Annotated in this window: 59 protein-coding genes and 1 tRNA gene (1 of these 60 cut by a window edge); 34 read left to right on the top strand and 26 right to left on the bottom strand. The window is 37.2% G+C overall.

Annotated features, from left to right (window positions below; all coding sequences use genetic code 11):
* From P256_RS09770 to P256_RS09745, 6 genes are all read right to left on the bottom strand, one after another.
* Window positions 1-682: the 5' portion of a hypothetical protein gene (locus P256_RS09770; protein ID WP_023273521.1), read on the bottom strand. Its footprint begins 260 nt before the window's first position; the window shows 682 of its 942 coding nt (coding positions 1-682); its start codon is at window positions 680-682; its stop codon lies beyond the left edge, outside the window.
* Between the two features lie 48 nt (window positions 683-730).
* Complete coding sequence (locus P256_RS09765) at window positions 731-1,192, bottom strand: hypothetical protein (protein ID WP_023273520.1); 462 nt, start codon at window positions 1,190-1,192, stop codon at window positions 731-733.
* Complete coding sequence (locus P256_RS09760; protein WP_023273519.1) at window positions 1,189-1,383, bottom strand: hypothetical protein; 195 nt, start codon at window positions 1,381-1,383, stop codon at window positions 1,189-1,191. The genes P256_RS09765 and P256_RS09760 overlap by 4 nt, the downstream gene beginning before the upstream one ends.
* Window positions 1,384-1,521: 138 nt before the next feature.
* On the bottom strand, window positions 1,522-2,232 hold the full coding sequence (locus P256_RS09755) for a DsbA family oxidoreductase (RefSeq protein ID WP_023273518.1): 711 nt from the start codon (window positions 2,230-2,232) through the stop codon (window positions 1,522-1,524).
* Between the two features lie 135 nt (window positions 2,233-2,367).
* Entirely contained in the window at window positions 2,368-3,528 is a 1,161-nt protein-coding gene (fadA, locus tag P256_RS09750; RefSeq protein ID WP_023273517.1) for an acetyl-CoA C-acyltransferase FadA, read from the bottom strand.
* The gene (locus tag P256_RS09745) at window positions 3,528-5,681 is read right to left on the bottom strand and encodes a 3-hydroxyacyl-CoA dehydrogenase NAD-binding domain-containing protein (RefSeq protein ID WP_023273516.1); all 2,154 of its coding nucleotides are present in this window, start codon (window positions 5,679-5,681) and stop codon (window positions 3,528-3,530) included. The genes fadA and P256_RS09745 overlap by 1 nt, the downstream gene beginning before the upstream one ends.
* 314 nt (window positions 5,682-5,995) lie before the next feature.
* Between P256_RS09745 and lpxO the strand changes: the two genes are divergently transcribed.
* From lpxO to P256_RS09720, 5 genes are all read left to right on the top strand, one after another.
* Entirely contained in the window at window positions 5,996-6,913 is a 918-nt protein-coding gene (gene lpxO / locus P256_RS09740) for a lipid A hydroxylase LpxO (RefSeq protein WP_023273515.1), read from the top strand.
* A gap of 157 nt (window positions 6,914-7,070) precedes the next feature.
* Complete coding sequence (uvrC, locus tag P256_RS09735) at window positions 7,071-8,870, top strand: excinuclease ABC subunit UvrC (protein WP_023273514.1); 1,800 nt, start codon at window positions 7,071-7,073, stop codon at window positions 8,868-8,870.
* 166 nt (window positions 8,871-9,036) lie between these two features.
* Window positions 9,037-9,627, top strand: a complete 591-nt coding sequence (gene pgsA / locus P256_RS09730; protein ID WP_023273513.1) for a CDP-diacylglycerol--glycerol-3-phosphate 3-phosphatidyltransferase — start codon at window positions 9,037-9,039, stop codon at window positions 9,625-9,627.
* Window positions 9,628-9,673: 46 nt separating this feature from the next.
* On the top strand, window positions 9,674-10,297 hold the full coding sequence (locus P256_RS09725) for an alpha-ketoglutarate-dependent dioxygenase AlkB family protein (protein WP_023273512.1): 624 nt from the start codon (window positions 9,674-9,676) through the stop codon (window positions 10,295-10,297).
* Between the two features lie 26 nt (window positions 10,298-10,323).
* Window positions 10,324-11,628, top strand: a complete 1,305-nt coding sequence (locus P256_RS09720) for a flavin monoamine oxidase family protein (protein ID WP_023273511.1) — start codon at window positions 10,324-10,326, stop codon at window positions 11,626-11,628.
* Here P256_RS09720 and ggt read toward each other — a convergent pair.
* Both ggt and P256_RS09710 read right to left on the bottom strand, forming a co-directional pair.
* Window positions 11,625-13,346 carry a gamma-glutamyltransferase gene (gene ggt, locus P256_RS09715; RefSeq protein WP_023273510.1) on the bottom strand — a complete coding sequence of 574 codons (1,722 nt, stop codon included), beginning with the start codon at window positions 13,344-13,346 and terminating at the stop codon, window positions 11,625-11,627. The genes P256_RS09720 and ggt overlap by 4 nt on opposite strands.
* Window positions 13,347-13,463: 117 nt before the next feature.
* Window positions 13,464-14,267, bottom strand: a complete 804-nt coding sequence (locus P256_RS09710; RefSeq protein ID WP_023273509.1) for an IclR family transcriptional regulator — start codon at window positions 14,265-14,267, stop codon at window positions 13,464-13,466.
* A gap of 346 nt (window positions 14,268-14,613) precedes the next feature.
* On the opposite strand from P256_RS09710, the gene P256_RS09705 reads away from it, so the two are divergent.
* From P256_RS09705 to P256_RS09695, 3 genes are read left to right on the top strand one after another with little or no spacing between them, the layout of a single operon-like run.
* Window positions 14,614-16,698, top strand: coding sequence for an FUSC family protein (locus P256_RS09705; RefSeq protein ID WP_023273508.1), 2,085 nt, complete (start codon window positions 14,614-14,616; stop codon window positions 16,696-16,698).
* Window positions 16,695-16,901: a DUF1656 domain-containing protein gene (locus tag P256_RS09700; RefSeq protein WP_023273507.1), complete on the top strand. Its 207-nt coding sequence runs from the start codon at window positions 16,695-16,697 to the stop codon at window positions 16,899-16,901. The genes P256_RS09705 and P256_RS09700 overlap by 4 nt, the downstream gene beginning before the upstream one ends.
* 22 nt (window positions 16,902-16,923) lie before the next feature.
* Window positions 16,924-17,928, top strand: a complete 1,005-nt coding sequence (locus tag P256_RS09695) for an HlyD family secretion protein (RefSeq protein WP_023273506.1) — start codon at window positions 16,924-16,926, stop codon at window positions 17,926-17,928.
* A 49-nt stretch (window positions 17,929-17,977) separates the two neighbouring features.
* Here P256_RS09695 and ruvX read toward each other — a convergent pair whose 3' ends face one another.
* From ruvX to recN, 3 genes are all read right to left on the bottom strand, one after another.
* Window positions 17,978-18,415 (bottom strand): Holliday junction resolvase RuvX, encoded by a 438-nt coding sequence (ruvX, locus tag P256_RS09690; protein WP_023273505.1) that lies wholly within the window; start codon window positions 18,413-18,415, stop codon window positions 17,978-17,980.
* Window positions 18,408-18,962 (bottom strand): YqgE/AlgH family protein, encoded by a 555-nt coding sequence (locus P256_RS09685; RefSeq protein ID WP_023273504.1) that lies wholly within the window; start codon window positions 18,960-18,962, stop codon window positions 18,408-18,410. The genes ruvX and P256_RS09685 overlap by 8 nt, the downstream gene beginning before the upstream one ends.
* 93 nt (window positions 18,963-19,055) lie before the next feature.
* Entirely contained in the window at window positions 19,056-20,717 is a 1,662-nt protein-coding gene (recN, locus tag P256_RS09680) for a DNA repair protein RecN (RefSeq protein WP_023273503.1), read from the bottom strand.
* Window positions 20,718-21,022: 305 nt separating this feature from the next.
* Here recN and ppnP point away from each other — a divergent pair, with 305 nt between their 5' ends.
* Together ppnP and rlmB are read left to right on the top strand one after the other, a co-directional pair.
* Window positions 21,023-21,346 (top strand): pyrimidine/purine nucleoside phosphorylase, encoded by a 324-nt coding sequence (gene ppnP, locus P256_RS09675; RefSeq protein WP_023273502.1) that lies wholly within the window; start codon window positions 21,023-21,025, stop codon window positions 21,344-21,346.
* Window positions 21,347-21,456: 110 nt separating this feature from the next.
* A complete protein-coding gene (gene rlmB, locus P256_RS09670) occupies window positions 21,457-22,203 on the top strand; it encodes a 23S rRNA (guanosine(2251)-2'-O)-methyltransferase RlmB (protein WP_023273501.1) in 747 nt (248 codons plus the stop codon).
* A 10-nt stretch (window positions 22,204-22,213) separates the two neighbouring features.
* Here rlmB and coaE read toward each other — a convergent pair whose 3' ends face one another.
* The 4 genes from coaE to pilB are packed head-to-tail and all read right to left on the bottom strand — an operon-like array spanning window position 22,214 to window position 26,641.
* A complete protein-coding gene (gene coaE, locus P256_RS09665; RefSeq protein ID WP_023273500.1) occupies window positions 22,214-22,819 on the bottom strand; it encodes a dephospho-CoA kinase in 606 nt (201 codons plus the stop codon).
* Between the two features lies 1 nt (window position 22,820).
* Window positions 22,821-23,681 carry a prepilin peptidase gene (locus tag P256_RS09660; RefSeq protein WP_023273499.1) on the bottom strand — a complete coding sequence of 287 codons (861 nt, stop codon included), beginning with the start codon at window positions 23,679-23,681 and terminating at the stop codon, window positions 22,821-22,823.
* A complete protein-coding gene (locus P256_RS09655) occupies window positions 23,681-24,904 on the bottom strand; it encodes a type II secretion system F family protein (RefSeq protein ID WP_023273498.1) in 1,224 nt (407 codons plus the stop codon). The genes P256_RS09660 and P256_RS09655 overlap by 1 nt, the downstream gene beginning before the upstream one ends.
* Before the next feature lie 18 nt (window positions 24,905-24,922).
* The gene (gene pilB, locus P256_RS09650) at window positions 24,923-26,641 is read right to left on the bottom strand and encodes a type IV-A pilus assembly ATPase PilB (RefSeq protein WP_023273497.1); all 1,719 of its coding nucleotides are present in this window, start codon (window positions 26,639-26,641) and stop codon (window positions 24,923-24,925) included.
* A gap of 260 nt (window positions 26,642-26,901) precedes the next feature.
* On the opposite strand from pilB, the gene tpiA reads away from it, so the two are divergent.
* From tpiA to P256_RS09635, 3 genes are all read left to right on the top strand, one after another.
* Window positions 26,902-27,696 (top strand): triose-phosphate isomerase, encoded by a 795-nt coding sequence (gene tpiA / locus P256_RS09645; protein ID WP_023273496.1) that lies wholly within the window; start codon window positions 26,902-26,904, stop codon window positions 27,694-27,696.
* Window positions 27,697-27,716: 20 nt separating this feature from the next.
* Complete coding sequence (secG, locus tag P256_RS09640) at window positions 27,717-28,040, top strand: preprotein translocase subunit SecG (protein ID WP_023273495.1); 324 nt, start codon at window positions 27,717-27,719, stop codon at window positions 28,038-28,040.
* Between the two features lie 53 nt (window positions 28,041-28,093).
* Window positions 28,094-28,178, top strand: a tRNA-Leu gene (locus tag P256_RS09635).
* Between the two features lie 65 nt (window positions 28,179-28,243).
* On the opposite strand, the gene P256_RS09630 is transcribed toward P256_RS09635, so the two are convergent.
* Window positions 28,244-28,528, bottom strand: coding sequence for a putative quinol monooxygenase (locus tag P256_RS09630; protein WP_023273494.1), 285 nt, complete (start codon window positions 28,526-28,528; stop codon window positions 28,244-28,246).
* A 13-nt stretch (window positions 28,529-28,541) separates the two neighbouring features.
* A complete protein-coding gene (locus P256_RS09625; RefSeq protein WP_023273493.1) occupies window positions 28,542-29,552 on the bottom strand; it encodes a zinc-binding alcohol dehydrogenase family protein in 1,011 nt (336 codons plus the stop codon).
* Between the two features lie 100 nt (window positions 29,553-29,652).
* Between P256_RS09625 and P256_RS09620 the strand changes: the two genes are divergently transcribed.
* The 6 genes from P256_RS09620 (at window position 29,653) to P256_RS09595 (ending at window position 35,072) form a co-directional block, all read left to right on the top strand.
* The gene (locus tag P256_RS09620; protein ID WP_023273492.1) at window positions 29,653-30,012 is read left to right on the top strand and encodes a winged helix-turn-helix transcriptional regulator; all 360 of its coding nucleotides are present in this window, start codon (window positions 29,653-29,655) and stop codon (window positions 30,010-30,012) included.
* Window positions 30,013-30,361: 349 nt separating this feature from the next.
* Window positions 30,362-31,348 carry an aliphatic sulfonate ABC transporter substrate-binding protein gene (locus P256_RS09615; RefSeq protein WP_023273491.1) on the top strand — a complete coding sequence of 329 codons (987 nt, stop codon included), beginning with the start codon at window positions 30,362-30,364 and terminating at the stop codon, window positions 31,346-31,348.
* A 1-nt stretch (window position 31,349) separates the two neighbouring features.
* Window positions 31,350-32,513 carry an FMNH2-dependent alkanesulfonate monooxygenase gene (ssuD, locus tag P256_RS09610; protein ID WP_023273490.1) on the top strand — a complete coding sequence of 388 codons (1,164 nt, stop codon included), beginning with the start codon at window positions 31,350-31,352 and terminating at the stop codon, window positions 32,511-32,513.
* Window positions 32,510-33,289, top strand: a complete 780-nt coding sequence (gene ssuC, locus P256_RS09605) for an aliphatic sulfonate ABC transporter permease SsuC (RefSeq protein WP_023273489.1) — start codon at window positions 32,510-32,512, stop codon at window positions 33,287-33,289. Before ssuD ends, ssuC begins: the two co-directional genes overlap by 4 nt.
* Window positions 33,290-33,300: 11 nt before the next feature.
* The gene (locus P256_RS09600; protein WP_023273488.1) at window positions 33,301-34,086 is read left to right on the top strand and encodes an ABC transporter ATP-binding protein; all 786 of its coding nucleotides are present in this window, start codon (window positions 33,301-33,303) and stop codon (window positions 34,084-34,086) included.
* A gap of 122 nt (window positions 34,087-34,208) precedes the next feature.
* Complete coding sequence (locus P256_RS09595; RefSeq protein ID WP_023273487.1) at window positions 34,209-35,072, top strand: pirin family protein; 864 nt, start codon at window positions 34,209-34,211, stop codon at window positions 35,070-35,072.
* 65 nt (window positions 35,073-35,137) lie between these two features.
* Here P256_RS09595 and P256_RS09590 read toward each other — a convergent pair whose 3' ends face one another.
* Window positions 35,138-35,911, bottom strand: a complete 774-nt coding sequence (locus tag P256_RS09590; protein ID WP_023273486.1) for an META domain-containing protein — start codon at window positions 35,909-35,911, stop codon at window positions 35,138-35,140.
* A gap of 175 nt (window positions 35,912-36,086) precedes the next feature.
* On the opposite strand from P256_RS09590, the gene P256_RS09585 reads away from it, so the two are divergent.
* Window positions 36,087-37,757: a PglL family O-oligosaccharyltransferase gene (locus tag P256_RS09585; protein WP_023273485.1), complete on the top strand. Its 1,671-nt coding sequence runs from the start codon at window positions 36,087-36,089 to the stop codon at window positions 37,755-37,757.
* A gap of 43 nt (window positions 37,758-37,800) precedes the next feature.
* Here the strand turns inward: P256_RS09585 and bfr are convergent, their stop codons facing one another.
* The 6 genes from bfr to gmk form a co-directional block, all read right to left on the bottom strand.
* The gene (gene bfr / locus P256_RS09580) at window positions 37,801-38,271 is read right to left on the bottom strand and encodes a heteropolymeric bacterioferritin subunit Bfr (RefSeq protein WP_023273484.1); all 471 of its coding nucleotides are present in this window, start codon (window positions 38,269-38,271) and stop codon (window positions 37,801-37,803) included.
* A gap of 232 nt (window positions 38,272-38,503) precedes the next feature.
* A complete protein-coding gene (locus tag P256_RS09575) occupies window positions 38,504-38,698 on the bottom strand; it encodes a bacterioferritin-associated ferredoxin (protein ID WP_023273483.1) in 195 nt (64 codons plus the stop codon).
* A 152-nt stretch (window positions 38,699-38,850) separates the two neighbouring features.
* A complete protein-coding gene (locus tag P256_RS09570; RefSeq protein WP_023273482.1) occupies window positions 38,851-39,231 on the bottom strand; it encodes a RidA family protein in 381 nt (126 codons plus the stop codon).
* A 14-nt stretch (window positions 39,232-39,245) separates the two neighbouring features.
* Window positions 39,246-41,348, bottom strand: coding sequence for a RelA/SpoT family protein (locus P256_RS09565; protein WP_023273481.1), 2,103 nt, complete (start codon window positions 41,346-41,348; stop codon window positions 39,246-39,248).
* 199 nt (window positions 41,349-41,547) lie between these two features.
* Window positions 41,548-41,826 carry a DNA-directed RNA polymerase subunit omega gene (rpoZ, locus tag P256_RS09560; protein WP_023273480.1) on the bottom strand — a complete coding sequence of 93 codons (279 nt, stop codon included), beginning with the start codon at window positions 41,824-41,826 and terminating at the stop codon, window positions 41,548-41,550.
* A gap of 72 nt (window positions 41,827-41,898) precedes the next feature.
* Window positions 41,899-42,522 (bottom strand): guanylate kinase, encoded by a 624-nt coding sequence (gmk, locus tag P256_RS09555; RefSeq protein ID WP_023273479.1) that lies wholly within the window; start codon window positions 42,520-42,522, stop codon window positions 41,899-41,901.
* A gap of 131 nt (window positions 42,523-42,653) precedes the next feature.
* On the opposite strand from gmk, the gene ispH reads away from it, so the two are divergent.
* From ispH to P256_RS09485, 14 genes are all read left to right on the top strand, one after another.
* The gene (ispH, locus tag P256_RS09550) at window positions 42,654-43,604 is read left to right on the top strand and encodes a 4-hydroxy-3-methylbut-2-enyl diphosphate reductase (protein WP_023273478.1); all 951 of its coding nucleotides are present in this window, start codon (window positions 42,654-42,656) and stop codon (window positions 43,602-43,604) included.
* Window positions 43,605-43,711: 107 nt separating this feature from the next.
* The gene (locus P256_RS09545; RefSeq protein ID WP_023273477.1) at window positions 43,712-44,185 is read left to right on the top strand and encodes a GspH/FimT family pseudopilin; all 474 of its coding nucleotides are present in this window, start codon (window positions 43,712-43,714) and stop codon (window positions 44,183-44,185) included.
* Window positions 44,185-44,691 carry a type IV pilus modification protein PilV gene (pilV, locus tag P256_RS09540; RefSeq protein ID WP_023273476.1) on the top strand — a complete coding sequence of 169 codons (507 nt, stop codon included), beginning with the start codon at window positions 44,185-44,187 and terminating at the stop codon, window positions 44,689-44,691. Before P256_RS09545 ends, pilV begins: the two co-directional genes overlap by 1 nt.
* Window positions 44,691-45,629, top strand: coding sequence for a PilW family protein (locus P256_RS09535; protein WP_023273475.1), 939 nt, complete (start codon window positions 44,691-44,693; stop codon window positions 45,627-45,629). The genes pilV and P256_RS09535 overlap by 1 nt, the downstream gene beginning before the upstream one ends.
* Complete coding sequence (locus P256_RS09530) at window positions 45,629-46,342, top strand: hypothetical protein (protein ID WP_023273474.1); 714 nt, start codon at window positions 45,629-45,631, stop codon at window positions 46,340-46,342. Before P256_RS09535 ends, P256_RS09530 begins: the two co-directional genes overlap by 1 nt.
* A 14-nt stretch (window positions 46,343-46,356) precedes the next feature.
* Complete coding sequence (locus tag P256_RS09525; protein ID WP_023273473.1) at window positions 46,357-50,352, top strand: PilC/PilY family type IV pilus protein; 3,996 nt, start codon at window positions 46,357-46,359, stop codon at window positions 50,350-50,352.
* Between the two features lie 11 nt (window positions 50,353-50,363).
* Window positions 50,364-50,855, top strand: a complete 492-nt coding sequence (locus P256_RS09520) for a type IV pilin protein (RefSeq protein ID WP_023273472.1) — start codon at window positions 50,364-50,366, stop codon at window positions 50,853-50,855.
* Window positions 50,855-51,280: a type IV pilin protein gene (locus P256_RS09515; protein WP_023273471.1), complete on the top strand. Its 426-nt coding sequence runs from the start codon at window positions 50,855-50,857 to the stop codon at window positions 51,278-51,280. Before P256_RS09520 ends, P256_RS09515 begins: the two co-directional genes overlap by 1 nt.
* A gap of 131 nt (window positions 51,281-51,411) precedes the next feature.
* Complete coding sequence (gene rpsP / locus P256_RS09510) at window positions 51,412-51,669, top strand: 30S ribosomal protein S16 (RefSeq protein ID WP_023273470.1); 258 nt, start codon at window positions 51,412-51,414, stop codon at window positions 51,667-51,669.
* A gap of 19 nt (window positions 51,670-51,688) precedes the next feature.
* Entirely contained in the window at window positions 51,689-52,237 is a 549-nt protein-coding gene (gene rimM, locus P256_RS09505; protein WP_023273469.1) for a ribosome maturation factor RimM, read from the top strand.
* Window positions 52,238-52,284: 47 nt separating this feature from the next.
* The gene (gene trmD, locus P256_RS09500; protein ID WP_023273468.1) at window positions 52,285-53,025 is read left to right on the top strand and encodes a tRNA (guanosine(37)-N1)-methyltransferase TrmD; all 741 of its coding nucleotides are present in this window, start codon (window positions 52,285-52,287) and stop codon (window positions 53,023-53,025) included.
* Window positions 53,026-53,166: 141 nt separating this feature from the next.
* Complete coding sequence (gene rplS / locus P256_RS09495; RefSeq protein WP_023273467.1) at window positions 53,167-53,538, top strand: 50S ribosomal protein L19; 372 nt, start codon at window positions 53,167-53,169, stop codon at window positions 53,536-53,538.
* Window positions 53,539-53,694: 156 nt separating this feature from the next.
* Window positions 53,695-54,609, top strand: coding sequence for a tRNA pseudouridine(55) synthase TruB (gene truB, locus P256_RS09490; protein ID WP_023273466.1), 915 nt, complete (start codon window positions 53,695-53,697; stop codon window positions 54,607-54,609).
* A gap of 17 nt (window positions 54,610-54,626) precedes the next feature.
* Window positions 54,627-55,394: a sulfite exporter TauE/SafE family protein gene (locus P256_RS09485; protein ID WP_023273465.1), complete on the top strand. Its 768-nt coding sequence runs from the start codon at window positions 54,627-54,629 to the stop codon at window positions 55,392-55,394.
* 12 nt (window positions 55,395-55,406) lie between these two features.
* Here P256_RS09485 and P256_RS09480 read toward each other — a convergent pair whose 3' ends face one another.
* Together P256_RS09480 and serA are read right to left on the bottom strand one after the other, a co-directional pair.
* Entirely contained in the window at window positions 55,407-56,348 is a 942-nt protein-coding gene (locus P256_RS09480) for an EamA family transporter (RefSeq protein WP_023273464.1), read from the bottom strand.
* A gap of 71 nt (window positions 56,349-56,419) precedes the next feature.
* On the bottom strand, window positions 56,420-57,652 hold the full coding sequence (gene serA, locus P256_RS09475; RefSeq protein WP_023273463.1) for a phosphoglycerate dehydrogenase: 1,233 nt from the start codon (window positions 57,650-57,652) through the stop codon (window positions 56,420-56,422).
* Window positions 57,653-57,671: the final 19 nt, after the last annotated feature.

The raw sequence follows: 57,671 nt of genomic DNA, 5'->3' as shown, positions 1-57,671 counted from the left end.
ATTCTTCTGCATAGCTTTTAACAATAGAGAATTGATTTGAAGCAAGGTCTTTGTCTGAACGTTGTTGTGTAAAGTTGAAGTCAGTTTCAGAGTAATTTTTACTTTGTGATGCATAACGAAAGGTCTGACTTGCATCAAGTTTCCAGTTTGCAAATAAATCCCAGTTTTTTTCAGCATTAACCTCAACATATACATCGCTATTTGAGTTGGAGCCAATATCCATTCCATTTTGAAATGGTAGCAGCTTGGAAATTTCACCGAAGACTTCACTTACCCAAAGTCTCTCCTTCTCCTTTTTTGAAATTTTACTTTTTTTCTTTTGAAAGCCAAGTGTACGTTTTTTGGTTGTTTTCTTTTCGGTGTTTTGCAGGCGTAAAGATAAAGATGTTTTGCCAAAAACTGCTAAAAGTTGTTCTGCAAATATAGGGGAATTGGGGTCAAACCACAGTGGTGGAATAGCCTCTTGTGTAATATCTTCAAAGGGTACTGCATCTAGTTTATATTTTCTATGTAGATATCTTTGATAGCGAAAGTGCTGTCTAGAAGTATTCAGTCTTTTACTTGTAATGAGGTGTTGCGAGGGGAGGCATAAATTAAAATGCGATGCATTTGCTGTATGAGACAAAGTACATAAAGCTAAAGAAGAGCATGTATAAATAAAAAAATGTCGTCGAATTAACACATCAAAAGAGTTCTTAATCAAATATGTCAGAAAATAAGTAAATTTATATTAGCCCAAGTCTTTTTGTAAGTGTATAAAAAACTTTTGCTGTTCAATGAGCCATGTGTAAGCATCTTTAAGCTGGCGATACCAGTCAGAATAAATTGTACTACGATGAGGGCCTAAAGTAATCCAAATCTGCCAAAAGGTTTGATTGGTTTGGTAAAGAATTGCCCAACGCGGAGAGTCACATTTATTGAGCTGACTGAGTAAGTTGTGCTTGTTGTCAAAAGCACCACAATAACTTTGTTTGTACTCAGATGTTTGCACGATTGTTAGTATCGTTTCTCTTTCTTGCGTAAATGAAATTGTAGCTTTTTCTGCCAGTATATTGGGTTGGCTACAACGTTGAATAATTTCTTTTAAGTGATACGTTGCTTTGGCTTTTTCAATAAGGGCAGATGGCTGTTCAATTTTTAATAGATTCTGGCGAATTTCTTGAATGAGTTCTGCTTTTTCTAAGAGATTCATGATATCTGACCTGAAATATAAGATTCTGCTTTTTTAAGATATTCAGCCAAGACCTGATTCAGCGTCAATTCGAGTAATTTATATTCTACACTTTCAGGGTTTGGATGCTGTCGAATTAATTTTATGAGTTGGTCGATATCTAGTTCTGAAATCGAGATTTTTCCCTGTAAAAAAGCATTCACTTGTTGCATAACGTATGCTTATTATTAAAACTCTGAGTATAGTATTTTTATAGCAGATTAAGTAGTACAAGAAAAGGTTTCATGTAATGAAACGTAGCAATAAAAAGATACCTACAATGGTTTTTTCATTATAGGTATCTATGGCATTTAATCTTGTTTTATATCACAACTGTTGTCGTTACATTGTGCATTAGACTCAGGCTCAGATACTGTTGCTGCTTTTTCATCTTTTGATGCTAAAGTTTTTTGTATAACTTCTTCAAAAACTTGCGCAGGTTGTGCTCCTGCAAGTGCAACACGTTGATCAAATACAAAAAATGGTACACCTGTAACATTCAACTTTTCGCGCGCAAGATCTTCATCATATTTTACAAACTCAGCAAACTCGTTTGAATTGAGCATGTCTTCAACTTCGCCATTTTCTAAACCAATACGTGAAGCAATTTCTTCAACAGTTTCACGCTCTCCAATAGCGAGTCCTTCAGTCATATAAGCATGGAAAAATGCTTCTTTTGCTTTGTTTCCAAGACCTTTACTTTGGGCAAGGTGAATAACGCGGTGCGCATCGAAACTATTACCTGCTTTTGTTTTACGCCACTGGAAGTCAATTCCTTCTTCCGCTGCCATTTCAGCAATTTGAACTTGCATGGCTTCCATTTCTTCAATACTGCGACCATACTTCTTAGCAATGAGTTCAGTTGTTGGAACACTAAAGCTTGCAGGGGATTTAGGGTCGAGTTGGAAGCTATGCCAGTGGATTTCAAGGTCTAGATTCATTTCTTCAGCAACACGTTCTAGACGTTTTTTACCAATGTAACAAAATGGACAAACCACATCTGACCAGATATCTACGCGCATAAGTATCTCAATAATTATTTAGAATAATAATATGATGGAGGTTATTATAAAAAAGGCAAGTATCGAATGCTGAACGTTGTATAAATTGGATATCAAACGATCTCACCAAATAAGATGATGAGATCGAATATGGTTTTAAAGACGTTCAATAATAGTGGATATCCCTTGTCCGAGCCCAATAGACATGGTGGCTAAACCAAATTGAGTTTTCTTTTGTTCCATAATATGTAGTAATGAAGTAATAAGTCGTGTACCTGAGCAACCAACTGGATGACCAAGTGCAATTGCACCGCCATGAACATTCACTTTATCTTGTTGTTCAAACAGGTCTAAATTTTTGAGTACAGCCAAAGTCTGTGCTGCAAATGTTTCATGTAGTTCAATGGTCTGAATATTTTTCATTGAAAGACCTGCACGTTTAAGGGCTTTCTGAGTTGCGGGAACTGCGCCGTATCCCATCAGGGCATCATCACAACCTGCTACAGCAGTCGCTCGAATTACAGCTCTCGGTTTTAAATTTAAAGTCTTTGCATGTTCTGCAGACATCACTAATAATGCCGAAGCACCGCTAGATGTTTGTGCTGATGTTGCATTTGTAATGATGCCTTGTTCAGTATCAAATATAGGTTGTAATGCTTGTAAGTCTGAAAGTGCTAAGTGTGGTTGAATGACTTCATCTACTTTACAGGGTGTTTTAAAACCATCATGGTTATGCCCTGCAATAGTGACCACTTCTTTTGCAAAAGCTCCATTTTGGGTAGCTTGCCATGCACGTTGGTGTGATTGCAGTGCAAAAATATCTTGCTGTTCACGTGTAATCCCGTTCATACGAGCAAATATTTCAGCAGTTAATCCAAAATTATGAGAGGCTTGTGCATAATATTTTGTATGTTGTAAATGCTGATTCGTATTGGCTGGTTTAGTTTGTGTATGTTCGACACCACCAACAATAAAGATATCTCCTTGCTGTGTTGCTATCTGTGCAACAGCACTATGGAGTGCCTGCATTGAAGAGCCATCTAAACGATTTACAGTCTGTCCTGCAGTTGTTTTGGGTAACTGAGCAAGCAACGCAATCTTTCGGGCAATATTTTCTTCGCCTTGAGCGTGAACACAACCCCAAATTACATCTTCAATGTCTTCTAGATTAAACTGATTTCTTTCTAATAGTCGTTGAATTAGTACTGCTGATAACTCGCTTGCTTGAATATGACGAAACATACCATGTTCTGTTTTTGCCATGGCAGTACGGGCAGCATCAACAATAACAACATCACGAGGCTTTAACTGCGCCATTATTGTTCTCCTGTACGAAATAGATTTTGGTTTTTCTTTGCTAGGTCATGCAACATTTGAGGTGCTTCGTATATCTTTCCTAAGTGAGTATAGGTATTGCATAAAGCAATATATTCTTTAATACCCATTTGTTCTATATAACGACATGGCCCACCTTTAGAGTTTGGAAAACCAATATAACTCATGGCTAGATCTGCTTCATAAGCAGTGGAAATCGTTTTATCTTCCAAACATCTGATGGTTTCATTACATAAAGCAAGCATCATACGATCGATAATTTCGTGGTGACTTACTGTTTCTCGTTCATCAGGAATAAGAGGGTCAATAATTTCATATACCGCTGTGTCGATAAGCTTGTTTGTCTGATTTTTATATTGATAAAAACCAAGACAGCTCTGATAACCAAACCGTTCAGCACGATGCAATAATGATGTTACGCCGTGGAAGTCATTTTGCATACGTTCAGGGTAGCTTTCAGAAAGTAGCTCTGCCATATGCATAAATTGATGTGTACCAAGTTGATCAATCATTGCTGCGGGACCAATATGCCATCCAAAGGCTTCCATAATATGGTCAATTTTTTGGAAGTCGACTCCTTGTTCAACAAGGTTTTCAAAGGCATTTAAGTAAGGAAATAAAGTACGGTAAATAAAGAAACCAGCACCATCTTTTATTAAAACAGGTGTTTTTCCTAATGCTTTTGCAAACGTCATACTTGTTGCAATAGTTTCTTGAGATGTTTCCTCACCATATACGACTTCAACACATTGATGATTGGAAATCGCATCTAAAAAGTGCATGCCAATAAACTGTGTAGGACGTTGTAATGTTTTCGCAAGACGTGTAATTGATATTGTAGATGTGTTTGAAGCAATAATTGTATCTTTCGTTACAATTTGGCTTTCAACCTCTTTGATTGCTTGAACTTTAGATTTCGGATGCTGATTTAGACTTTCTATTACAAAGTCTACTTTTGCAATACTTTCATAGCTATATGTTGGATGGACTTGGCAGAGTGCATTACCTAACTCTTGAATTGAAATTTCATGCTTTTCGAGTTTTTTATACAGACGATCTCGAACTGATTCTACAGCCTGATTGCCTTCTTCCGCAGTGGAAACTTTTAATAAGACGGATTTATTGCGAGTGGCTATTTCTGTAGTAATTTGACTTGCAGCAGTATTGGTACCTAGTAATGCTGTATGCGTAATTGGAGTGGCTTTATCTGCATATTGCAAAACTTGTGTATTGTAAAAATCAGTTGTTTGTAGTGAACCTATAACGGCATGTATTTGTGGTCGTTTAATCGCCTGAGCAAAGTAATCAATTTCTAACGCGAAAGCTTCATTTGCATTAAGTAATACTGAATTCTGTAGTGTATTTAACAGTAGCTTTGACGCAGGATTATGCATTAAGGCATTCTGTGAAAAGGTTTTGGTTTTTATGGTGTGGAATGCGATAAATTGTTCAATTGGGCTTAATTGTAAAGGTGCAATCTTTTCTTTTCTTTCTTTTTTCCAATCAAATTCACCATGTATCGCATGTTGAATAATATCCAATGCCGCTGGAATAATTTTTTCTTCATGTGTAATGGTATCAACTAAGCCATAGGCTTGAGCCCATTCTAAAGTTAAAGGTGCTTTTGCTGTGAAGAACTGAACAGCAGCTTCTAAGCCAATCAATCGTGGTAAGCGGGTTGTTGCACTAAAAGTAGGCAATACACCAAAATCTGTTGTTAAGAAGCCTAATTGTGATGTATTTGAGATCACTCTATAGTCACATACAAGCGCAATATCAAAACCACTACCAATAAGGTTTTCTGAAATTACTGCAACAGTTGGTAATTGTAATGCCTCTAACCGATTTAAAAGAGAGAAAAGTTCTTGAAGCTCGTCATGTATGGTTATTTCATCTTTAGTGCAATAATCCATATATGTTTTTACTTCAGCATCAAGTGCAGAATATGCTTTTGCAAAAGTAACGATTAAGCCTTGAATATCTTTTTGTGAGTCAATTGCGTCAAGCGCCGCTTTAAAATCTTCTAAGGTGGCATGATCAAATTTGTTCACTAAGTTTTCTTGTGAATTGAAGTGGAACTCTGCAATACCGTTTTGTAGCATACGAACGGTAATCGCATTGCCAATATGGATCATGCGCTGATCTCCTTTATTTTTTTACCAATATTTAACTTATTGCTATTTTGCATATATTTATGCAGATACACATCAAATTCTTGCTGAATATTACGATAACTATATAAAGCCATTCATGTGATTGTATTTAAGTCATAACTTAAAGTAAGTGATTGATTTGTTTGTTTTAAGCGAAGAGCTCTATTTTTTGAAAAAAAAGATAAATTAAGAGCATTTTTAGAAAAAAATCTCATAAATTTTGTTAAATTTGCATATAATGAGAATAGATTGAAAATTATCTTAATTTAAAACATTTAATACAATTTGGTTTCTTTATGACTAAGTGGATTATCCTCGCAATATTTGTGATATCTGCACTTTATATCCAATATCGCGGTAAGGTGCGCCATTCGTTTTATCGTCAATTTTTTGACCATTCAACATTGCTCGCGCCCATTAATTTTTTAATGTATTGTTTTTCAAAAGTGCCAAATCAGCCTTATATTGAAACGCAGTATTTTAAAGACCTTAAAGTGCTTGATGAAAATTGGGAAATGATTCGTGATGAAGCAAAAGCACTCTATGACCAAGGGGGGATCAAAGCCTCAAGTACATATAATGACCTTGGTTTTAATTCATTTTTTAAGACGGGATGGAAGCGTTTTTATTTGAAATGGTATGATTCAAGTCATCCATCTGCATCTGAATTATGCCCAAAAACAACTGCATTACTGAAAACACTCCCATCAATTAAAGCTGCCATGTTTACTGAGTTGGCTCCTGATAGCCGTTTAGTACGCCATCGTGATCCATACGCAGGCTCATTGCGTTATCACTTGGGATTACTAACCCCAAATGATGACCGTTGCTTCATTGATGTTGATGGTGAACGGTACTCTTGGCGTGATGGTGAGAGTGTAGTCTTTGATGAAACATATATTCACTATGCAGAAAACACGACAGATCAGAACCGTATTATTTTATTTTGTGATGTAGAGCGTCCCTTAAAAACGAAGTTGATGGAGCGTTTTAATCATTGGTTTGGTCGTAAGGTAATGACGGCTGCGAGTTCACCAAATGAAGCAGGTGATCAAACAGGTGGTTTAAATAAGGCTTTTGGTTATGTGTATCAAATTCGTATTAAAGCCAAAGCATTAAAGGCAGCCAATAGAACGTTATACTACATCTTAAAATGGATACTCATGCTAGGAATTTTCTTCCTTATTTTTATTCGTCCATATATTTTTAAGTAATTATAACAATGCTTGAAAAGCACGCTAAACCGTAAAGTATTGGCTTTATTTGTAGCGTGCTTTTTTGATGCTGAGATGTATCTTTGACTTGAAAGTTATTGCGATTGCATCCAATACATAACATAGTTTCTGAGTTAACTACATTTAAAGGAATACTGTGAACCCAAATGCACGCCAACATATAGAAAAAGTTCTACAGCATATGACCCAGCTACCAGGCATATATAAGATGCTTGGAAAAGATGGTGAGCTTTTGTATGTGGGTAAAGCAAAGAATTTAAAAAATAGGGTTTCGAGTTATTTTATAAAAACAATTGAGCATCCAAAAACACAGGCATTGGTTGCCCGTATTTATGATATAGAAACACTGATTGTTCGCTCTGAAACGGAGGCATTGTTACTTGAGCAGAACTTAATTAAAGAGCATCGTCCTCCATATAATATTATGCTGAGAGATGATAAGTCATATGTCTATATTTATGTTTCGGCAGATCGTCCTTATCCTAGAATTGCAAGTGGGAGAGGTAAGGGAAACCATCAAGCAGGTAAGTTTTTTGGGCCTTATCCAAGTGCGCAAAGTGCCAAGGATATGCTACTTACGCTACAAAAATTGTTTAATGTTAGGCAGTGTGAAAATAGTTACTTCTCGCAGCGCAAACGACCTTGTTTACAGTATCAGATTAAACGATGTACAGCGCCTTGTGTCGATCTAATTTCACCTGAAGACTATGCACAAGATGTAAAAAATTCACTTCAATTTTTACAGGGCGATACAAAAGCATTGAATCATGAGCTGATTCAAAAAATGGAGAAAGCCGCAGAAAATTTAGAATTTGAGCAGGCTGTTTTTTATAGAGATCGTTTAGGTCTACTTCGAGAAGTTGCTGCCCAACAAGCAGTATATACATTTAAGGGTGAAGCGGACATCTTGGCAATTGCATATATGGCAGGTGTAACTTGTGTTCAGATTATGCATGTTCGTAATGGGCAGATGTTAGGTGGAAAGAGCTATTTTCCTGATATGATGGGCAATGACTTAGGGCAAATGCTTAGTGACTTTCTTGCGAACTTCTACTTTCAGGTTGCTGATGAAATTCCTCAAGAGTTGATTGTGAATCAGAAATTAACTGATCAGTTACAGCTTGAAGAGGCTTTTTATGAAGCATTTAAGAAGAAAGTTTCTATTAAGCATAATGTACGAGAAACACGTGCAGAGTGGTTGGAGCTTGCACAAATGAATGTGCAGCATGCTATTAAAGGTCAGTTAAACCATCACTTAGAGTTAAATGAGCGCTTTCATCAGCTACAGAAAGTCTTAAGTCGTAAGGTTGACCGTATAGAGTGTTTTGACATTAGCCATACGATGGGGGAGGCAACAATTGCTTCTTGTGTGGTGTTTGATCAGGGTGGAATGCGAAAAAGAGATTATCGTCAATTTTCTATTGAAGATATTCAGGCAGGAGATGATTATGCTGCCATGAAGCAAGCATTAACTCGCCGTTATAAAAAAGCATTATTGCCCGATTTATTACTCATAGACGGTGGTAAAGGGCAGCTACACATGGCAATGGAAGTCATGCAAAATTTAAATTTAGACCCTTTTATGGTTGGGGTGTCGAAAGGAGAAGGGAGAAAACCAGGGTTAGAAACTTTACATTTCACTAATGGTGAAAAAGTACAACTGCCAGAAGACAGTAAGGCACTTCATTTAATTCAACAAGTTCGAGATGAAGCACATCGTTTTGCAATTACTAAACATCGTGCAAAACGTGATAAACGTCGTGCAGGCTCTGTATTAGAGGTAATACCCGGGTTAGGGCCAAAGAGAAGGCGAGATTTACTCACCCATTTTGGGGGTATACAAGGTGTGTTACGTGCTTCAGAAAAAGAATTAACGGGTGTGTTAGGCATTGGTGCAGCAATGGCAAGAACAATTTATAAAGTTTTACATGAGTAACAAAAGGTAAGCCGATTGCTTCTTTCAGTCAGAAAAACTTTATTAAGCTTCTAGTCGACATAAAACAGCAATTCGTATAAAGTGACAAGATGTTTCAGTAAAATAATAATGTCTTTGACACGACGTATGTTGGGCATAATCAGCTAAAGTAAAGTGGCGGGTGTATATGAGCACAGGGCGGATCCTGAATATTCCAAATATCTTGACGATTGCAAGGATTGTGTTAATCCCTGTCTTTTTGGTGATTGCCTATTGGCCACCTGTGGTGGGTGTAAATGGTGTAAATGAAACAATCTTATTTCGTCATACAGTGTTAACGTCTATATTTATTCTTGCAGCAATAACAGATTGGTTCGATGGTTATTTAGCACGTGTGTTGAATCAGACCTCAGCTTTTGGTCGCTTTTTAGATCCTGTTGCCGATAAACTTATGGTAACGGCTGCATTGGTTGTTTTAGTGCAGTGGAGACCATCAATTGCGATGGCATTTGCAGCTATTGTTATTATTTCTCGTGAAATTACAGTATCGGCATTAAGAGAGTGGATGGCAGAACTTGGAGCAAGAACCAATGTTGCTGTATCGACAGTGGGAAAATATAAAACAGCATTTCAAATGATTGCAATTAGTGTATTTCTACTCAATTGGCAACCTCTCGATATTCTGGCTTACCTTTTATTGTATACCGCCGTTATTCTTACATTATGGTCAATGGTTATTTACTTAAGGGCAGCATGGCCATTTTTAAAACAACCTTAGTGTATAAAGCCTCTATTTGTATAGAGGCTTTTTTAATGGGGTATGTATGAACTTAGATTTATTTTATCCTGAGCCATGTGAAAATATTTTGCCCTATGATGGGCATGTAGAAGATTTTGGTCTGATTTGTACTGCGGCAGAGGCAGAAAAAAGTTTGGCTTATCTTTTAGAAAATTTAAATTGGCAGCATGATGAAGCCAAAATACATGGTCGGCATTATGTGACTGCAAGAAAATATGCTTGGTATGCCGATCATCAAGCACACTATATATATTCAGGCTTTAAGCATAATGCAGAAGAAGTTTGGGATCCTTTTTTAGTTAGAGTGAAAAATAAAATTGAAGCACTGACAAACACAACCTTTAACTCATGTTTGGCGAATTTATATTTAGATGGTACACAAAGTATGGGGTGGCATAGTGATGCAGATGACTTCTTAGGAAAACAGCCTGTTATTGCCTCTTTAAGTTTTGGTGCAACACGTAAGTTTCGATTTAAGCATATGCTGACAAAGGAGTGTCTTGAAATGAATTTATATTCAGGTCAATTAATTGTTATGAAAGGCGATACTCAAATATTTTGGCAGCATACAATACCTAAAATGACAAAAATACTTGAACCAAGAGTGAATCTTACATTTCGGAATATTTACTCCGAGACTCTGTATTAGATGTGAAGATAAGTAAGGAGAGCGATATGACATTAAAGCAAGAAAATGGAATTTTACCTATTATCATCATTGGTGCAGGTGTTGCAGGTCTTTCCTGTGCGCGTCAGTTACAAGCACATCATCAACATGTTGTTATCTTAGAAGCCAGAGAACGGATAGGTGGTCGTGTTCACTCAAAAATGATCGCAGATCGTGTATTTGATTTGGGCGCTTCATGGATTCATGGGATTGAGGGAAACCCAATCTGGGATATTGTAAAAAAAGAAGGTATAGAAACAGAAATATTTAACTATGATGTATCCACTTTTTTACATGATGGTGGACAGCCATTTTCAATACAAGAAAAAGATCAGTTTCTATCATATATTTTAGAAATAGAAAAAGCACTCGCAAGTCATCAAGGTTGTAGTGCTTTAGACGTTGTTTCTTCAACTATTAATACATTAGAAATTAAAAACCATGCGCTCAAAATGAAGCTACAAAGTTTCTTTGAACGAGTCGCTAATGATCCTTTTGCAACGGATTTATCGACTTTAGCAGCGAACTATCAGCATTATGAGGGGTATTTCTCTGGCGATAAAGTTGTTTTTCCTAGTGGTTATGAGCAAGTGGTGTATAGCATAGCGAAAAATTTAGAGATTCAACTTAATGTGAATGTAAAAGAAATCATTCAAACAAAAGGTCATATTGTTGTTATTGATGCTGAAGGACAGCAATTCTTAGCATCTAAAGTTGTTGTGACTGTTCCACTTGGTGTTTTAAAAGCAAAAAAGATTACATTTACACCTGAACTTCCTAGTGCTCATCAGCATGCTATAGATCACATGGGGTATGGATCATTTAATAAAGTATTTTTTCAACTTGATGAACCTTTAGATTTTATAGCAAAGAATACTACTTCAACGAATAGTTACTTCTTTTGGCATGATGATTATTGTTTCAATATCCTAGATTTATCTGAGATTTATAAAACACCCACCTATTTAATGCTGTTTGGCGGTCAGCAATCTATCTTCATAGATCGGTCAAATGATTTAGAAGTCTGGAGCTTTATTTCTCAGCATTTAAGAGTCTATACAACATCTCTGCCAGCAATACCAAAACAAAGCGTGATTACGCGTTGGGGAGCAGATATATATAGCTATGGCTCATTTAGTTTTCCTGCGCTTCATCATACGGAAGAATTGGTACAGAGACTGAATAGAAATATTGATGAGCGTATCTTTTTAAGTGGTGAGCATTGCAACATTCAGTATGCAGGTACGGTTCATGGTGCATACCTGCATGGTAAAGATGTGGCTAATCAGATTATTCAAATGGTAAAAAACTAATATCCACTGGCAAGTCCGTCACTTCTTGGGTCTGTTGCAGCATTTATTGTACCGAGCTGATAGTTTACAGAAATTGCACCTGCATGCCCCATAAGGTCGGAATAGCTTTCTAATACTTCGATGGGATGTCCGCGTTTTTCTAATCTTTGAATGATATCGGCATTAATACGATTTTCTAATTTTAGATTGTTAGATGCCATACCCCATGTGCGTCCATAGAGCCACCGAGGCGCTGCCACAGCTTCTTGTACTGTCATTTTATAGTCGATGACACGTGTGACAATTGCAGCTTGTGTTTGCGGTTGCCCCTCGCCACCCATTGTGCCATAGATGAGAGTCGGGCGTTGTTCGTTATCTAATAGCATTGCAGCATTTAATGTATGGAAAGTACGTTTTTGGGGTTTTAAACAGTTGATATGCGTTTCGTCCAGTGAAAAGAAACTTCCTCTATTTTGTAGTAAAACCCCTGTTCCTTCGGGCACAATAGCAGCGCCAAAGTCATGATAAATACTTTGAATAAGAGAAACGCTGTTTCCATCTTCATCGACAATGCCTAGCCAAACGGTATCCCCTTTAGGGTCTAGAGCAGCTTGATTTTTTGCTGCTAAATCCATTTGAATGCGTTCAGCTTGTGCCTTTGCATGGCTTTTAGAAAGGAGTTCATCTATAGGAATATGAGCAAATTCAGGGTCTGTGAGGTATTTATCTCTATCAATAAATGCTTCTTTAGTGGCTTCAACTATTAGATGATAATAGTCGGCTGAACCTTCAGCGATATTTTCTAAATTAAACTGATTAAGGATGTTCAAAACTTCTAAAGAAGTTATGCCTTGGGTATTTGGCGGTAAGTTGTAAGCAGTATAGTCTCGGTAGGTAGTAGAAATTGGATCAACCCAATTGGCTTGATGATTTTTGAAGTCATTGAGGGTGAGTACACCATCATTTTTAGATAGGTCAGCAATAATTTTTTCTGCAATACTTCCTGTATAAAATGCTGCTGCACCTTCAGCAGCAATTGTACTAAGTGTTTGTGCAAGATCAGGCTGTTTAAATACATCGCCAATTCTGTAAAGTTCCCCATTTTCTTTGAGATAGTTATTTTTAAATGAAGAAAATCGTTGTAAGTAACGAGACGTTTGATCGGTTGAATCAGTATTTATTTCTAACCATTTTGCAAAAGAAGGGGTAACAGCACAGCCCTTTTTTGCATACATGATAGGTTTGTCGAATAAATTTTTCCATTCTAAACCCGTATTAAAAAAATGCTTTTTTGCATATGTGTGTGCTAAATCCCAACCTGATACGACGCCGGGAACGGTATTTGCAGCCAAATAACCTCGGCTAGGAATTTTATCGCAGCCTCTAACCTTGTAAAAGTCGATAGTCGCTTTTTCACCTGAACGACCACTGGCGTTAATGGCATTGACTGTTTTATTTTTAGCATTATAAACAAGCCAAAAGTTATCCCCACCAATGGAGTTCATATGTGGATAAACTACGGCAAGCGTTGCTGATGCAGCAATTGCTGCATCAATTGCATTACCTCCTTTTTGGAGAATTTCGATAGCAGCTTGGGTTGCCAAATAGTGTGGTGTAGTGACAGCAGCATTGGTCAGAATAGGGTTTTGACATGTCGCAGGTGTAGCACAATATTTACCTGAAGATGAATGGCTCATTTGGTTTTCTTCTTGAGTGTTTTGATGAATTTGGCTACTCATAAGAGGGTGACTCATTCAAATATATTTATTATTTTAAAAGCAAAAATTGTACCAATACTATTTTAAATATAAGTAAACAAAGGCAAATTCTATGATTTACCTTTGTTGATGCGGAAATTAAATTTTCTCTAGAATATGAGCTTGATGTTCAGATTCAACTTGTGCAATGAGAGATTGGTACTTCTTTTCAATTTCTGCTGCATTTTCTTGAAGCATGGCAATGAGCTTCTGTGTATTTACAAACTCAAAGCGATTTTTTGAACCGACAATGGTAAGTGCAACAGGTGCGAGTTTTGCTGAGTAGCGAACAGGAACGGCAAGACCTGAATATGCAGGGTGAATTTCACCTTGAGAAAAATAATATCCCTGTTTTTTAATTTTCTTTAGACGTTGTATAAAGCCTGCTTCATCATCTGCAAAACCAACATTTGAAAGTTCTTTTGTATGTCTTTCATAAAATGATTGCAAACCTTGTTTGTTTAAATGCGAAATAATAATTTTAGGCGATGAACCAACATATGCAGGTCGTGGACTACCACGCCCATAAGACAGAACCATATTTCCTTTAAATGACTCGCCGTGTAGGTCGATACAGTAGTCATGGTTTAAAAAGGTTAACAAACAATTTAATTCGGTACGTTCAGCAATTTCCTTCATAAAAGGAATACTAATTTGTACCAATGGATCAGTAGTACGAGAAACATAGTCAAGAACAGCAATTTTAGGGCCGAGAGTGTAATCACCTGATGTACCACTAAGACGCTGTAATAAATCTGCTGAAACGAGTTCTTTTAAATAGCGATAGCTTGTTGGACGAGAAAGCCCAAGTTCGTCACTAATGATATCGACATTAATGACATGACGAGATACTGAAAAGAGATCCAGTACAGTTAAAATTTTCCCAAAACTTGTAATAGCCATAAGACGTGCTATTCCTAAAAAATAAAAAAATTGATGGTGCAACCTTGAAGAAAGCGTTTTAGCACAAAAAACATTTTCCTCCAAATTTTAAATTCATTAAATTATCATATTAAGATATTTTGATTGACTATTGCAATTTTTTTTGAAAAAATTGGCGATATAAATATCGAATCAAGACAGTGTTGAAATTCAAATTTCTTGTGAATATTACATGCTGTCCTATCAAATTTACATACATATTTAAAAATCATGGTTAAGGCTTAGAGTTTTATAACTTCTAGGTGCAGAAGATTATTTTGGCATATTTATCGAGATTCTATCCAAATGAGCGTTATAGAGGTTAGGCATGCAACTTATTAAACAGCTCTTGGCATTTCGACCAAGTAGATTAGATTTAATTTTTGCAATTAAGACCTATATTGCAGCCATGTTGGCATTATATATTTCATTTTCTTTAGATTTACTCAATCCGATGTGGTCTATTGGTACAGTAATTATTGTGTCTAATCCTTTTTCGGGAATGGTTTCATCTAAAGCGCTCTATCGTCTTGCGGGTACAGCCATTGGTGCGATTATTGCAATTATTTTAATGCCTAATCTTATTAATACGCCTTGGTTGTTTGCATTTGTCGTTGCGGGGTGGGTGGGCTTTTGTCTTTATATCTCGTTGCTTGACCGTACGCCTCGAAGTTATATGTTAATGCTCTCAGGTTATACCGTTGCAATGATTGTATTTAACTCAATTAATAATATTGATATACATAGTATTTTTGATATTGCATTGGCTAGATTTTTAGAAATTGCAATTGCAGTTATTTGCACAGCAGTCGTATCTGCGGTTGTTTTTCCAATGCATATTGGTCCTGTTATTCAACAGCGTGTAAATAAAAACTTGGCGAGCATTGAAGAATTATTCTCCCAAATTCTAAAGAATGAAATTGAGAAAAATAACTATACGCAGGCATTGGCTTCTGTAACACGAGATATGAGCGAAATTCATGTCTTAGCAGTGCATCTATGGTATGAGAAATCAAAATTAAAAGGGATGACCAAACCTTTACAAGAAATGTTGCATCAGCTTTCTATGGCTGTAGCAAATTTGGTGGCAATGTCTGAGCGTTTAAAACAACTCGATTTGCACAATGAACAGTTTACACAAACATTGAATGAAATCAGTCTGCTTGTGATTAACTTTTTAAAAAGTCATGAGCAATGTAATGAAACAAATATATTGGCACTGCCTGCCGAATTTGATGAAAAGTTTGAATGCTTAATGCAGCAATTGACGCCTGAGCAAAAAACAGTTTTATATAGTTTTAAGATGGATGTGCGCCATTACATTCAAAATGTTCGAATCGTTAAATTTATTTGGGAAAATATTCAGCGTGGTGAAAAGAAATTTCCTGAAAATATTGTACCGCTCACAACAAAGTATCCAAGTTTACATCGTGACCAAGGTGTTGCAGTTCGTGGTGGTCTAGCAGCAACCCTGAGTACATTTTTAGGCATTGCAATATGGATACTCAGTGGTTGGAAGGCAGGCTATATGTTGGCACAAATGTCAGCAGTATGTGCTTGTATTTTAACGGCAATTGATAACCCTGTGCCTGCATTAAAAATATTCTTATGGGGAAGTGTTGTTTCATCTGTAATTGTATTTATTTATGCTTTTGGCATTTTTCCAAATATTACAGAGTTTTGGGAACTTGCTGTTGTACTTGCACCTACACTTATCTTTTTTGCATTGCTTATTGCTACACCAAGCCTTATGGCACTTGGTCTTGTTCTTGGGGTGATGAGTGTAATGTCAATGAATTTACAGAATCGTTACGCTATGGATGCAATCGCGTTCTTAGAAGCATCCTTCGGTATGATGCTAGGCGTACTTTGTGCACTTATTTCAATTTATTTTATACGTGCAATGTCACCTGAAAAAACAGCAAGTCGTATTCTTGCCAAGCATTATAAGGCAATGCGAGAAGCACTTTATATACCGTATGGTACAAAGTTTCGTATCCATTTACGTAGCATGATGGATCGTATTGGTGTTCTTAATACAAAGCTTGTGCAATCTGAAAATCTAAAAGTTGCAATGAATTGGGCATTGATTGAAACCAGTGCTGTTGTCGATTTTGCACGTCTAGAAGAGTTAGCAAGCTCTCATAAGCTTTCTACATCTTTACATCATGCGATTGGAAATTTACAACAAACACTTGATGAAACCTTTAGAGAACTAGAGGAAACGCTAACGATTCGTCACCAAACTCAGACTAAATTGATGGAGTTACTTTCTCAGATTGAGCAATTGGCTAATGAAAATGATGACGTGATTGTTAGGCAAAGAGTGAAAAGTAGTCTAAATAATATTAGAAATAGTATTTTACATGCAGATGCATCTCATCAAATTCATGTAGGAGAAGTAATGGCATGAGCGATTTTGATATTTATGGCGTTTTTGTGCCGAGCTTCTTAGTGCAAGCAATTTTAGCTTACATCTTATTTTTATGTGTTGGAAAGATTACAGACAAGCTTATACGAGATGGATGGGTTGCTTTTTCAGGATTGTTTAACTTGTGTCTGTACTTGCTGTGTTTACTGGGTATCCATCAAGCATTTGTTTGGTTTATTGTTTAGTTCATAAATTAGGGTTAAGAAAATGAGTTCTTTTGATGCGCGTAAGGCGGTCAGACCTGTAGTGATTGTTGTAATGCTTGTAATTGCAGTATTTACCGTACTTCACCTATGGGATTATTACAATGCAGAGCCATGGACACGTGATGGTCGTGTTCGAGGGGATGTGATGCAAGTGTCATCTGATGTTTCAGGGTTGGTTACTGAGGTTTTAGTACAAGATAACCAGACAATTAAGAAAGGGCAGGTGCTTTTTAAAATTGATACAGCAAGGCAACTTCTAGACCTTGAACAAGCCAAATCTGACCTTGCAAAAGCGAAAGCAGGGCTTGCACAAGGTGAGGCAACATTAGCACAAGCGAAGGCAAATTTAATTAAGTCTGCGGTTGATACACGACTGGCCGACCGTAATGCAACACGTTATGCAAATCTGATGGAAGGCGCGATTTCGAAGAAAGATCAAGACCAAGTCATTGCAACACGAGATCAGGCACATGCAGAACATACACAGTTAGAAGCGAGTATTGAACAAGCACAAGCCAATATTAAACAGCAACATGCTTTAATTGAAGTTGCTCAAAGTAATGTGAATCTTGCACAGTTAAATCTACAGCGTTCTGAAGTTGTTGCACCTGCTGATGGTACATTGACAAACTTTGGTATGCGTGTTGGTGATTATGTAAAGACAGGGCAAGCTGTTGCTGCAATGGTTGATCGTAAACAACTTTATGTGGTTGGTTACTTTGAAGAAACGAAGTTAAACCGTATTCATATTGGGGATAAAGCAACCATTGAACTCATGGGTGATGATCATAAAATAAAAGGGCATGTACAAGGTATTGCATCGGGTATTGATGATCGTGAACGTACAGCTAGTTCTTCATTACTTGCTAATGTAAATCCGACATTTACATGGGTACGTCTTGCACAGCGTGTACCTGTAAAGATTGTATTAGATGAAGATCCTATAAATGAAATGGCATTTATGGCAGGCCGTACAGCAACAGTACGAGTTCTTGGAAAGAATTAAAAATTAACCTGAACTAGCAATAAAAAATGCTCGGAATACCGAGCATTTTTTATGGACGTACTGCGCTAGGTGTGTGATACCAGCTCTCAATGAATAGTGCTGCTGCAAGACTATCTGCTGCGACTCCTTTACCACGACCTTGTTTGTGATAGTTGTCAAGGTCATCACGTGCTTCTCGTGTCGTTAGGCGCTCATCTACCATAAGTGTTTCAATATTGGTTTGATGGCGCAAACGCCGTGCAAATTTACGTGCTCGTAGTGAAAGCTCAGATTCTGAGTCATCCATATTTAAGGGTAAACCCACCAAAAATAGGTCAGGTTGCCATGTTTTGACCAATTTTAGAAGTTGATCCCACTGAGGAATACCATCTTTCATGGGGAAAAGTGGTAATGGATTTGCAGAGGAAATGGATTGTTGTCCAACAGCCATGCCCATTTTTTGTGTACCAAAATCAAAAGACATAATCATTTTATGTTGTTCAGGCATGCCCAATCTCCGTAGCTAAGCGGCTTGGGTCAACCCCAATTTTTTTGTATGCTGCATCCCATCGGTCATGGTAGGGCAGATTAAAAATAAGATCCATATCAGCATCACACAATAACCAATCACCATTTGCCATTTCTTCTTCAAGTTGGTTTTTTTCCCAACTGGCATAACCTAAGGCAATTTGATAACGACCAACACCTTCATTATGAGCAATGGCATCTAAAATATCTTTACTTGTAGTAATACACACATTTTCGCTAATTGCTATGGATGAATGCCATGTTGGTTGACCAGTATGCAATACGAAGCCCGCTTCGGGACGTAAAGGACCACCTTGTAAAACTGCATGTGGATGAACATGGTCGGCATCAATTTCTAAATCATTTAAGAGCTCTTTTACTTCAATGTTTGTAGGTCTATTTAGAATGATGCCTTGAGCACCTTCATCATCATGACGAACAATATAAATGAGCGTATTGTTAAAAAACAAATCTGTTGTTTCAGGAGGTGAAATTAAACAGCGATGGGTTAGATACTTTTTGGTCACCGAAGGCGATCTCCCACAATTTCTTAAATTGAATTTAATGAAGGCGACTTTTTAACATACAAGACTATGGACTATTCGCCAAGTCTGTAATGGTTATTTTGCATGAAATTTTAACTCTCGAAGCTGTTTAGCATGTTCTAAAGTTGTGCTATTAATTTCAATGCCGCCTGTCATTCTTGCCAATTCATAAATACGTTTTTCTTCTGAAAGTGCAAAGATACAACTACTTGCAGGGTCAGTTTGTTGTTTCTGTACAAGTAAGTGGTGATCTGACTGTGCTGCAACTTGTGCTTGATGTGTAATACAAAGGACTTGGACATGTTTTGCAAGTCCCGAAAGTAATCGACCGACAATTTCAGCAGTTCCGCCACTAATACCCACATCAATTTCATCGAATACAATCATTTCAGCTTCTGTTTTTTCTGCATTCATGACTTGCATAACGAGTGCAATACGAGAAAGCTCACCCCCAGATGCAACTTTTGCGAGCGGTTGAGGTGGAATGCCTTTATTTGCTGTAAAGAGTAGCTGAATTGAACTCAAACCTTCAGCAGTTGCTTCAGATAATCTTTCAAATTTAAACTCAAAATATGCTTCAGGTAGCGCGAGTGTTTTTACCTGTTCTGTCAGTTGTTTTGCTAGAGGCATTGCAGCTTCTTGACGCATGCGATCTAAAGTTTCAGCGGCATCGACAAAAGCCATATAGCTCTGATCAACTTGTGCAGAGAGTGACTCAGGGTCTTCTAGTTGCTGTAATTGTAGCAATTCATTTTGCCAAGATTCACCTTGGGATGCGATTTCTTCAGGTTGCAAACGGTATTTGCGTGCAAGTCGATGAAAAATAGCCAGCTCATGGTTAAGCTGTTCCATTCTTTCAGGGTCAAAACTTTGGCGGTCAATAAATTGACGTAAACTTAAAGTCGCATCATTAATTTCACTTTGTGCATTGAGTAAAGCACTGTAAATTTCATTGAGTTGTTCGCTACGGCTAGCATGGCTTTCGAGTTTTCTTAATATGTTTGCCAGCTCTTGCGTAATGTTTTGCTCATCTTCATCTAAAATATTTAGACTCTGGCTACAGTCCTGCATAATACTTTCATGGTGACTGAGTCGATCAAACTCTTGCTCAATTTCTAGATAATTATATTGGGCAACCTCTTCGATTTCTTCAAGTTGAAGCTCTAAGGTTTGAATACGCTGTAGTTTGCTCGCCTGAGCATTGAGTGCTTCTGTATGCAGACGAATATTTTTTTGCCATGTTTGATATGCTTGGCGAACTGTATTGGCTTGTAAGTGAAAGTCACTGTATCTATCGAGCCATTGTCTTGGATAAGGTGGTTCTAAAAGCTGTTGCTGGCTATGTTGGCTATACAGCTGCACAATTATACGCCCAAGCTCTTTAAGTTCTGTCAGGCTTGTTGGTCTACCATTAATCCATGCTTTACTACGACCAGTTGCAAAAATAACGCGCCGTAAATGAATTTCACCAGAGTTATCATTCAGTTCTCGCTGAGTGATCCACATTGCTTCAGGAGAATTTTCTTCATAACTAAATGTTGCTGTTACATCTGCTTTGTCTGTACCAAACCTGACAAGGTTACTGTCTGTGCGTTCACCTAAACAAGCAGATAATGCATCTAATAAAAGAGATTTACCTGCACCTGTTTCACCTGTTAAAACATTAAAGCCAGGCGGAATATCTAGAGCAAGGTGATCTGCAAGGGCAAAGTTTATAAGTGTTAAATGAGTGAGCATAGACGCATCCAGATTGTGCGAAGTATTGTCGTAATATTCATGCGATGATTTTATGTCATCATAATTTCATCTTTAAGAAAGATGATACATAAAAACTTGAATCTGCCAAGGTTATTTTAAAGAAAGATAATCGCTGCTTGAAATAGTGAGTTAGGGTATTTCAATTTTTCTTTTTAGATACAAATAATATAAAAGTTATCTCGCGTGAAATGATAACATTTTATAGAAAACCAATTGTAATAAATTGGGTCATATAAAATGAATACATTTCTTGCTGATTCAGTAAAATAAAGTGGAGAATATGCATGTCGACGCAGTTTGATCATGTTTCTGTTGTAAAAAAATCTAATGTTTATTTTGATGGTAAATGCGTCAGTCATACTGTTCAGTTTGAAAGTGGCACAAAAAAGACATTAGGTGTTATTTTACCTAGCGAGCAGATTTTAACTTTTGAAGCACATGTTCCTGAAAGAATGGAAATAATTTCAGGTGAATGCCTTGTTTGGATGGGTGATAGTGAAGAGTCTGAGCTTTTCCGTGCAGGTCAGTCCTTTTATGTTTCAGGCGAAAGTGTTTTTAGAATACAAGCGAAAGAAGTTCTTGATTATGTTTGCCACTTAGAAGGTTAGGTAAATCCGATCAATATCAGCTAAAATAATATTAATTGTATGATGAATCCTGTTTTGGTTTGACTAAGCAGGATTTTATTTTTTTCTAGTGTTTTTAAGGTTGTTCATTCATGGCTAAACCAGAATATTATTATGGTGTACATTCTGTGGAGTCGTTACTGGAGTTAGAGCCAGAGCGAGTTCTTACATTGTTTACGTTAAAAGGTCGTGATGATCAACGTTTAAAGCGTATTGTTGAGTTAGCCGAACCATTTGGTGTCAGTATTCAAAAAGCAAGTCGTGATACATTAGAAAAGCTTGCGGACTTACCTTATCATCAGGGAGTTGTTGCTGCTGTCAGACCACACCCTGTGTTAAATGAAAAAGATTTAGATGACTTATTAACACAAAAACCTGAGTGTTTACTGTTGGCATTAGATCAAGTGACTGACCCGCATAATCTTGGTGCTTGTATTCGTACAGCAGCAGCAATGGGTGTAGAAGCAGTGATTGTTCCACGTGATAGATCGGCAAGTTTAACGCCAACTGCACGTAAAGTTGCTGCGGGTGGTGCAGAAAAAATTCAGTTTATTCAGGTCACAAATTTGGCACGTACTTTGGCACATGTGAAAGATAAGTTTTATTATCAAGTTGTTGGAACAATGCTTGATGAACAGGCTAAACCATTGCCAAGCTGTGATTTGACAGGTTCAGTTGTGATTGTGATGGGTGCTGAAGACACGGGCTTGCGTCCAATTACGCAAAGCCAGTGTGATATTACAACATATATTCCAATGTATGGGCAGTTACAAAGCTTAAATGTAAGCGTTGCAACAGGCATGGCTTTATATGAAGCGACACGACAGCGTAATCAATAATAAGCTGATGTTATTCGGTCACTTCAGATAAAGCTAAATATTTTAGGTGTAATGCACGAAGTTGACTGAATAATAATTCTTGTGAAGTATCATTCAGCACAATGTCGGTAGCACGCTTTTGTTTTTCTGTGCGGGGCATTTGTGTTGCAATGATCATTTTAATTTGTTCAATTGATTGTTGGTCTCTTTGGCTTGCGCGTGAGATCTGAGTGGCTTCACTACAATCAATAAGTAATGTGCGTTGTGTAAGTTGATCTTGCTGTGCTTCAAAGAGTAGTGGAGAAACTAAAATACCATACGGTGATTGTATCATTTGAAGTTGATGAATAATTGATTCCCTAATTTTAGGGTGAGTAATATTTTCTAATACTTGGCGTGCTTCTTTATTTTGAAAGATATGATTTCTCAGAGCTTTGCGGTTTAAAGTACCATCTTTTTCTAAGACCCATGCACCAAATGCCTGTTCAATTTCTTGTAGCGCAGGTTGTCCTTGTTGGACAACCTCTCTAGCCACAATATCTGCATCTACAACAGCAATTCTTTGCTGTTCAAACCATTGGCTTGCAGTACTTTTTCCACTGCCGATGCCACCTGTCAGTCCAATCGTTAGAGGCATTTTATTGTCCTAAGTAGATTTTCATGATTGCTGTTCCCCATAGAAATGCAATCCATCCTGCAATGGCAATATAAGGTCCAAAAGCAAAGGGTTGGTTCTGCTTTTTTATTTTTAGAAGAATAATACCTATAATTGCACCCACCAAAGAGGACAGTAAAATAATAAGCGGTAGCATGATTGGCCCCATCCATGCACCAAGGGCTGCAAGTAATTTAAAGTCACCATACCCCATACCTTCTTTACCTGTAATGAGTTTGAATAAGATATAAACAACCCATAGGCAGAGGAAACCAATAAGTGTTCCCCAAATTGAAAGCGTAGGTGATGTATAAAGGCTATAGCTATTCACAGCAAGACCAATACCTAATAGCGTGAAAGTAAAGCGATCGGGGAGCAGTTGGGTATCAAAATCGATAAATGTTAATGTAATTAATATCCAAGTGAATATTAATCCAAATATCATCTGCAATGATGCGCCAAAAGTGAAAACGACTACGATTGAGCAAACAGCGCTAAGTAACTCAATAAATGGATAACGAATACTAATAGGATGCTGGCATGAGGCACATTTTCCTTTAAGGAATAGCCAACTTACAATTGGAATATTTTGAAACCAACGGATTGGCTGTTTACAGCTTGGGCAAGTAGATGCAGGGTGATTTAGCGTAAGCTTTTGATGGTCAATAATAGGTTGATCAGGATGGAGTAAAGATTGGCATTCCTGCTTCCATTCTTGTTCCATCATTTTAGGTGTACGTAAAATAACGACATTCAAAAAACTGCCGACACATAAACTGAGTAATCCAACAACCACATAGAGTAGTGTTGGATTTTGTGAAAATATAGAAATAACGTCATTCATTAGACGACTGAACCCATTTTGAAAATTGGTAAGTACATTGCAACGACTAAGCCGCCGACAAGAACACCTAGAATTGCCATAATTAAAGGTTCCATCATTGCGGTTAAGCCATCAACTGCATTGTCTACTTCATTTTCATAATACGTTGCGACTTTATCTAGCATGGTATCTAGTGCACCAGACTCTTCACCAATAGAAACCATTTGGATAGCCATATTGGGAAACTTATCAGAATTACGCATGGCAAATTGGAGTTGTTGTCCTGAAGCAACATCTTCACGAATACGCATTACGGCAGACTCATAGACGCTATTGTTGGTTGCACGTGCAGTTGACTCAAGTGCTTCAATGAGCGGCACACCTGCTGCGAATGTCGTAGACAATGTACGGCTATAACGTGCAATGATAGATTTATAAACTAAATTACCAAAGATTGGCAGCTTTAACATCAAGCGATCTAAGAAGTTTCTGAGCTTTAGACTACGTTTATAGCTTTGAGAAATCGCAATTGTTCCACCAACAATAACAGCAATAAGAATATACCAATAAGCCTGCATCCACTTTGACATATTCACAACCATTTGAGTGAAAGCAGGAAGCTCTGCACCGAAAGAGGCAAACATATCTTGGAATGTCGGTACAACTTTAATAAGTAGAATAATAGTGACAATAATTGCAACAATAATCACTGTAATAGGATATTTCATTGCTTTTTTGATCTTTTGCTTGAGTAGCTCACTTTTTTCTTTATAGATCGCAACGCGGTCAAGCATGGTCTCTAATGTACCTGATTGTTCGCCCGATTCGACCAATGAGCAGAAAAGGTTATCAAAGTATTGAGGATATTTACTCAGTGCATGTGCAAACGTGTTACCACCTTCGACTTCAGATTTTATCCCTAAAACCACATCTCTCATACTTGGGTTATCTAAGCCTTCTGCAACAATTTCAAAGCTTTGCACCAAAGGTACACCGGCTTTCATCATTGTAGCGAGCTGACGAGTAAAGATAGTAATATCTTGTGTAGAGACTTTCTTTTTAAAGACACCTTCTAAAATATCTTTTCTTTTTTGTCGAATTGATGCAATTTGAATACCTTGCTTACGTAAAGTCACTTTTGCGAGTGCCATATTACGCGAAGGAATATCTCCTTTAACTTTTATTCCTTTACGGTCTACCCCAGTATAAGAAAAAGTTAAGACCTGATCTGTTTTTTTAGCCACAGTTTGCCCCAATAAAAATTATGAATTGCTTGTAACGCGGTGTACTTCTTGTAGTGATGTTAAGCCTGATATAACTTTTTTAATGCCTGAGCGACGTAGGTTATTAAAACCTAGTCTTGCAGAAACATCTGCAATTTGAAGAGCATTTGCATCTTCCATAATCAATCTTGAAATTTCAGGTGTAATTTTCATGACTTCATATATCCCTAATCGCCCTTTATAACCATCTCGGCATTCAGAACAACCAACAGGTTGGTAAATGGTAAACTCTTCTTGTAAATCTTGCTCTGTTAGCCCCATTTCCAATAAACTATTTTTGGGAATATCAATAGGTGCTTTACAAGATGGGCATAAGCGTCGAACAAGTCGCTGTGCAATGACTAAGTTCACTGATGTTGCAATGTTAAAAGATGGTACGCCCATATTTCTTAAACGGGTTAAGGTTTCAGGTGCACTGTTTGTATGTAGTGTAGACAATACCATATGGCCAGTCTGAGCAGCTTTAATTGCAATTTCTGCTGTTTCTAAATCACGTACCTCACCAACCATAATAATGTCTGGATCTTGGCGGAGAAAAGAGCGTAGTGCAGCAGCAAAACTTAATCCTACCTTATTGTTTACATTGACTTGGTTAATTCCCTCTAAGTTAATTTCCACAGGGTCTTCGGCAGTAGAAATATTAGCGTCTTCAGTATTTAAGATATTTAAGCCAGTGTAAAGAGAAACGGTTTTACCTGAACCTGTAGGGCCTGTAATGAGCACCATACCTTGTGGTTGGTGTAGTGCATCTAAAAATAAAGCTTTTTGTTCTGGCTCGTAACCAAGTGCATCAATACCAAGCATTGCACTAGATGGATCTAAGATACGCAGTACAATTTTTTCACCAAATAAAGTTGGTAATGAGTTCACACGGAAATCAATTGCTTTATTTTTGGAAAGTTTAAGCTTAATACGTCCATCTTGTGGAACACGCTTCTCAGAAATATCCATTTGGGACATTACTTTTAACCGTGATGAGAGACGATTTGCCAGTTGTAATGGTGGCGTTGCAATTTGTCTTAAAATGCCATCTACACGGTATCGAACACGGTAGCTTTTTTCATAGGGTTCGAAGTGTAAATCTGATGCGCCCATACGAATAGCATCTACTAATAATTTGTTAATATATTTAACAATAGGTGCTTCATTTTCAGGGTCTTGATCAAGATCGTCTTGAGATGTTCCATCATTTTCAGTTTCTTCATCAAAACTAATATCAAGGTCATCATCATCAAATTCAAAGTGTGACTCTTCATTAAAGTTTTGCTGAATAATTTCGATTAATTTGTTGTGTTCAACAATAACAATTTCAGGTTGTAACTTACTATTTAAGCGAATTGTATCAATTGCTTCTAAGTTAGTAGGGTTACTTACAGCAAGAATAATACTACTTGCTCTTTGAAAGAGTGGAATAATACGATAATTAAGAATATGTTTTTTATCGACCAAGTTTTTTGGTAGTAAGCTTTGATCATATGCAGCAAGATCTAAAAGAGGTTCCCCAAACTCTTTAGAAATTGTTTCTGCAAGGATTAAAGAAGAAAAATTAAGTTTCTCAACTAAATAGTTAACAATATCTTCACGATTTTTCTTTGCAGTTTCTAAGGCGTCAAACATTTCTTCGTCAGAAAAATGCCCATCATCGACAAGTCGACGAACAAACCCTGTTAACCGAGGTGTAACTAAAGGAAGTGCCATAAAAAATAATGCCCAAAATAAATAATACAGTAAAATAAAATGCTGAAATCTTAACCATTAATTATAAGGCTAAGACCAAAAAAGGTATACAATAAATATCTATAGTAAAATATATTTACTTCAAAATGATAAAATACAGTATAAAAAACTGCTAATTAAAATATGATCAAAATGTAGCAAAAAGCAAAAAAAAACGCAAAATCTAAAAAACTGTGTAAAATAAGCGCATTCTATTTAAATAAATGAAGAAAGGTGTGTTTATGTCAGCTTCGACTATTGTACCTTGGGTGATTGGGAATTGGAAAATGAACCCAACATTATCCAGTATTCAGGAGTGGACTGAGCAATTTGGTCAATGTTTACAACAAGCAGCAATTTCAGAAGAACAATGTCATATTGCTGTTGCACCAACATTTATTGCGCTTTCTAAAGTACAAGCAGATTTTTCATTATATTCACGTAAAGTACATGCAGTTGCACAAGATGTTTCTCGTTTTGAAGGAACAGGCGCATTTACAGGTGAAGTAAGCGCAACTTTACTTAAAGATAGTCAAATTAACCATGTGCTTATTGGGCATTCAGAGCGTCGTGAGCTATTGGCAGATGATACAGATGTACTTCGTCAAAAGCTTACGAATGCACTGCAAACAGGATTAACTGCTGTATTTTGTGTGGGTGAAAGCCTAGAACAACGTGAGCAAGGTGTTGCTGAACAAGTAGTATTACAGCAAATTTGTGATATCGCTTCAGTTGTGAGTGATACTCAGTGGGAATCACAAATTATTATTGCTTATGAACCAATTTGGGCAATTGGCACAGGTAAAACAGCATCTGCACAAGATGCACAAGCCATGCATGCAAAAATTCGTGAAGGTTTAAAACAATTGACTTCTTCAGGTGATAAGATTGCAATCTTATATGGTGGTAGTGTGAAACCTGAAAATGCTGAAGAGCTTGCAACCTGTGCAGATATTAATGGTGCATTGGTTGGTGGCGCTTCTTTAAAAGCAGATTCATTCTATAAAATTGCACAAGCTTTTGCTCAAGCAAAATAGGGCAGGGGAAACTTTTTTATATGCATACATTTGTACTTGTAGTTCATGTTTTATTGGCAGTTTCTATGATTGCACTGATTTTAGTGCAACAAGGTAAAGGCGCAGATGCCGGAGCATCTTTTGGTGGCGGCGGTGCTGCAACGGTGTTCGGTGCATCAGGTTCAGGTAACTTTTTGACCCGTTTAACGGGTGTGCTTACAGCATTGTTTTTTGTAACGAGCTTAACATTGGCAGTATTTGCAAAACAGCAAACGACGGATGCGTACAGTTTAACAACTGACCATCAAGTGCCTGCAACAGCACCGGCTACAAATTCAGCAAACACGACAAAAAGTGCGAACTAATTTGTGACAAATACTTTTCTTTTCTTTCATAAAAGAATAGAATGCCTGCAAATGCGGTGGTGGTGGAATTGGTAGACACGCTACCTTGAGGTGGTAGTGCTTTCGGGCGTGGGGGTTCAAGTCCCCCCTTCCGCACCAACTTTATAAGTTGGATAGACTTAAAAGGCTTAATTCAAAGAATTAGGCCTTTTTTGTGTTCGATTTTAAAGTAACTGAAGATTTTTAATTTCAGAAAATTCGATAAGCCCTTGAACATCATTAAAAAGCTTTTGAATATGAGTAGTTTTTAGATGTTTATCTAAGTCATTTTGACTTTGCCACTCCTCAATAAAAACAAACTCTTGTTGATTCTCTTTATTGGTATGCAATGCGTATTTTATACAGCCCGTTTCTTGTAATGTGGGTTCAATCACTTGCATAAACAATGTCTGTAACTGTGCTTCATAACCTGCTTTGGCAATGAATGTTGCAATAATTGAAATATTCATTCGTATTTTCCTTTTAGAAGGCGGATAGAACAATTTTACCTTTGGCTTTGCCTGACTCAATGAGTTGATGTGCCTTTGTTAGGTTATCAGCATTAATATGTCCTAGATTTTGACTCAGTGTTGTCCTAATTTTCTGCGTATCTACCAAGTGTGCCACATTTTGTAGAATCTCATGTTGTTTGGAAATATCTATGGTATTAAACATTGAACGTGTAAACATGAGTTCCCAATGTATTGAGGTTGATTTTGCTTTTAATGGCATAATGTTTAATGCATCAGGGTCATCAATTAAACCAAATTTTCCTTGTGGTGCTATGAGTTGTGCAATTTGCTTGATATAAGTCGCACTATAGTTTGTAGAAAATACATATTTAGGTGCTTTCACTCCTAAATTATGAATTTGTTCCTGCAAGTTTTGATGGTGATTAATGACATAATCAGCCCCTAATGATTTTACCCATTCATGTGTTTCATCACGGGATGCTGTTGCAATTACTGTTAAATTTGTTTTTGCTTTTAAAAGCTGTATGGCGATTGAACCTACGCCACCTGCACCACCAATAATTAAAATACTTTCATCGTTGTCGTTTTGACTTTCAATTTCGAAGCGATCAAATAGCATTTCCCATGCTGTAATGGCAGTTAAAGGGAGAGCAGCTGCTTCCGCTTGTGTAATTGATGTTGGTGCTAGACTAACGATTCGTTCATCTACAGCTTGTAGCTCTGCATTGCTTCCTGCACGGGTTAAATCACCTGCATACCAGACTGTATCGCCTACTTTAAAGTTCTCAACAGCAGAACCCATTTTAATAACTTCGCCAACGGCATCCCAACCTAAAACTCTATTTTTATCTTGGATCGGAATATGGTTTCTTCTGACTTTAGTATCTACAGGGTTAACTGAAATCGCATGCACTTTGATGAGTAGGTCTTTGGCTTGAAGTGTTGGTGCTTCGATTTCGATATCGACCAAAGGATTTATAAAATCGGAATGATGGTCTTCTTTAAAGGAAATTGCTTTCATTGGGGACGTCCTACTTGTGTTGTAAGCGTAGTTTAATTTAGCATTCAAAATAATGTATACAAACGAATTTGTAATATAGTGTCAAAAAGGATACTTAGAGATGGGTAAGGCAAGGCATTCACGTTTTGATTGTGCACCAGGATGTTCAGTTGAAGCTGCAATTGGGTTATTAGATGGTAAGTGGAAAAGTATTATTCTTTGGCACTTATTACAAGAGGATATTTTGCGATTTAATGAGCTTAGACGAAGAATTCCAAATGTCACTCAAAAGATGTTGACGAATCAATTGAGAGAGTTAGAGGAAGACGGTTTAATTTTGAGGAAGGTGTATGCGCAAGTACCACCTAAAGTTGAATATAGATTGTCAGATTTAGGCTTAACTTTAAAACCGATTTTACTCGCACTGAAAGAATGGGGAGAGGATCATCTCGATCTCTATGGTAGAGCAAAACAAGTTTAATTGAAGCGTGGCATTTAAATGAAGTTTAGATGCCTATCATTTAAAAAAATATGAAATAGATATATGTATATAAGATATACACAAAATAAATAAAATAATATTTAACATGCACTTATGTAGTTTAACTTTCTCTATATCAATAATTCAGTCAAATGTATTTGTATTATCATTTTTATGACTAAGCAAAGCTATTTTTTTTAATTCTTATTTTGAGTCATTCATTCTAATTTAAATAAAAATAATGAATGGTGATATGCGATGTTCAATCTACTTTTTATTCGGAATCAGTATCGAATGTGTTGGCCTACTTAAATAGTAAATATGCTTTTATTTTTAAATAGGTTAGATGATGAAAATACAAAATTCGTATACGTGGAATGTTTTATTTGGTATTGGTTTGAGCTCTTTGTTGTTGCAAGGATGCTCTTCACATACCGAAACAACGAATAAAGAGAATACACAGCAATCACAAACATTGACGATTGGATTTCAAAAGTCTTCATTGAGTTCCATTGTGCTTCAAACAGAACAAAATTTACTTAAAAAAGAGTTTCCTCAAGTCAATGTACAGTGGCGTGAGTTTCCTGCAGGCCCTCAAATGTTAGAGGCTTTGTCTGCAGGTGCGATAGATATTGGCTCTGTTGGGAATACTCCCCCAATCTTTGCACAGGCAGGTAACAAAAATATTGTGTATGTGGGGTATGAGAATGTACAGCCACAATGGCAAGCGGTAGTAGTTTCAGCTAATAGTACAATTCAAAATATTGAGCAGCTCAAAGGTAAAAAAGTTGCTGTGCAAAAAGGTTCAAGTGCGCATGACCTTCTTGGCAGAGTGTTAGAAAAGGCACATTTAAAATGGTCTGATATACAGCCAGTATGGCTTGCCCCAGCAGATGCGCGTGCAGCATTAGATAAGGGCTCAGTAGATGCATGGGTGATTTGGGAACCATTTTTGACAGTCGCTGAAGTTGAAGGAAATGCGAGACCAATTATTGATGGTACTCAGTTTGAAAATACCTATAACTTTCTAATTAGTCGCCCTGATTTTGTGAAAAACCATGCAAGTGAAGTCAAAAGTTTTATTCAGGCCTCTAATGAGGCAGCACAATGGATTGTTGCACATCCTACAGAGACGAGAAGTTTGTATCAGAATGCAATTAATGTGAATGCAGATATTGCACAACGTGTCTTGGACAAACGATATAAGCCATCACTGATGAAGCCAATGACCAATGAGGTGATTGCAGCCCAACAACAAATTGCAGATCGCTTCACAACAGATCAAGTTATTCCTCAACACATTGATGTTAAACAAGCTGTTTGGCAGGGACAATAATATGAAAATTTTTTGGTTTATTCCAACACATGGCGACAGTCGTTATTTAGGTACAACAAAAGGTGCAAGACAGGTTGATCATGCATACATGAAACAAATAGCGACAACTGTAGACAGTTTGGGGTATGAAGGGGTGCTTATTCCAACAGGGCGATCTTGTGAGGATCCTTGGATTGTTGCAGCGAGTCTGATTGATGCAACGAAGAATTTAAAGTTTTTGGTGGCGCTACGTCCTGGTGTAACCACACCTGCTTTGGCTGCGAGAATGTCAGCAACATTTGACCGACTTTCACATGGTCGTATTCTTTTAAATTTAGTTACAGGTGGCGATGAGCAAGAGTTAAAAGGAGATGGTGTTTATGAAGACCATGCAACGCGTTATCAAACAGCAAATGAGTATGTGAAAATATGGCGTGAGATATTAACACGTTCACATACGGGAGAGGATTTTACATTTCATGGCAAACGCTTGAGTGTAGATCAGGCAAAACTACTTTACCCACCTGTACAAAAGCCATATCCACCACTTTGGTTTGGTGGTTCATCAGACGTTGCTACAGATCTGGCAGCAGAGCAGGTCGATACTTATTTAACATGGGGGGAGCCGCCAGAAGCTGTCAAAGAAAAGTTAGAAGTTGTACGAAAAAAAGCAGCGTCTAGAGGGAGAGTGCTTAATTATGGGATTCGTTTACATGTCATTGTGAGAGAAACCAATGAAGAAGCATGGTCTGCTGCTGAACAGTTAATACAATATGTCGACGATGAAACCATCGCAGCAGCACAGCATAAAATTTCTCAGATGGATTCAGTAGGGCAGCAACGTATGGCAGCTCTACATGGCGGTAAGCGCGATAAGTTAGAAGTTTCACCCAATTTATGGGCGGGTATTGGACTGGTACGTGGTGGCGCTGGTACAGCACTTGTGGGCGACCCTGAAACAGTTGCAGCAAGAATTCAAGAATACGCTAGTCTTGGTATTGATACTTTTATTTTTTCAGGTTATCCGCACTTAGAAGAGTCTATCCATTTTGCCGAGCTGGTTTTCCCTTTATTGCCCTTAGAAACACAAAAAAAACTTGCACAGCCTAATTTAACGGGTCCTTTCGGTGAAATTATTGCCAATAACTACACCCCTGATAAAAAGCATGTTCAGGAGTCAGTATGAGTGCGTTATTGACTAGATTGAGAGGGAGTTTGTTGCAATGGATTGTACCTATTGTGCTGATTTCCGCTTGGCAAATAGCATCTTCTAAAGGCATTTTAAGTGCACAGATATTACCTGCACCGAGTAGTGTTGTAACGGCATTTTGGCATCTACTTTTAAGTGGTGAGCTGTGGCGAGATGTCAAAGTCAGCGCAGGTCGTGCTTTATTAGGGTTGGTTGTTGGTGGAGGGTTAGGCTTTGCTTTTGGCCTTTTGAATGGTTCATCAAAAATTGCATCTACACTCTTTGATACGACACTTCAAATGGTGCGAAACATTCCCGCTTTGGCACTGATTCCATTGGTTATTTTGTGGTTTGGAATTGATGAATCTGCAAAGTTATTTCTTGTTGCTGTTGGGGTGTTTTTTCCAATTTATATTAATACATATCATGGAATACGAAGTGTCGACCCACAGCTTATTGAAATGGGGAAAAGTTATGGGTTAACACGTTGGCAGTTGTATCGTGAGATTATTTTACCCGGAGCGATGCCATCAATTTTAGTTGGTTTACGCTTTGCGTTAGGCTTGGTTTGGGTACTTCTCATTGTCGCTGAAACAATATCTGCACAATCTGGTATTGGCTATATGACTATGAATGCTCGAGAGTTTCTGCAAACAGATATTGTCTTGGTTGGTATTTTACTTTATGCCTTATTAGGCAAGTTGGCTGATGTATTTGCTCAGGTGTTAGAGCGTTATTTGTTGCGCTGGCATTCAGGCTATCAAAATAAATAAAGGTAGATATTATGACAAATTTAAGTGCAACAAATTTTGATGACTCGGTTGAATTTACCATAGAAAAAACACGTCAAAATACAGCGACATCGGGTTTTGAAATCCGTATTGAGCAATTACATAAATATTATGGCAAAGTCTCTGTTTTAGAAAATTTAAATTTAAATATTCGTGCAGGTGAGTTCATTGCGGTTGTTGGTCGAAGCGGCTGTGGAAAGAGTACTTTACTCCGATTGATTGCAGATTTAGAGGAAAGTAGTCAGGGTAACATTCATTTTTCTGCACATCGCGCCGTAAGTAAGAATGATATACGTGTGATGTTCCAAGATCCACGGTTACTTCCTTGGCGCAGTATTGTCAATAATGTGAAGTTAGGGCTACCTAAGAATAAAGAGTCAGAGGCGCTAGCATTGCTGAATCGGGTCGGTTTAGATGATAAAGTCAATTTATGGCCAAGTCAGTTATCAGGTGGGCAAAGACAGCGCGCTGCCTTGGCACGCGCACTTCTACATCGTCCAAAAGTTTTGTTATTAGATGAACCTTTAGGTGCATTAGATGCTTTAACTCGTTTAGATATGCAGAATCTGATTGAAAAGTTATGGTTAGAACAGGGTTTTACAACAGTGTTGGTCACACATGATGTGAGTGAAGCTGTACAGCTAGCAGATCGTATTATTTTGCTGAATCGCGGTGAAATTGCAGAAACATTCCATGTGAATTTACCAAGGCCAAGACAAAAAACAGCTCAGTTTATAGCCCTTGAGAAAAATGTATTACAAGCTGTTTTAGCCACTTAGTTAAAAAGTAAATGATGTTTCAAATTTGCAACGATCTCTCTTACAAATGATATTTTGGTTTCAGCTTTAGGCAAATATAATCATTTTCATGTAGACAGTTTCCTCATGAGTAGGAGTTGAAAATGAAAAAAGTTATTGGCGTTTATCGTAATGATCAAAAACATTGGGTAGGTGATGGCTTTCATGTCAGCACACTATTTTCTTATGATAAGTTAGGGCAGACATTAAGCCCTTTTTTACTCTTAGACTATGCTGCTGAGCAATATATTGAACCATCTGTAACACAAAAAGGTGTTGGTCAACATCCTCATCGTGGGTTTGAAACTGTGACGATTGCCTACCAAGGAGAGGTAACGCATAAAGACTCTCAAGGTGGTGGCGGTACGATTAAAGCAGGCGATGTACAATGGATGACAGCAGGTTCAGGTATTTTACATGAAGAGTTTCATTCAAAGGATTTTACTGAAAAAGGTGGAAACTTTGAAATGATTCAATTGTGGGTAAATTTACCAGCAAAAGAAAAAATGACTTTAGGGCATTATCAGGCGATTACATCTGAAGATATTCCAGTGATTTCATTGGACAAGCATGGAAGTTTTCTTCGTGTTATCGCGGGTCAGTATAGTGACCAAAAGGGTAGTGCAAAAACATTAAGCCCATTAAATGTATGGGATGTAGAGCTTGCATCTGAAAGTTCAAGTTATCGTTTTACAGTACCTAAAGGGCATACAACACTCGTAGTCGTACGTCAGGGAGCCTTAGAAGTGAATGACTCTCATATTGTAAAAGATCATACAGTAATTATTTTTGAGAAGGATGGAGAAACGGATTTTGAGTTAAAGCCTTCTAATGGGCAAAAAGCATCATTTTTGATTTTAACAGGAGAGCCTTTGAATGAACCTATTCAAGGTTATGGTCCATTTGTAATGAATACTCAGGCAGAGATTATTCAAGCATTTCAGGATTTTCAATCTGGTAAGTTCTAATATAAAGGACTAATTTCTTATTAAACTATATATACCACCTGCATATTATAGCAGGTGGTATTTTTTTATTTTTGAGGTGCAACTTCCTCTTCTATAGTCATATCATAAATATATGCATATTCAGGTGTAGCTGTTTGTGGTTTAGTATTAAATCGTTTGACACGAATGATTTTTGATTGCTTGGTATTGTGCTGGTAGCCTTGTATTTCAACAGGTAAAACCTGCCAGCTCTGATCAATTTGTGTCTGTATACCTTGTTTGTCATATTTAACTTGCTTAACTTGTAAACATTGCTGTGTATTGTCTGTTGGGCAAGGTTTTTTATTTGGTGATACTTCTAAAAAAACAACTTCACCTGTAGATTTATATTTTGCTTCAGGCTTTATTTCACCTTTAAATGTGATTTTTTGTCCTGCTTTATTTTCTAAGGTCAATAGTGGGTGCACAGGGTTTGATATATTTATACTGGCATTGAGTTGAGCTTGGTTAAAAAATTGAAATGCTGTATGTTCCTGTGCCATAAACTCAGGTGGGCATAGCATTTGGGTTGCTGCAAGTGGGGCAGTATTGATTTGTTTCCCATCAAACTGCCATGCTCCCATAAGGTTATTGCACCCTGTTTTAATAAATATTCGCTTTTGGGCATCTAAATCTAAAACAATAGGCGGTAATTTTTCTGATGATTGATAAATCCAAGTATAGTCAGAGAGCGTTTGTAGTAAGTCTGGGCTTTGTGTTTCTACAATCATAGCTTCATTCTTTTTTAAATGTGTTGGAAAACTTTGACAAGCAGATAAAGCAAAAGGAAGTATTGCGAATAAAACATATTTTTTATTCATAGCTGTATCTCATCGTAAATAGATACCTCATAGCCTAATTATTTTTTCTTGAAGATACTGTTATGTTTCGGTCATCAATTTCATAAATTGATTTTGAATCAGTTGCTAACTATTTAAGCGTTTATTAAAAGTTTACTTTATAATACAACGCTTCTTTTGGCTCTTAGTTTATATTATGCAACGTTTCTTATTATTTGCTGCAGGGACTTTGCTTGCTTTCGCTTGGCTTTCACCACAACACTATATGCCTTGGCTAACATTTTCAAGTGAAATGTTTACTTATGCGAGTCTTTTCTGTCTTTTAGCATGTTATTGGGATCGTGCATTAAAAATACCACAGATACAATGGCTTTGGTTTGCTATAGCACTGATTCCTTTAGGACAATGGTGTTTTGGTATAGAGCTTTATTTTAGCAAGGCTCTATTATCTTCCTGTTATTTATTTGGTTTTGGCGCTGCTACTATTTTAGGTGTTAATTTAGGTCGAGAAGTTGGTTCAGAAAAAATATTACAAGGTTTAAGCTTTGTTAGCTTTATAGTGGGTGTCATTAGTGCTTGTATTGCTTTATGCCAGTGGTTTGGTTGGGATAAAGGACTATGGGGAGTCATGCCGTTAAGAAGTGATAGGGTTTATGCAAACTTTGCTCAGCCTAATAATATGGCAACCTTCTTACTTATGAGTCTCATGGGAGCATGGTACTTATTCGAAAAGAAAGCTATATCTAAGTTTGTAAGTCTATTTGGATGTATATTAATTATATTCGTTATTGCACTTAGCCAATCTAGAATGCCATGGATTGCATCGTGTATTTTAACAGCATACATTTTATTTAAATATGAAAAAAATACTTATAGGTTAAGAAGAAAAGGAGTTTTATTATGGCCTATATTCTACATTCTGTGCTTATTAAGTTTACCCTATATAAGTGCTTTATTTATACATGATGGTGTAGCACATATAGGTGTTTCAAATGTTATTGAAAGAGCAAGCACAAGTCATGCCCGTTTAGGTATTTGGGCACAGATGCTTTATGCAATTCGGGAGCAGCCATGGTTTGGTTATGGTTGGAATCAAACGAGCGTTGCACAAATCATGGGTGCAAATTTTATATCGCATGATGAAAGAACCAATAGTGCACACAATATCATTTTAGAGCTGCTTGTTTGGAATGGGGTGATACTTGGGTCTCTGATTATTGCATATTTAAGTTATTGGATTTTTAAACTTAATCAAGTTGTAAAAACAAAAGAAACACTGATTGCTACATTAATGGTTATTCCTGTATTTGTTCATTCGATGCTTGAATTTCCACAGAACTATGCATATTTTCTATTTCCAGTTGGATTTCTTTTAGGTCTCATACAGTCTGAGATAAAAGAAGGTAAGTGCATTACACTCACATCCAATATAAATACGGGAATACTCGTTGCTTCAATTCTCCTGTATGGGCTGATTTGGAGAGATTATGATAATGCTGTTCAGACGCTAGCAGAAAGCCGCCAGCATGCAGAATCGGGCGTATTTAAACAGCCTAAGAATAATATTATTCTTTTAACGGAATATCGTTCTCGTGCACAGTGGTACTATTTAAATCGGTTTAGCTATGTAGATCAGCAACAATTGAATGAAATTCGTAAAGTGGTTTTAGTATCACCAACGAACTATGATCTTTTTAAGTATGCACAGTTATTGGCATTTAATGGTCAAACTCAGCAAGCAATGCGGCAATTATTATATATAGATGGACTGTACCATGTACGTTATAAAGATTCGCAATTAGTATCAAACCCTAAAGTCAATGATGTAACTCATATACCTTATGATCAGGTGCCTAAGCGATTATAAAAAAAGCTACCTTAAGGTAGCTTTTTTTATAATAAAATAATTATTACTTTTCAAGTTGGCTTTGAATATAGTTTTCGATACCTACTTTTTCGGTTAGATCGACTTGTGTTTCAACCCAATCAAAATACTCTTCTTCAGATTCTAAAATTTCTTGCACTAAATCACGAGTAACATAATCTTGTTTTTCTTCAGCAAGTGCAACACAAGCAGTTAGTACATCAATATTTTCTTTGACTTTACGAATATCGCACTGTAATACTTCAAGTGTGTGTTGACCAATATATAGCTTGCCTAGGTGCTGTAAGTTAGGCAAACCTTCTAAGAATAAAATACGTGCAATGACTTTATCTGCATGCTTCATTTGACGAATTGATTCTTTATATTCTGTAGAACCAAGCTGCTCAATGCCCCAGTCATTAAACATACGAGAGTGAAGAAAATATTGATTAATTGCTGTTAAATGATGATATAAAACCTGATTTAATTGGTTGATGACATCACGATTGCCTTTCATGGTATTTAACTCCGCAAATAATTAATGCCCTAGAAAATGTCATAAGGCAATCAGTTACTGCATATGCTAAACAACAACCTACTTTAAAGCGAGTTGTTTTTTGAACAGCAAATGGAAATCATAATCAAAAACAATTATATAAGTAACATAATATAAAAAATAAACCCACTTATTCAGTGGGAGGAGGAGAATTTAGCCATTTAACATGGTTTATTTTTTTATTCTTATCTTATTAGGCAGCAACTGAGATACGCGCAGCAATTTCGGCAAGCTCTTCATTAATAATATTGCGTGCTTCAGGTGCACAACGTCCACAGCAAGTCCCTAGATCCAATAAATCTCGAACCTCACGAAAGCTTTCTGCACCATTTTCAACTGCATCTTTGATGTCTTGATCGGTGATACCACGGCACAAGCATACGTACATCAGCTATACCTACAAAATATTAAATACAATGTTGATATTAGTGATAACCATTATCGTTTGTCAATAAGATCTATTAAATTTTAAGTTAATTTTAATCGAAAATTTAGATAAAAAAACCACCATAATGGTGGTCTCTTGTAAGATGATGATCTTTATTCAATTATTGCAAAGCCATCCATTTCGACTAAAGCACCTTTAGGAAGGCTTGCTACGCCTAATGCCGCACGCGCAGGGTACGGTTGAGCAAAGTACTCTCCCATAATTTCATTCACAAGTTGGAAATGAGAAAGATCTGTGAGATATATATTAAGTTTTACAATGTCTGTTAAAGAACCATTTGCAGCAGTGCAAACCGCTTTTACATTTTCAAAAACACGTCGAATTTGTGCTTCTATACCATCTACAAGAACCATCTTTTCAGGGTCTAAACCAATTTGTCCTGATAGGTATAAAGTATTATTCACTAAAACTGCTTGAGAATAAGTACCAATCGCTTCTGGTGCATTTTCTGTATGAATAATTTGACGTGTCATTATTTTTTCCTTAATTAATCTTGATCTTTTGTTTCAATTTGGATGGGTGCATCTTGTCTAATAATTCTAGGAAAGCCAAAATGCATACGTAAATCACGAATGACTTGTGCAATTTCTTGTCGATTATGTACGACTAAATTGACATAGGTTTTTTTCTTTTGTGTGTGAACAGACTCAACACCTGTTTGAGCCTTACGACATTGATAAATTAAATCTGATATTGCTTCATCATCCATACTCATATGGATACATAAAAAAGCAGGGAAATTAATTTCATTACTTTCATCTGTACGCCATTGTAAAGACATAATGCTTTCAGGGTGTAGGTGTTGTTCATGCAATAAGTTATGACATCGGATGCGATGGACAATAAGACCTCGGCGTGAAAGATGCCCTTGTATTGGATCACCTAAAACTGGATTACAGCAGTGAGCATATTTAACATCTACACCTTCAGTACCTTGAATAAGACGATGATGGGGAATATCTTCTTCTGTAATATGGTTGGTAAATAAATGATTTGCAACCAATTGAGGTAATAGATCTCCAACGGCTATTTGTTCATAGAGTCTTTCAGGTGCACTGACGTGTCGCCACTCTAATAGGCTTTGCCATTCCTCTTGTGATAAAGACGAGGTAGATTGATTAAATAGCTTGAATGCACGATCAAGGGCTTGTTGACCAATCACACGTTGTTCTTCTACATCTTGTTCTCGGAGCATGTTTTGAATTGCTCTACGTGCTTTTTGCGTATTTACAAAACTGAGCCAATCTGGGTTTGGCGTTGCGAGGACATCTGTAATCACTTCAATGACCTGACCATTACTGAGCGGTGTAGATAATGGTTTTGCTTCACCATCAACTTTTGCACCAATGGCATGATTACCCAAAAATAAGCTTGCTGAATAGGCAAAGTCTACAATTGTTGCACCTTGTGGTAATTCATGCAGTTGCCCATGTGGCGTATATACCCAAATTTTTTCTTGGTGAAGATAGTCCAATAGCTCATTAAAAGTCGTTTTCGCACATTCAATATCAATAAGCGTATTTAAGTTTTTCATTGATGCTTGAATTGCAGAGCGTGCGGCTTGAGGTGCATTTTCACCTAGAATAACGCCAAACCGTGCAGCTTTTTGCATTAACTCAGTTTGAATCGTGACAGATAATGCTGTTTTTTCACCTTTAAGCTTCATCATTAAAGACTGATTACCACCAGGTAAGGGGCGACGAATATGATCTTTAAATTGAAGGACTTTAAAGTTCTCGCCCAAGATGTCAACCAATCGGTCACAGTCAGCAATTGTTTCTAAAACAATATCAAAATTATGGCTACGGGTCAGTTCCTGTAGATTAATATCATTTTTCAAAAAGTGACGTAGTAACTCAATATTATTATTTTTCTTCTTAATTGTTCCTTTAATATTATTTTCTTGAAGCAATTGATGTAAGTTATTTTCCCAAACTTGTTGATACTCGCAACGTCGTGGTCGAGTTTTCTTAAGTGCATCTTGAACTTTGTTAAATAGGTCTAAGTCAAGATTCTGATAACATAAGTATTCTAGGTTATCAGCCATTTCATTCATACCGACAATACGTGCCATAGGTACAAAAACATCATAGGTTTCTTGAGCGATACGCGCACGTTTATCAGGGCGAAGTGCCTCTAAAGTCGTCATATTATGATAACGATCTGCGAGTTTAATAATAATGACGCGAGGGTCTTGCAGTGTCGCTTGTAAAATTTTTCTAAAAGATGCCGCTTTATTAAAGTCTTTATCACTTGAATGAGTGAGTTTAGTCACCCCATCTACAAGTTCTGCAACGGTTTTGCCAAATTTTGCAGTAATTTCTTCTTTTGTAAATTCAGTATCTTCAATGACATCATGTAGGAGTGAAGCCATGAGTGTTTCACTGTCTAAACGCATATGCGCTAAAATACAGCTCACTGCAATAGGGTGAAGAATATAAGGTTCACCACTTTTACGTGTTACACCGCTGTGTGCTAAATCGGCAAAGTCACATGCAGCCAATACACGTTCGACGTCATATTCTTGTAAATAGACATCTATGATTCTTTTAAGCTGTTGCTTGGCTTGGCTGACATCTTCGCCTGGCATAAAAACACCCTTACGTTAAGTGACAAGAGATAAATATATATCTTCTAATGAAAAGCATTCTGTTGAACTTGTCAAATTTTATGTGAATAAAAATGAGGAAAATTTCAATCACTGTTATCTTTTTAAGCAATAATGTATAAAAAGCATTCAATAAAAAAAGCCTAGTTGAATGAACTAGGCTTTTTCAGCAAAATTAAACTTAAAAAGAGAAGTTCTCTAGGTTTAAGTTGTTTGCAGAAAGTGCAAGGTCAAGGTTTGATGCTTGGTAGTCTTGCTCACGTTGTTTTAAAATGTCTTTGCTTACATGACCCACGGCAATTTCACGTAATGCAACAACTGTTGACTTGTCGTTATCCCATTCAACAGTAGGTTCCATACCTTGACGTGACAATTGGCGCGCACGTTTACTCGCCACAAGAACTAACTCAAAGCGGTTATCTACATGGTCTAAACAATCTTCAACGGTTACGCGTGCCATAACATATCTCTTATATCAGTTAAAATTAACCAGACTGCGAAGTATAAAATGCTTTGAACACAGACTCAAGTTTTAATCAATTTCTGTATGCAATAATCTTGTAATTAAATCTTGGTGTCTTTGGGCTTGCTGATCCATGACTAGTCGGTTTGCATTAATGACAGACTCTAGGTCATGGAGTGCTTTGTTGAAGTCATCATTAATAATAACGTAGTCAAAGTTAACGTATTGATGCATATCTTCAACAGCACAGCTTAATCGATGTTCTATAACATCAACAGCATCTGTACCACGGTTTGACAAACGTTGGCGCAAGTCGAATTGGCTTGGTGGTAAAATAAAAATTTGCTTTGACTCAGGGAACATTTTTCGTACTTGTTCTGCACCTTGCCAGTCAATTTCTAACAGTACGTCATGTCCTTGTTTGAGTTGTTTTCTAACTGTTTCTTGTGATGTGCCGTAGTAATTACCAAATACTTCTGCATATTCAATAAAACCACCTTGTTCTACTTGTTCTTTGAAGGTGTCTTTTGACGTAAAATGGTAGTGAACACCATCGAGCTCACCAACTCTTTGACCACGTGTGGTATGAGAAACAGAGACATGGAGATTGGTTACACGTTCGAGCAAGGCTTTAACCAGGGAAGTTTTGCCAGTTCCTGACGCGGCAGAAACGACAAACAATAGACCTGACATGATATTTTTCCTGATATGATAAAATATCTTCTCTATTTTAAAGTAGACTGTACATAAACTGAATAGTTTATTTGAATAGACATGCGTTTAAATGCAAAAAAATAGTAATTTCAAGTGTAATTGAGGAATTTATGGAAATTGTATTGGCTAATCCACGAGGTTTTTGTGCAGGCGTAGATCGAGCCATTGCGATCGTTAATCGTGCACTTGAATGTTTTAACCCTCCAATTTATGTTCGCCATGAAGTTGTACATAATAAATTTGTTGTGGATGATTTAAGGCAACGAGGGGCTGTTTTTGTAGATGAGCTTGATGAAGTACCTGACGATAATATTGTGATATTTAGTGCGCATGGTGTATCGAAAGCTGTTCAAGATGAAGCAAAGCGTCGAGGTCTAAAAGTATTTGATGCGACATGTCCTTTAGTTACTAAGGTTCATATTGAAGTTACCAAATATGCAAGAGAAGGTCGTGAAGCCATTTTAATTGGTCACCATGGTCATCCTGAGGTTGAAGGGACAATGGGGCAGTATGATTTGACATATGGCGGTCATATTTATTTGGTAGAAGATGAAAATGATGTTGCAAAGTTAGAAGTCTTAAATCCTGAATATTTGGCATTTGTAACGCAGACAACACTGTCTATAGATGATACGGCTAAAGTGATAGATGCTTTAAGAAAGAAGTTTCCTGAAATTAAAGGCCCTCGTAAAGATGATATTTGCTATGCAACACAAAATAGACAAGATGCTGTCCGTGATTTAGCAGAGCAATGCGATATTGTCTTAGTGGTTGGTTCACCAAATTCTTCTAACTCGAATCGTTTGCGTGAGCTTGCAGAGCGTATGGGGAAAACTGCGTTCTTAGTAGATAATGCTGAGCAGTTAGATCAGGCATGGTTTGGTGAAAATACTAAGGTTGGTGTTACCGCAGGAGCCTCTGCACCTGAAATTTTAATTAAGCAAGTTATTCAACGCTTACAAGATTGGGGAGCAATTACAGCAAATGAGCTAGATGGTCGTGCAGAGAATATTACATTTAGTTTGCCTAAAGAACTTCGTATACAAGTTGTACAAGCGTAAATGATGCTTTAAGATATAAAACTTAATTATTTATTGTTTGCCATGTCTATTTACATGGCATTATTTTGATACTTTGTATTATTTATTTTTAAATGGGGGTTACTGGTATGCGGCCAGTAAAAGGTTTTACTTTAATTGAACTGATGGTTACCATAGCAGTACTTGCTGTTATTGCAATGATAGCAGTCCCTTCTTTTTCGAACATGATATTGCGTCAAAATTTGAATAGTAGTGGAAATACTCTTGTATCAGCATTTACAACTGCGCGTACAAAAGCTGCTTTAGAGCGTCGTAATATTACGGTGGTGTTGAATACTCAACCACAAGCAAATACAGACACATCGTTGAATTGGTCTGCAAATCGAAAGACTGTTCAAAATACAAGCGGTGGAAATGTAACGACTGTTGTTTTTAGACCTGATGGTTTTATACAGAAAAATAATGAAACAACTCCGACAAGTACGAATATTCAAATTCGACTGTGTGAACAGGCGGTATCTGCGAACTTATCAAAAATAGTAACAATTAATTTTTTAGGGGGCGTTGCTAGGGAGTCTGCGATTACCAATGGGTGCTCATAATGATTAAAAATCAAAAAGGTGTTGGGCTTATGGAAGTGCTAGTTGCTTTATTGGTGCTTGCTATAGCTGTTTTAGGGTTTGTTGCTTTACAAACTAGAGCAATCTCTGCAACGAATGAAGCAATTAACAATGTAGATGCTGTGAATCTTGCAAGAGATTTAGCAGAAAGGATAAGAGCTAATCCATCAGCATATTCAGAATATATAAGCAATTTATCAAGTGCATCTCCATCAGGGACAGCAGCAACTTGTGTTGGTATTCAGGCGAATTGTTCAAATACAGCTATGGCTGATTATGATACAGCAGATATAGTAAGCTTTGCTAAAAGAAATGGGATGCAAGTTCAAATTCAGTCTCTAACCGTTGTTGGGACAACCCTGCGTAACTACCTCTATATTTCTTGGGATAAAACTAATCCAACGCAGGGTTCCTCATCAACAGATTGTACAAAAACTGATGGTACTTATACAGATGGCTCACAGTGTATTATTATGGAGCTATACTAATGAAGAAATCCATTGCAGGGTTTACATTGATTGAGCTGATGATTGCGCTTGTATTAGGAACAATTATTACAGCTGCTGCACTAATGCTTTTTATTTCGGGGCAACGAGATATTACTTTACAGCAAGCTTCCGCAGATATTCAAAGTAGTGGTAACTTTGGTTTGGGCTTTATAACAAAAGATATTCGTTTAGCCAACCTGGATGCAGCTAATAGTTTATTAAAGAAAGATACAGCCTATGGCGGTATTATCATAGCAGCTTCGAATTATCCTCAGAGTATGCAACAAGCAATACAAGGAAAAAATGTATTTAGTAGCGCAATTGGCTCAATCTCAAATGTAAAAGATCCATTTAGTGGAGCAATGATAGGTAGTGCACAATTAGTTATTCAATTTAAAGCACAAAATGATGGCTTTAACTGTGAAGGCAGAGCTTATACAGCAGGTAGTTATATTGTAGAACGATATTTTTTACGTGCAGATATAGATGCAAGTAATGAGCCAAACAGTCCATTAGGTTTAGCATGTGAGGCAACATCCTATGTAGATGGTGCAAGCACATTTAATAATTCAAATTTTGGTTCAGGTAGTGGGCAATTAATTATTCGTAGAGTCGATTATTTTCATGTACTGTTGAATGTTTCTAATAATGATAATAGTACGTTTAAATATTTAGATATGAGTAACTATGCAGCTGATAGCACTAACCCTCATATCAATGCAGTCCAAATAGGTATGCTCGTGCGATCTAATGATGGAATCGGTGGCAATAATTTTCGAGCGGATCAGCAATATCAAGTTTTGAATCAGTCTATTGTTGTAAATGCTGATAATAATATTAAAACTCCTTTTCTACGGAGGGTTATACAGCAAACTGTTGCTTTGAGAAATGCAGGCTTGGGAATATCTGATACTGTCACAGCTGCTGGAGGACAATAATGAGATTTCAAAGAGGTGCTACATTAATAGTAGTTTTAATCGTATTGCTTTTGATTACAATTATTGGAGTCTATGCTGTTCGGCAGAGTTTAACAGGTTTGAATATTGCAACAAGTAGCCAAGCACAACAAGCATTGTTTCAATCATCAGATGTACCATTGTATAAGTTTTCTAATGGAGGTATTGCAAACTCTATAACGAGTAGCAGGTCATTACTTGGTTATGCTAAGCAAAATTCTGGTAGTGAAGTTGTATTTTGTTATCGTAGTGGGCAGCAAGCAGGAACAGCTCTTCCAACAGTACCTACACCTAATAATACAAGTTTGATCGTTGGTGGAGTAGCTCAGACTACAAATGGGTTTTGTGATGCAAATAATCTATCTAGCCGTTCTCAACTTACACAAGTGACTATAGTAGCGAGACCAATAGCTAATGTAGCACAGCCATTCAGTACATATATAAAAGGAACGGATACAGCAAGTATAGGAGATGGTCAAAGTGCTTTAGAAGCAGTACAGTTTAGAGTCTATGTTACCTCAGTATTGCCAGCACTATCTACAGCTTCAGCAGCGAGTATTAATGTTTGTTTACAACAACCAAGTAATAGTGGAGCCACAACACAAGCAAGTTGCTTAAGTGGATTAAGTATACCTTTTAATACGCAGATTGAAGATTTTCAGCAAACGTATTGTGTTAATGGTGTTGGATGTTAATTGAGGAAATGTTTATGTCTTATAATGTGAAGTTGCGTAAAAATATTTTAGTAACATTTATTGCCTCATTAACAACGCTGAGCTTGTTTACACCATCGTTTACTGTAGCGAGTGATATTCAAATTTATCAGAATCCAACAGCACAAGGTAAGAAAATTATCATGTTTATGTTGGATACTTCTTGGAGTATGCAAAATACAAGAGATAGTACATTAGAAAGTGGGTTGAACCGCCGTCAGGTTATGGAAGATGCTGTTGAGCTAATTTTGACAGGAAGGCTAAGTAGTACGAGTAACTCTGCAGATAAAACTAAAACTATTACACCTCTTTCAGATGATACGCTTGTTGGCTTTTCAATGTTTTCTAATAATGGTAAATCTGATGGTACTTCTGGTTATGGTCGTGGGGCTATTGTTGTACCTGCAAGGCCTTTAAATGCACAAGTAACAGATCCATCGACTGGGCAGACTATATCACAACGGGCACTTTTACTTAAATCTGTTAAATATACATCAGATACATCGATAGCAGGTAGACAGCTACAACCAACTTATTCAGCCACTACACCAACATCAAATTTATATGCAGAAACAGTAGCCTATTTGAAGGGAACAAATACGTGGGGAAATGCTATTACACAAGCTGCAGGTAGTAAGAAAAATACTGCGATTGGTGATGATATGGGGAACTCTAATTATCAATATAGTGGTTGGCAAGATTCTCAGCAATCAACTAAAGAAAGTAATAATACTTACTATAGTAGTCCTTTATCGCAGCTTGCAAGTAATGATGATAAAATGTGCTCAGCTCAAGGTATTTTCTTTTTTACAGATGGTACTCCAACATTAATCACACCAGAAAAAGCTTTACCTTTATTGCAAAATGCCCTGAGTAGAGATAGTACAGATACCACGTTTAACTGTAATAACTCTTTATTGAGTCCAGTTTTTTATGACTTTTCCACACAAAGGCAGGTTACACAAACAGTTCCGGCTGTAGATGCATTCGGGAATCCAATCTATGATTGGGTTGATCAAGGCAGTTATGTTGATCAAGGGAGTACGCAATGTGGTTGGGTTGATCAAAGTGGTTGGGTTGGGATTATATGGGTTCCTCGTGTGAGTTGGCAGTGTAACTGGGTACCAAATAAAGTTTGGGTATCAAAATGGGTACAAGTACCTAGAATGACAACTCAAACAGTAAATCAAACTGTTTGGAATACAAACTTTGCTGGTGCATATCCACCATTTACTTCATACTCTACATCTCAGTACTCTCAAGATAGAAGTTCATTAGGTTGTATTGGTAATTTTGCGCAAAAAATTTATAATGCGGATCCTTACTCATCTGATCCTTTAAATAAAAAAATATATACATCTATCGTTGGTTTTGGGTCTGATTTTAATAATAATTCTGCAAATTTTCTTGTAAGTAAAGAAATGCGTAAATGGGGGTATATAGGAGCACATGGTAACTTAGATGGCTATGATAACCCTCAAGATGTTTCACAGCTTACGACGACGGATGGGTTTACGATTGCTAGTGATACTAGTGGAGTAGTAAATGCGATATCTAGTTTAGTGAAGTCCATGGATGTGAAATTTGGTTCTTCGAGCTTTGGTAGTTATATTGCGCCATTAGATCCATTAAATGTACTTTCTCCTTATAAAGATATTGCAAATAACTTAACTCCTATTTTTTCACCACAATTTCAACCAAATGTAAGTAGTAGTAATCTAACTGTTGGCTCTACACAGCAATTATGGTTAGGAAACTTAAAAAAATATCAGCTATTATCTGGAGTAATAAAAGATAGAAATAGTAATAATGTTATTGGAAATAATGGATTAGTAAATAAGAATACAACTGATATCTGGAGCACCAATAGTACTGTAGCAGATGGTGATTTTGCGATAAAAGGTGGTGCACTTTCGCAGCTCGTACCGAGTGGTTTTAATAATGCAAATGATAATATTAATGGTGTAAAAACGCGTCCTTTGTATATAAATGCATTAGCTATAACAACTGATCCTAAAAAGTGGCAAGGTTCAAATACGCTTACACGCGTTACAGCTAATCTTGTAGATCAAGTAAATACAATGTCACAATCTGATCCTAACTATAATCAAAACAATCGTGCTGTTACAGATACTTGGAGAACACGTATTTATCAGCCTTATTTGTGGTCAGCTCTAGGCTATCAATTAAATAAAGGTTTACTGCAAGCAGTCCAAACTCCTGCCAGCTCTAGTTGGAGCTATGATCAGGTTAAAAACTTACCAATTATGAGACAAATGGGTTCTGTTTTACATTCAGATCCATTTTTACTCACAACACAAGCAACTTATAATGCAAATGATAGTTTGCAAAGCCGTAAAGACTATGTTGTTTTTGGAACACTACAAGGTTTACTACATATTGTAGACCAAGCAACAGGACAAGAAGTTGCTGCATTTCTACCAAATGAAATTTTACAAGATGCGACAACGATTGATGGAAAAACGTCGACGACACAAGGTGGTAGACGTGATGGACTGCTCTCTGTAGATAATACTGTTCGTAATACAAATAATCCTTATTATGGTATAGATGCGCCTTGGACATCTTGGGTAAAATATAGCCCAACTATTGTGACTGATTCAAGTAGAACTATAAATGCAACTACTGCAAATATTTATGGTGGTATGCGTATGGGGGGATATAGTTATTATGGACTTGATGTTAAAGATATTGGTTCTGCTGATCCAACAAATGCGACGCCTAAATTCTTATTTCAAATAGATCCAATAAATAGCAAGATTATAAGCGCATCAAGTTCTGCTCGTGATAGTAATAACACTATTTCTGATTCAGCTATTTCGACAATGGGGCAAAGTTGGTCTAAACCAACAATTGCAAAAATGAGAATAGCAGGGCAAGTTAAAGATGTAATGATTGTTGGTGGTGGTTATGATCCACAATATGAAAATGGCTCAACAAATCAAACTAGTGATTTAGGTGCAGGTGTCTATATATTTGATGCAACAACAGGAGATCGTCTATGGGATGTAAGATATGGAGCAACAAATAGTAGTAGTACAAATGATTATAAAGTATCTAATTTAAAATATAGCGTAGTGAGTCAAATTAAAGCAGTCGACCGCGATGGGGATGGCTTGGTTGACCATCTATATTTTGGTGATTTAGGTGGGCAGGTTTGGCGTATAGATATTAATAATAAAAATACAAGTACATCAGATATCTCGACTTTTGCAACAGTTAACCGTTTAGCAAACTTTAATGCACAACAACAACATTTTTATGAAATGCCAGCATTTACCATACACCAAGATAATAATGGTTACTTTGCTGCAATTTCATTGGCTTCAGGCAATAGAAGTAATCCACTCAGTACAGCTGAAGCGACACCTAATAGAGTCTATGTGCTTATAGATCATGATGTTACATCTTCAAACTTATTCAGTAATCGATCAAAGACATTAACAGATAAACAGGAGGCAGATTTAGTTGCCTTTAGTGATTTAAATACAGATAGTCAAAATCAATTTACGAATCAGACAAAGTTTGGCTGGTATTATACTCTGACAACCGATACACAGCCAATCAGTGCGTTATTAAATAATACTAAGCCTCAAGCATTGGGAAGTTATGTGGCACTAGCAAGCACCGGTAATTTATCTGATCTATATATACCTGTATATAACCCTAAGCAAAGCTCTAGTCAACAACCAACGCAGTGCTCGGGAGGAATTGTTGGTACAACCTCTTCCCTAAAGTTATGTTTACCTTATGGATACTGTAGTACAGGTCGAAAGGATGCATCATCTGTAGCTTTGGGTGATGGTGTTCAGAGGTTGAATCCAACGATTTATCAGAAATCAGATGGAACTAGTGTAATAGGGCTTATAGGAAGTGGAACGACGAGTACAACAAACAACAGTACGACAAATACTAATCAACAATATAGTTTCTCAGGTAAGTTCAAAAGTGTACGTTGGTTTGAGCAATAAGAGTACGAAAAATGTATTTAAAAAAAAATGGTTTTACTCTTTTAGAACTTATGATTGTTGTTGTAATTGTTGCCATATTGGCAGCAATTGCAATACCAAGCTATCAAAGCTATGTAAGGCGAACCAATGAAAGTATGGCTATGCAAGAAATGCAGCAAATAGCTATATGGCTTGAGAGGTATAAAGCACGTAATTTTAGTTATAAAGGTGCTAACCCACCTAGAACAGATACAATTAATATTCCTACATATTCAACGAATAAGCTGTGCTCAGGTGGAACATACGGTGGAACTTTTACAATCCAACTTTGTGAGAAACAAGCAGGTGGTTCCTATTCTGCTCTTAAAAATTCTAGTATAGGCCAGAGTTGGGCGATGAGATCTGAAACAACTGATCCTAATAACTATACATTATTACTTACAAGTAGTGGATTACGCTGTAAGAATAAAGCAAGTAGCAATGTGACATTTGAAACATGTGGTACAGGGAGTGAAAACTGGTAATGAAAGCACAAAAAGGTTTTACACTCATTGAATTAATGATTGTTGTAGCAATTGTAGCCATATTGGCAGCAATAGCTTATCCCTCGTATACAAATTATGTAGTTAAAACAAACCGTGTAGATGCTCAAAGTGAACTTACACGACTTGCTGGGCGTTTACAGTCTTACAAACTTGTAAATCGTACATATGCAAATGCAACTGTAGCAAATGTTGGTGGGTCTGTGAGTTATCCTGCACAAGGAACGGCGAATTATACAATTACGCTTACTTTAGATGCAGATAATCGTGGATATACCTTAGCAGCAACACCAGCATCAGGTCGGCAAAATGGTGATGGTATTATTTGTTTAAACCAAGATGGCTGGAAATATTGGTCTCAAGGTCAAGGAACATGTAGTTTAACTGCAACATCTACATGGAATTAGGCTTAAATAAATTCAAATTTGTGAATAACTCAAAAATTGACCTTTCCCTTCTGGCGAATATATCGTAAAATGTTCGCCTTTTTAGGTTCAGCCGAATCTAAAAAGTTTTATTAACATGTGAGAGTATTAACATGGTCGTAATTCGTCTAGCACGCGGTGGTGCTAAAAAACGTCCGTTCTATCAAGTGATCATTACAGATAGCCGTAATGCACGTGACGGTCGTTTCATCGAACGTATTGGTTTCTTTAACCCAACTGCTCAAGGTCAAGCGGAAAAACTTCGTTTAGACGTTGATCGCTATGCACATTGGGTTGCTCAAGGTGCTCAACCATCTGAGCGTGTTGCTGCCTTAGCTGTTCAAGCTAAAAAAGCTGCAACTGCTGCATAATTTGTAGTAGGTATAGCCCATGAAACCAACTCAGAATGTACCCGAAGATCGTATTCAGATTGGACAGTTACGTTCAGCATATGGACTTAATGGGTGGCTGTGGGTGTATTCAAATACAGAACCCATGAGCAACATATTTGACTATCTTCCTTGGTTTGTAGAAACCAAAGCAGGTTGGCAAATAGTGAATGTAAAACGTTGGAAGCCACATGGCAAAGGCTTGGTTGCTGCGCTAAAGGATGTGAGTGATCGCACATTAGCGGAGAGTTTAGTCGGTGCTAATATTTGGATTTCAAAATCGCAACTTCCAAAAGCAGGTGTAGATGAATATTACTGGTCGGACTTAAAAGGTCTTACAGTAGTGAGTCTGAATGAAGAAGAACAAGATGTAAATCTTGGTCAAATTCATGAACTGTTTGAGACAGGAGCAAATGATGTAATGGTGGTTCACGCCACACCTGACAGCATAGATTCTGAAGAGCGAATGATTCCATGGCATAAAGACGTTGTACAAGCCGTTGATCTTGAAGCTGGTCGTATTTATGTCAACTGGGGCATAGATTATTAATCCATATTTTTGGATGAGTCACAGCAGGAAATAGAGGAGAGTCTGCGGTGTTTTTTGCAGTCATTACGCTTTTTCCTGAGATGTTTGAAGCGATTACAGCCTACGGTATTAGCGGGCGTGCGGTAAAACGCGATATTGTGCAAATACATTGCATTAATCCTCGTGATTTTGCTGAGGGAAACTACAAAAGAGTGGATGAACGTCCATTTGGTGGTGGCCCGGGTATGGTGATGATGGCAGAGCCTTTGGCAAAAGCAATTCATCATGCAAAACAACTTGCTTCGCAAGCAGGATGTACACGTGTTCCTGTGGTGTATATGTCTCCACAAGGAAAAACCCTTCATGAAAATGAAGTACACGACCTGATTGAATATGACGGTATGATTGTACTTTGTGGTCGTTATGAAGGCATTGATGAACGTCTTATTCAGCAATATGTCGACCAAGAGTGGTCTATTGGTGATTATGTTCTCTCTGGTGGTGAACTCCCTGCAATGGTGTTGTTAGATACATTGATTCGAAGATTACCGAATACAATGTCTGATGAACAATCTGCGGTGCAGGACTCTTTTGTGGATGGTCTTTTAGATTGCCCACAATATACAAAGCCCGATCACTTTGAAGGCTTGTCTGTACCTGATGTATTAAAATCGGGGCATCATGGCAATATTGAAAAGTGGCGCTTTTTGCAAAGGTATCAACGTACACTAGATCGCCGCCCTGAGTTGGTTGAAAAAGTTGAGTTGAGTCCACAACAAAAGAAGTGGCTAAAAGATTTAAAAGCTTAAATATTTTAAGCGATTTGAGATAGGCTCTTTATTGTTATATCCAACAATAAAGGGGAAGATAACCGGGTCGATATGCGTGAAAGCCTCTATCCCCAGCGGTCATAAGACAAGGTCTTAACCGCATTATTGGAGATTCCCACAATGAGTGGTAAACATCCTTTAGTTCAAGCTGTTGAAAATGCACAGTTAAAATCAGACATCCCTGCTTTTGCACCAGGTGACACTGTTGTAGTTCAAGTAAAAGTAAAAGAAGGTGAGCGTGAGCGTCTTCAGGCATTTGAAGGTGTTGTAATCGCGAAGAAAAACCGTGGTTTGAACTCTGCATTCACTGTACGTAAAATTTCAAGCGGTGTTGGTGTTGAGCGTGTATTCCAAACACATTCACCAATCGTTGCTAAAATTGAAGTTAAACGTCGTGGTGACGTACGTCGCGCTAAGCTTTATTACCTACGTGAATTATCTGGTAAAGCTGCACGTATTCGTGAAAAACTACCTGCTCGTAAAGCGAAATAATCTTTACTTGAGCCAAAAAAATGCGCCAACATGGCGCATTTTTTTATTTTAAAAATAATGAATATAAAATTAAGAAATTATAAAAACCGATAATTGTGCTGATCATCGAATTGAGGTTTGTTAATATGACCTGTCTTTTTGTTGTTGTATCAAAATATGTCAGTTCAAAAGAAAAAAACTCAGCGCCGTCATATCCATGGTGTATTTCTACTTAATAAGCCTTTGCATCTAAGTTCTAATGCTGCCCTACAAAAAGTACGTTGGTTATTTCGTGCTGAAAAAGCAGGTCATACAGGTGCATTAGATCCACTAGCAACGGGTTTATTGCCAATTTGCTTAGGTGAGGCAACGAAGTTCTCTCATTATTTACTCGACTCAGTCAAGCGCTATGAAACGACAGTTAAGCTAGGTATTGCGACAACAACGGGAGATGTAGAAGGGGATATCCTTCAGCAACGTCCTGTACCTGAGCTAACTCAAGAAAAAATAGAAAAAGTACTCGATTTATTTCGAGGTGATACCCAACAAGTACCACCAATGTATTCTGCTTTGAAAAAACATGGCAAACCACTTTATGAACTTGCGCGACAAGGTATAGAAATCGAGCGAGAAGCACGTCCAATTACGATATCAGATTTAACACTTGTTGCATTTACTGAAGATAGTCTGACACTAGATGTAACTTGCTCAAAAGGAACGTATATCCGTGTGCTTGGGGAAGATATTGGTGAGGCCCTTGGTTGTGGTGGTCATCTTTCTGCATTGCATCGCGTTGGTACAGGACATTTTGATTTAATTCCAGAATATACCATCGAATTTTTAGAAAGCTTGACCGAACACGAAAGAGAAGCTTTATTGCTTCCTGCATTTGCACCTGTTGAGCATTTCACACGTGTTCAAGTCCCAGAGGGTCGAGAAAAATACTTCTGCAATGGTTTAGAAAGCAATATTGATCATGCGGAAGAAAGCCAAGTTTTGGTTTTTGATGGAGAGTTGTGCCTTGGTTTGGCAGAAATAACAGATAAAAAAAGATTGGTTCCAAAACGAGTTTTAAACCTACATAAAAGTTAATAGTGAGTAAAAGATAAATGGATGTATTAACTGTAATAACGCTGATTGGATTTGCTTTTACAGCAGGTGCAGTTGATGCTGCTGTTGGTGGTGGTGGGTTAATCCAAATTCCCGGTTTGATGAGTACATTTCCTCAGATGCAGCCTGCAACAGTAATTGGTACAAATAAACTTTCATCGATTTTTGGGACAGCATCGGCAGCTTATACTTTTAGTAAAAAGGTAAAACTGCAATGGGCCTTATTAAGTGTAATTGCAATTTGTGCACTCATCAGTGCATTTGCGGGTGCTGCTTGTTTGTCATTGATTCCACAGTCTGTGCTCAGACCATTGGTCTTTGTTTTACTTATTGTTATTGCAGTTTATACGTTCATAAAAAAAGATTTTGGACAAACAGATAACCAACTTGAAGTGAGTAAGAAAGTGCTTATCTATGCAGCTATAGGTAGCCTTATTATTGGATTTTATGATGGGTTATTTGGACCGGGTACGGGCAGTTTTTTCATTTTCTTTTTTATTCGGTTTCTCGGTGTAGACTTTGTACATGCTTCTGCATTGTCTAAAATTGGCAATTTTATGACTAATTTTGCAGCCTTGAGCTTTTTCATTCCAACAGGTCATGCACTAATTGGTATTGGTTTAATGATGGCTACAGCCAATATTATTGGCTCGGTGGTTGGTGTTAAAGTTGCTTTAAAATATGGTAGTGGTTTCGTGCGAAAAATATTCTTAGGACTTGTTTCTGTCTTAATTGTTCGTATTGGCTATCAAATGATTAAAGGCTAAAGAAAGGATCTTTTAAGATCCTTTCTTTTTATCTTTTTTAAATTGCTGTTCGAGCTGTTTTTGTTTTTTACGCATTTTTCGTTCTAAGTTGAGTTTGGCAAAATGTGTCGAGCATGTACAACCAATTGAAGCAATAATAATGGTAGATAAAGCAAACCATTGAGAAACGAGTAGGCTTTCATGTAAAAAAATGAATCCTGAAATTGCAGCAACAGCAGGTTCTAAACTGGTGAGTGTACCAAATACTAAAGGTGGAATACGTTTGAGCACAATGATTTCAAGTGCATAAGGTAAAGCACTCGCCAAGACAGCAAGTAAAAAGAAGTAACCTAATGATTTTGCTTCAAATGCATGTGTAAAGCTACCACTATTGAGTGCAAATGGTAGTACCACCAATGTACCAATAAACATGCCTAGACACGCGGTATGTGTTCCTGAAATACCTGCATCTTTCTGACCTGAAAGAATGTAGCAAGCCCAACATGCTCCAGCGCCTAGAGCATATGCAATGCCTACAACATCGAAAGAAAGTTGACCTTTGTTAAAAGGAAAGAGTAAACACATACCTAAAATAGCGAGTCCAACCCAAATAAAGTCAAACTTTTGTTTTGCATGAAATAATGCAACAGCCAATGGGCCAATAAATTCAAAAGAAACAGCAATACCTAATGGTAAGTATTTGAGTGACATATAGAAAAGTGCATTCATTCCACTGAGTGCTATGCCATATGTAATAATTGTTTTCCACTGAATATTATTCCAGTTGATTGTCCATAAGCGACCAACAATTGCTAGAATGGCTGCACCAATTCCTAAACGCATAGTTGCGACAACAAGAACATCATGTGTTTGGAAAAGTGTTTTAGCAAGAGAGCCGCTAAATTGAATACTTACAATAGCGATGAGTAGTAAGAGGATCGCAGAGCTGTAGTTATTTTGGTTTTCTATTTTCATATAGGCCTTTTTATTCAGAATAAAAAAAGCCACAACTAAAAAGTTATGGCTTCTTTAAACATAGGTTTAACTTAGAACAAAACACGAATACGGATTGTTCCTTCAACTTGATGCAGCATATCAAGCGCTTCTGCGGAAGCAGATGCATCTACGTCCATAACAAGGTAACCAACATCATCTTTAGTCATTAAAGACTGACCTGAAATGTTGATGTGCTGTTCTGCAAATAAGGTATTAATTTTTGATAATACACCCGGCACGTTTTTATGAATATGTAGTAAACGGTGCTTGCCTTCTGCTAATGGAAGTGCAATTTCAGGGAAGTTAACCGCAGAAAGTGTCATACCCTTGTCTGAGTAAGCAACAAATTTCTCAGCAACTTCAAAACCGATATTTGCTTGAGCTTCCATCGTTGAACCACCAACGTGTGGTGTTAAGATCACGTTGTCTAAGCCACGTAGAGGAGACTGGAATTCCTCATTGTTGCCTTTAGGCTCTTTAGGGAATACGTCAACTGCCGCACCCGCTAAATGACCAGATTTAATTGCATCTGCAAGGTCTTCAATAACAACACATGTACCACGTGCTGCATTTAAGAAGATAGAACCTTGCTTCATTTTATTAAACTGTTCTTTAGTGAAGAAGTTACGTGTTGATGGCACATCAGGCACATGTAATGTAACAACATCTGCAGTTTCAAGAAGTTCATCTAATGAACCTACTTGGCGTGCATTGCCCATAGGTAGTTTTGTGACAGTATCAAAGTAAATAACGTGCATACCTAAGCTTTCTGCAAGTACAGAAAGTTGTGAGCCAATTGAACCGTAGCCGACAATCCCCAATGTCTTCCCACGTGTTTCAAATGAACCAACAGCAGTTTTTTGCCATCCACCACGATGACATGTTGTCGACTTTTCTGGTACGCCACGAAGTAAGAGAATCGTTTCAGCTAAAACAAGTTCTGCTACTGAACGTGTATTTGAAAATGGTGCATTAAATACAGGTATACCACGATACATGGCTGCTTTTAAATCAACCTGATTGGTACCAATACAAAAACATCCCACAGCAATTAGTTTGTCTGCTGCTTCAAAGATTTCTTCCGTTAATTGAGTACGGGAGCGAATACCAATAAAGTGTGCATCTTTAACAGCTTCTTTTAAAGCTTCGCCTTCTAATGCAGTTTTGTGATATTCAATATTCGTGTAACCTGCTGCATTTAATGTGTTAATTGCATTTTGGTGTACACCTTCAAGGAGTAAAAAACGAATTTTATCTTTATCAAGAGATAGATGTTGGCTCATTACGGCTCCGCTACAAAGG

The organism is Acinetobacter nectaris CIP 110549, assembly GCF_000488215.1.
GTDB lineage: Bacteria > Pseudomonadota > Gammaproteobacteria > Pseudomonadales > Moraxellaceae > Acinetobacter > Acinetobacter nectaris.
Note: the sequence above shows the minus strand (reverse complement) of the source record. Positions and strands in the feature narration are given on the sequence as shown.

Excerpts from the sequence above, each read along its gene's own strand:
- P256_RS09765 (WP_023273520.1), bottom strand. The coding sequence starts at position 1,192 with ATGAATCTCTTAGAAAAAGCAGAACTCATTCAAGAAATTCGCCAGAAT.
- P256_RS09760 (WP_023273519.1), bottom strand. The coding sequence starts at position 1,383 with ATGCAACAAGTGAATGCTTTTTTACAGGGAAAAATCTCGATTTCAGAA.
- P256_RS09755 (WP_023273518.1), bottom strand. The coding sequence starts at position 2,232 with ATGCGCGTAGATATCTGGTCAGATGTGGTTTGTCCATTTTGTTACATT.
- fadA (WP_023273517.1), bottom strand. The coding sequence starts at position 3,528 with ATGGCGCAGTTAAAGCCTCGTGATGTTGTTATTGTTGATGCTGCCCGT.
- P256_RS09745 (WP_023273516.1), bottom strand. The coding sequence starts at position 5,681 with ATGATCCATATTGGCAATGCGATTACCGTTCGTATGCTACAAAACGGT.
- lpxO (WP_023273515.1), top strand. The coding sequence starts at position 5,996 with ATGACTAAGTGGATTATCCTCGCAATATTTGTGATATCTGCACTTTAT.
- pgsA (WP_023273513.1), top strand. The coding sequence starts at position 9,037 with ATGAGCACAGGGCGGATCCTGAATATTCCAAATATCTTGACGATTGCA.
- P256_RS09725 (WP_023273512.1), top strand. The coding sequence starts at position 9,674 with ATGAACTTAGATTTATTTTATCCTGAGCCATGTGAAAATATTTTGCCC.
- P256_RS09720 (WP_023273511.1), top strand. The coding sequence starts at position 10,324 with ATGACATTAAAGCAAGAAAATGGAATTTTACCTATTATCATCATTGGT.
- ggt (WP_023273510.1), bottom strand. The coding sequence starts at position 13,346 with ATGAGTAGCCAAATTCATCAAAACACTCAAGAAGAAAACCAAATGAGC.
- P256_RS09710 (WP_023273509.1), bottom strand. The coding sequence starts at position 14,267 with ATGGCTATTACAAGTTTTGGGAAAATTTTAACTGTACTGGATCTCTTT.
- P256_RS09705 (WP_023273508.1), top strand. The coding sequence starts at position 14,614 with ATGCAACTTATTAAACAGCTCTTGGCATTTCGACCAAGTAGATTAGAT.
- P256_RS09700 (WP_023273507.1), top strand. The coding sequence starts at position 16,695 with ATGAGCGATTTTGATATTTATGGCGTTTTTGTGCCGAGCTTCTTAGTG.
- P256_RS09695 (WP_023273506.1), top strand. The coding sequence starts at position 16,924 with ATGAGTTCTTTTGATGCGCGTAAGGCGGTCAGACCTGTAGTGATTGTT.
- ruvX (WP_023273505.1), bottom strand. The coding sequence starts at position 18,415 with ATGCCTGAACAACATAAAATGATTATGTCTTTTGATTTTGGTACACAA.
- recN (WP_023273503.1), bottom strand. The coding sequence starts at position 20,717 with ATGCTCACTCATTTAACACTTATAAACTTTGCCCTTGCAGATCACCTT.
- ppnP (WP_023273502.1), top strand. The coding sequence starts at position 21,023 with ATGTCGACGCAGTTTGATCATGTTTCTGTTGTAAAAAAATCTAATGTT.
- rlmB (WP_023273501.1), top strand. The coding sequence starts at position 21,457 with ATGGCTAAACCAGAATATTATTATGGTGTACATTCTGTGGAGTCGTTA.
- coaE (WP_023273500.1), bottom strand. The coding sequence starts at position 22,819 with ATGCCTCTAACGATTGGACTGACAGGTGGCATCGGCAGTGGAAAAAGT.
- P256_RS09660 (WP_023273499.1), bottom strand. The coding sequence starts at position 23,681 with ATGAATGACGTTATTTCTATATTTTCACAAAATCCAACACTACTCTAT.
- pilB (WP_023273497.1), bottom strand. The coding sequence starts at position 26,641 with ATGGCACTTCCTTTAGTTACACCTCGGTTAACAGGGTTTGTTCGTCGA.
- tpiA (WP_023273496.1), top strand. The coding sequence starts at position 26,902 with ATGTCAGCTTCGACTATTGTACCTTGGGTGATTGGGAATTGGAAAATG.
- secG (WP_023273495.1), top strand. The coding sequence starts at position 27,717 with ATGCATACATTTGTACTTGTAGTTCATGTTTTATTGGCAGTTTCTATG.
- P256_RS09630 (WP_023273494.1), bottom strand. The coding sequence starts at position 28,528 with ATGAATATTTCAATTATTGCAACATTCATTGCCAAAGCAGGTTATGAA.
- P256_RS09625 (WP_023273493.1), bottom strand. The coding sequence starts at position 29,552 with ATGAAAGCAATTTCCTTTAAAGAAGACCATCATTCCGATTTTATAAAT.
- P256_RS09620 (WP_023273492.1), top strand. The coding sequence starts at position 29,653 with ATGGGTAAGGCAAGGCATTCACGTTTTGATTGTGCACCAGGATGTTCA.
- P256_RS09615 (WP_023273491.1), top strand. The coding sequence starts at position 30,362 with ATGAAAATACAAAATTCGTATACGTGGAATGTTTTATTTGGTATTGGT.
- ssuD (WP_023273490.1), top strand. The coding sequence starts at position 31,350 with ATGAAAATTTTTTGGTTTATTCCAACACATGGCGACAGTCGTTATTTA.
- ssuC (WP_023273489.1), top strand. The coding sequence starts at position 32,510 with ATGAGTGCGTTATTGACTAGATTGAGAGGGAGTTTGTTGCAATGGATT.
- P256_RS09600 (WP_023273488.1), top strand. The coding sequence starts at position 33,301 with ATGACAAATTTAAGTGCAACAAATTTTGATGACTCGGTTGAATTTACC.
- P256_RS09595 (WP_023273487.1), top strand. The coding sequence starts at position 34,209 with ATGAAAAAAGTTATTGGCGTTTATCGTAATGATCAAAAACATTGGGTA.
- P256_RS09590 (WP_023273486.1), bottom strand. The coding sequence starts at position 35,911 with ATGAATAAAAAATATGTTTTATTCGCAATACTTCCTTTTGCTTTATCT.
- P256_RS09585 (WP_023273485.1), top strand. The coding sequence starts at position 36,087 with ATGCAACGTTTCTTATTATTTGCTGCAGGGACTTTGCTTGCTTTCGCT.
- bfr (WP_023273484.1), bottom strand. The coding sequence starts at position 38,271 with ATGAAAGGCAATCGTGATGTCATCAACCAATTAAATCAGGTTTTATAT.
- P256_RS09575 (WP_023273483.1), bottom strand. The coding sequence starts at position 38,698 with ATGTACGTATGCTTGTGCCGTGGTATCACCGATCAAGACATCAAAGAT.
- P256_RS09570 (WP_023273482.1), bottom strand. The coding sequence starts at position 39,231 with ATGACACGTCAAATTATTCATACAGAAAATGCACCAGAAGCGATTGGT.
- P256_RS09565 (WP_023273481.1), bottom strand. The coding sequence starts at position 41,348 with ATGCCAGGCGAAGATGTCAGCCAAGCCAAGCAACAGCTTAAAAGAATC.
- rpoZ (WP_023273480.1), bottom strand. The coding sequence starts at position 41,826 with ATGGCACGCGTAACCGTTGAAGATTGTTTAGACCATGTAGATAACCGC.
- gmk (WP_023273479.1), bottom strand. The coding sequence starts at position 42,522 with ATGTCAGGTCTATTGTTTGTCGTTTCTGCCGCGTCAGGAACTGGCAAA.
- ispH (WP_023273478.1), top strand. The coding sequence starts at position 42,654 with ATGGAAATTGTATTGGCTAATCCACGAGGTTTTTGTGCAGGCGTAGAT.
- P256_RS09545 (WP_023273477.1), top strand. The coding sequence starts at position 43,712 with ATGCGGCCAGTAAAAGGTTTTACTTTAATTGAACTGATGGTTACCATA.
- pilV (WP_023273476.1), top strand. The coding sequence starts at position 44,185 with ATGATTAAAAATCAAAAAGGTGTTGGGCTTATGGAAGTGCTAGTTGCT.
- P256_RS09535 (WP_023273475.1), top strand. The coding sequence starts at position 44,691 with ATGAAGAAATCCATTGCAGGGTTTACATTGATTGAGCTGATGATTGCG.
- P256_RS09530 (WP_023273474.1), top strand. The coding sequence starts at position 45,629 with ATGAGATTTCAAAGAGGTGCTACATTAATAGTAGTTTTAATCGTATTG.
- P256_RS09525 (WP_023273473.1), top strand. The coding sequence starts at position 46,357 with ATGTCTTATAATGTGAAGTTGCGTAAAAATATTTTAGTAACATTTATT.
- P256_RS09520 (WP_023273472.1), top strand. The coding sequence starts at position 50,364 with ATGTATTTAAAAAAAAATGGTTTTACTCTTTTAGAACTTATGATTGTT.
- P256_RS09515 (WP_023273471.1), top strand. The coding sequence starts at position 50,855 with ATGAAAGCACAAAAAGGTTTTACACTCATTGAATTAATGATTGTTGTA.
- rpsP (WP_023273470.1), top strand. The coding sequence starts at position 51,412 with ATGGTCGTAATTCGTCTAGCACGCGGTGGTGCTAAAAAACGTCCGTTC.
- rimM (WP_023273469.1), top strand. The coding sequence starts at position 51,689 with ATGAAACCAACTCAGAATGTACCCGAAGATCGTATTCAGATTGGACAG.
- rplS (WP_023273467.1), top strand. The coding sequence starts at position 53,167 with ATGAGTGGTAAACATCCTTTAGTTCAAGCTGTTGAAAATGCACAGTTA.
- truB (WP_023273466.1), top strand. The coding sequence starts at position 53,695 with ATGTCAGTTCAAAAGAAAAAAACTCAGCGCCGTCATATCCATGGTGTA.
- P256_RS09485 (WP_023273465.1), top strand. The coding sequence starts at position 54,627 with ATGGATGTATTAACTGTAATAACGCTGATTGGATTTGCTTTTACAGCA.
- P256_RS09480 (WP_023273464.1), bottom strand. The coding sequence starts at position 56,348 with ATGAAAATAGAAAACCAAAATAACTACAGCTCTGCGATCCTCTTACTA.
- serA (WP_023273463.1), bottom strand. The coding sequence starts at position 57,652 with ATGAGCCAACATCTATCTCTTGATAAAGATAAAATTCGTTTTTTACTC.